This window comes from Streptomyces sp. NPDC050121 (assembly GCF_044460385.1).
Taxonomy (GTDB): domain Bacteria; phylum Actinomycetota; class Actinomycetes; order Streptomycetales; family Streptomycetaceae; genus Streptomyces; species Streptomyces soliscabiei.
In genome coordinates this window covers 1-56,609 of the sequence record NZ_JBITJV010000032.1, presented here as the reverse complement: position 1 = coordinate 56,609, position 56,609 = coordinate 1, and the positions used below count along the sequence as shown (strand labels likewise).

General features: G+C 71.6%; 52 protein-coding genes and 1 riboswitch (1 of these 53 running past the window's edge). Of the genes, 10 read left to right on the top strand and 42 right to left on the bottom strand.

Going from position 1 to position 56,609, the window contains the following annotated elements:
* Positions 1 to 1,312, bottom strand: the 5' portion of a protein-coding gene (locus ACIBTS_RS36140) for a peptidase C39 family protein (RefSeq protein ID WP_399324923.1). Its footprint begins 80 nt before the window's first position; the window shows 1,312 of its 1,392 coding nt (coding positions 1-1,312); its start codon is at positions 1,310 to 1,312; its stop codon lies off the left edge, out of view.
* 165 nt (positions 1,313 to 1,477) lie between these two features.
* Here ACIBTS_RS36140 and ACIBTS_RS36135 point away from each other — a divergent pair, with 165 nt between their 5' ends.
* Both ACIBTS_RS36135 and ACIBTS_RS36130 read left to right on the top strand, forming a co-directional pair.
* Complete coding sequence (locus ACIBTS_RS36135; protein WP_399324922.1) at positions 1,478 to 2,128, top strand: uridine kinase; 651 nt, start codon at positions 1,478 to 1,480, stop codon at positions 2,126 to 2,128.
* A 437-nt stretch (positions 2,129 to 2,565) separates the two neighbouring features.
* Positions 2,566 to 4,449: an AAA family ATPase gene (locus ACIBTS_RS36130; protein WP_399324921.1), complete on the top strand. Its 1,884-nt coding sequence runs from the start codon at positions 2,566 to 2,568 to the stop codon at positions 4,447 to 4,449.
* 49 nt (positions 4,450 to 4,498) lie between these two features.
* Here ACIBTS_RS36130 and ACIBTS_RS36125 read toward each other — a convergent pair whose 3' ends face one another.
* The 9 genes from ACIBTS_RS36125 to ACIBTS_RS36085 all read right to left on the bottom strand — a co-directional run bounded on the left by ACIBTS_RS36125 (position 4,499) and on the right by ACIBTS_RS36085 (position 12,005).
* Complete coding sequence (locus ACIBTS_RS36125; RefSeq protein WP_399324920.1) at positions 4,499 to 5,584, bottom strand: hemolysin family protein; 1,086 nt, start codon at positions 5,582 to 5,584, stop codon at positions 4,499 to 4,501.
* Positions 5,581 to 6,906 (bottom strand): hemolysin family protein, encoded by a 1,326-nt coding sequence (locus ACIBTS_RS36120; RefSeq protein WP_399324919.1) that lies wholly within the window; start codon positions 6,904 to 6,906, stop codon positions 5,581 to 5,583. Before ACIBTS_RS36120 ends, ACIBTS_RS36125 begins: the two co-directional genes overlap by 4 nt.
* A 206-nt stretch (positions 6,907 to 7,112) precedes the next feature.
* The gene (locus ACIBTS_RS36115; RefSeq protein WP_319676485.1) at positions 7,113 to 7,595 is read right to left on the bottom strand and encodes a PH domain-containing protein; all 483 of its coding nucleotides are present in this window, start codon (positions 7,593 to 7,595) and stop codon (positions 7,113 to 7,115) included.
* A gap of 22 nt (positions 7,596 to 7,617) precedes the next feature.
* Positions 7,618 to 8,475, bottom strand: a complete 858-nt coding sequence (gene hisG, locus ACIBTS_RS36110) for an ATP phosphoribosyltransferase (RefSeq protein WP_399324918.1) — start codon at positions 8,473 to 8,475, stop codon at positions 7,618 to 7,620.
* Between the two features lie 46 nt (positions 8,476 to 8,521).
* Positions 8,522 to 8,794 (bottom strand): phosphoribosyl-ATP diphosphatase, encoded by a 273-nt coding sequence (locus ACIBTS_RS36105; protein WP_399324917.1) that lies wholly within the window; start codon positions 8,792 to 8,794, stop codon positions 8,522 to 8,524.
* Between the two features lie 34 nt (positions 8,795 to 8,828).
* Positions 8,829 to 9,314, bottom strand: coding sequence for a 6,7-dimethyl-8-ribityllumazine synthase (ribH, locus tag ACIBTS_RS36100; RefSeq protein WP_399324916.1), 486 nt, complete (start codon positions 9,312 to 9,314; stop codon positions 8,829 to 8,831).
* A 77-nt stretch (positions 9,315 to 9,391) separates the two neighbouring features.
* Positions 9,392 to 10,735, bottom strand: a complete 1,344-nt coding sequence (locus ACIBTS_RS36095) for a bifunctional 3,4-dihydroxy-2-butanone-4-phosphate synthase/GTP cyclohydrolase II (protein WP_399324915.1) — start codon at positions 10,733 to 10,735, stop codon at positions 9,392 to 9,394.
* Positions 10,732 to 11,373, bottom strand: a complete 642-nt coding sequence (locus ACIBTS_RS36090) for a nicotinamide riboside transporter PnuC (RefSeq protein ID WP_399324914.1) — start codon at positions 11,371 to 11,373, stop codon at positions 10,732 to 10,734. The genes ACIBTS_RS36095 and ACIBTS_RS36090 overlap by 4 nt, the downstream gene beginning before the upstream one ends.
* A complete protein-coding gene (locus ACIBTS_RS36085; RefSeq protein WP_399324913.1) occupies positions 11,370 to 12,005 on the bottom strand; it encodes a riboflavin synthase in 636 nt (211 codons plus the stop codon). The genes ACIBTS_RS36090 and ACIBTS_RS36085 overlap by 4 nt, the downstream gene beginning before the upstream one ends.
* 146 nt (positions 12,006 to 12,151) lie before the next feature.
* Positions 12,152 to 12,282: riboswitch (FMN riboswitch) on the bottom strand.
* 241 nt (positions 12,283 to 12,523) lie between these two features.
* Between ACIBTS_RS36085 and ACIBTS_RS36080 the strand changes: the two genes are divergently transcribed.
* Positions 12,524 to 13,411, top strand: coding sequence for an RNA polymerase sigma-70 factor (locus tag ACIBTS_RS36080; protein WP_399324912.1), 888 nt, complete (start codon positions 12,524 to 12,526; stop codon positions 13,409 to 13,411).
* 93 nt (positions 13,412 to 13,504) lie between these two features.
* Positions 13,505 to 14,254, top strand: a complete 750-nt coding sequence (locus ACIBTS_RS36075; protein ID WP_399324911.1) for an SDR family oxidoreductase — start codon at positions 13,505 to 13,507, stop codon at positions 14,252 to 14,254.
* 509 nt (positions 14,255 to 14,763) lie between these two features.
* On the opposite strand, the gene ACIBTS_RS36070 is transcribed toward ACIBTS_RS36075, so the two are convergent.
* Positions 14,764 to 15,951: an ROK family transcriptional regulator gene (locus tag ACIBTS_RS36070; RefSeq protein ID WP_399324910.1), complete on the bottom strand. Its 1,188-nt coding sequence runs from the start codon at positions 15,949 to 15,951 to the stop codon at positions 14,764 to 14,766.
* A gap of 129 nt (positions 15,952 to 16,080) precedes the next feature.
* On the opposite strand from ACIBTS_RS36070, the gene ACIBTS_RS36065 reads away from it, so the two are divergent.
* A complete protein-coding gene (locus tag ACIBTS_RS36065) occupies positions 16,081 to 17,304 on the top strand; it encodes an MFS transporter (RefSeq protein ID WP_399324909.1) in 1,224 nt (407 codons plus the stop codon).
* Here the strand turns inward: ACIBTS_RS36065 and ACIBTS_RS36060 are convergent.
* Positions 17,264 to 17,722 carry an acyl-CoA thioesterase gene (locus ACIBTS_RS36060; protein WP_399324907.1) on the bottom strand — a complete coding sequence of 153 codons (459 nt, stop codon included), beginning with the start codon at positions 17,720 to 17,722 and terminating at the stop codon, positions 17,264 to 17,266. The two genes, ACIBTS_RS36065 and ACIBTS_RS36060, sit on opposite strands and share 41 nt — an antisense overlap.
* Before the next feature lie 159 nt (positions 17,723 to 17,881).
* Here ACIBTS_RS36060 and ACIBTS_RS36055 point away from each other — a divergent pair, with 159 nt between their 5' ends.
* Entirely contained in the window at positions 17,882 to 18,643 is a 762-nt protein-coding gene (locus ACIBTS_RS36055) for a DUF5995 family protein (RefSeq protein WP_399324906.1), read from the top strand.
* Between the two features lie 19 nt (positions 18,644 to 18,662).
* Here ACIBTS_RS36055 and ACIBTS_RS36050 read toward each other — a convergent pair whose 3' ends face one another.
* From ACIBTS_RS36050 to ACIBTS_RS36015, 8 genes are all read right to left on the bottom strand, one after another.
* A complete protein-coding gene (locus ACIBTS_RS36050; RefSeq protein WP_399324905.1) occupies positions 18,663 to 20,360 on the bottom strand; it encodes a flavin monoamine oxidase family protein in 1,698 nt (565 codons plus the stop codon).
* 40 nt (positions 20,361 to 20,400) lie between these two features.
* Positions 20,401 to 21,189, bottom strand: coding sequence for a carbon-nitrogen hydrolase family protein (locus ACIBTS_RS36045; RefSeq protein WP_399324904.1), 789 nt, complete (start codon positions 21,187 to 21,189; stop codon positions 20,401 to 20,403).
* A gap of 182 nt (positions 21,190 to 21,371) precedes the next feature.
* On the bottom strand, positions 21,372 to 22,469 hold the full coding sequence (locus tag ACIBTS_RS36040; RefSeq protein WP_399324903.1) for an MFS transporter: 1,098 nt from the start codon (positions 22,467 to 22,469) through the stop codon (positions 21,372 to 21,374).
* A gap of 97 nt (positions 22,470 to 22,566) precedes the next feature.
* Complete coding sequence (locus ACIBTS_RS36035; RefSeq protein ID WP_399324902.1) at positions 22,567 to 24,039, bottom strand: HAD-IA family hydrolase; 1,473 nt, start codon at positions 24,037 to 24,039, stop codon at positions 22,567 to 22,569.
* 23 nt (positions 24,040 to 24,062) lie between these two features.
* Positions 24,063 to 25,151 carry an ABC transporter ATP-binding protein gene (locus ACIBTS_RS36030; RefSeq protein ID WP_399324901.1) on the bottom strand — a complete coding sequence of 363 codons (1,089 nt, stop codon included), beginning with the start codon at positions 25,149 to 25,151 and terminating at the stop codon, positions 24,063 to 24,065.
* Between the two features lie 3 nt (positions 25,152 to 25,154).
* On the bottom strand, positions 25,155 to 25,967 hold the full coding sequence (locus ACIBTS_RS36025) for an ABC transporter permease (RefSeq protein ID WP_399324900.1): 813 nt from the start codon (positions 25,965 to 25,967) through the stop codon (positions 25,155 to 25,157).
* Positions 25,955 to 26,851, bottom strand: a complete 897-nt coding sequence (locus tag ACIBTS_RS36020; RefSeq protein WP_399324899.1) for an ABC transporter permease — start codon at positions 26,849 to 26,851, stop codon at positions 25,955 to 25,957. The genes ACIBTS_RS36025 and ACIBTS_RS36020 overlap by 13 nt, the downstream gene beginning before the upstream one ends.
* Positions 26,848 to 28,005 (bottom strand): ABC transporter substrate-binding protein, encoded by a 1,158-nt coding sequence (locus ACIBTS_RS36015; RefSeq protein ID WP_399324898.1) that lies wholly within the window; start codon positions 28,003 to 28,005, stop codon positions 26,848 to 26,850. The genes ACIBTS_RS36020 and ACIBTS_RS36015 overlap by 4 nt, the downstream gene beginning before the upstream one ends.
* A gap of 212 nt (positions 28,006 to 28,217) precedes the next feature.
* Here ACIBTS_RS36015 and ACIBTS_RS36010 point away from each other — a divergent pair, with 212 nt between their 5' ends.
* Positions 28,218 to 28,958, top strand: coding sequence for a GntR family transcriptional regulator (locus tag ACIBTS_RS36010; protein ID WP_399324897.1), 741 nt, complete (start codon positions 28,218 to 28,220; stop codon positions 28,956 to 28,958).
* Positions 28,959 to 28,979: 21 nt separating this feature from the next.
* Here ACIBTS_RS36010 and ACIBTS_RS36005 read toward each other — a convergent pair whose 3' ends face one another.
* From ACIBTS_RS36005 to rpe, 6 genes are all read right to left on the bottom strand, one after another.
* Entirely contained in the window at positions 28,980 to 29,432 is a 453-nt protein-coding gene (locus ACIBTS_RS36005) for an Lrp/AsnC family transcriptional regulator (protein ID WP_055638498.1), read from the bottom strand.
* A gap of 208 nt (positions 29,433 to 29,640) precedes the next feature.
* Complete coding sequence (locus ACIBTS_RS36000) at positions 29,641 to 31,083, bottom strand: GuaB1 family IMP dehydrogenase-related protein (RefSeq protein ID WP_399324960.1); 1,443 nt, start codon at positions 31,081 to 31,083, stop codon at positions 29,641 to 29,643.
* A gap of 158 nt (positions 31,084 to 31,241) precedes the next feature.
* A complete protein-coding gene (locus ACIBTS_RS35995) occupies positions 31,242 to 31,493 on the bottom strand; it encodes a hypothetical protein (RefSeq protein ID WP_399324896.1) in 252 nt (83 codons plus the stop codon).
* On the bottom strand, positions 31,490 to 31,834 hold the full coding sequence (locus ACIBTS_RS35990) for a barstar family protein (RefSeq protein ID WP_399324895.1): 345 nt from the start codon (positions 31,832 to 31,834) through the stop codon (positions 31,490 to 31,492). Before ACIBTS_RS35990 ends, ACIBTS_RS35995 begins: the two co-directional genes overlap by 4 nt.
* Before the next feature lie 176 nt (positions 31,835 to 32,010).
* Positions 32,011 to 33,054 carry a sugar-binding transcriptional regulator gene (locus ACIBTS_RS35985; RefSeq protein WP_079663540.1) on the bottom strand — a complete coding sequence of 348 codons (1,044 nt, stop codon included), beginning with the start codon at positions 33,052 to 33,054 and terminating at the stop codon, positions 32,011 to 32,013.
* Between the two features lie 90 nt (positions 33,055 to 33,144).
* Positions 33,145 to 33,831 carry a ribulose-phosphate 3-epimerase gene (rpe, locus tag ACIBTS_RS35980; RefSeq protein WP_399324894.1) on the bottom strand — a complete coding sequence of 229 codons (687 nt, stop codon included), beginning with the start codon at positions 33,829 to 33,831 and terminating at the stop codon, positions 33,145 to 33,147.
* Positions 33,832 to 34,099: 268 nt separating this feature from the next.
* Here rpe and argG point away from each other — a divergent pair, with 268 nt between their 5' ends.
* Positions 34,100 to 35,554 carry an argininosuccinate synthase gene (gene argG, locus ACIBTS_RS35975; protein ID WP_319675200.1) on the top strand — a complete coding sequence of 485 codons (1,455 nt, stop codon included), beginning with the start codon at positions 34,100 to 34,102 and terminating at the stop codon, positions 35,552 to 35,554.
* 79 nt (positions 35,555 to 35,633) lie between these two features.
* Here the strand turns inward: argG and ACIBTS_RS35970 are convergent, their stop codons facing one another.
* Positions 35,634 to 37,052, bottom strand: a complete 1,419-nt coding sequence (locus tag ACIBTS_RS35970; protein WP_319675192.1) for a transcription antitermination factor NusB — start codon at positions 37,050 to 37,052, stop codon at positions 35,634 to 35,636.
* Positions 37,053 to 37,189: 137 nt separating this feature from the next.
* Positions 37,190 to 38,122, bottom strand: coding sequence for a methionyl-tRNA formyltransferase (gene fmt / locus ACIBTS_RS35965; RefSeq protein ID WP_319675191.1), 933 nt, complete (start codon positions 38,120 to 38,122; stop codon positions 37,190 to 37,192).
* A gap of 243 nt (positions 38,123 to 38,365) precedes the next feature.
* Between fmt and ACIBTS_RS35960 the strand changes: the two genes are divergently transcribed.
* Positions 38,366 to 38,911, top strand: coding sequence for a hypothetical protein (locus ACIBTS_RS35960; RefSeq protein WP_399324893.1), 546 nt, complete (start codon positions 38,366 to 38,368; stop codon positions 38,909 to 38,911).
* 120 nt (positions 38,912 to 39,031) lie between these two features.
* Here the strand turns inward: ACIBTS_RS35960 and ACIBTS_RS35955 are convergent, their stop codons facing one another.
* From ACIBTS_RS35955 to pyrR, 14 genes are all read right to left on the bottom strand, one after another.
* The gene (locus tag ACIBTS_RS35955; protein ID WP_399324892.1) at positions 39,032 to 41,215 is read right to left on the bottom strand and encodes a primosomal protein N'; all 2,184 of its coding nucleotides are present in this window, start codon (positions 41,213 to 41,215) and stop codon (positions 39,032 to 39,034) included.
* A 181-nt stretch (positions 41,216 to 41,396) separates the two neighbouring features.
* Positions 41,397 to 42,605, bottom strand: a complete 1,209-nt coding sequence (gene metK / locus ACIBTS_RS35950) for a methionine adenosyltransferase (protein WP_399324891.1) — start codon at positions 42,603 to 42,605, stop codon at positions 41,397 to 41,399.
* Positions 42,606 to 42,845: 240 nt separating this feature from the next.
* Positions 42,846 to 44,048 carry a bifunctional phosphopantothenoylcysteine decarboxylase/phosphopantothenate--cysteine ligase CoaBC gene (coaBC, locus tag ACIBTS_RS35945; protein WP_399324890.1) on the bottom strand — a complete coding sequence of 401 codons (1,203 nt, stop codon included), beginning with the start codon at positions 44,046 to 44,048 and terminating at the stop codon, positions 42,846 to 42,848.
* A gap of 120 nt (positions 44,049 to 44,168) precedes the next feature.
* Entirely contained in the window at positions 44,169 to 44,441 is a 273-nt protein-coding gene (rpoZ, locus tag ACIBTS_RS35940) for a DNA-directed RNA polymerase subunit omega (RefSeq protein ID WP_003988945.1), read from the bottom strand.
* Between the two features lie 40 nt (positions 44,442 to 44,481).
* Entirely contained in the window at positions 44,482 to 45,075 is a 594-nt protein-coding gene (gene gmk, locus ACIBTS_RS35935) for a guanylate kinase (RefSeq protein WP_399324889.1), read from the bottom strand.
* A gap of 60 nt (positions 45,076 to 45,135) precedes the next feature.
* On the bottom strand, positions 45,136 to 45,459 hold the full coding sequence (locus ACIBTS_RS35930; protein WP_003977346.1) for an integration host factor: 324 nt from the start codon (positions 45,457 to 45,459) through the stop codon (positions 45,136 to 45,138).
* Between the two features lie 279 nt (positions 45,460 to 45,738).
* Positions 45,739 to 46,581, bottom strand: coding sequence for an orotidine-5'-phosphate decarboxylase (pyrF, locus tag ACIBTS_RS35925; protein WP_399324888.1), 843 nt, complete (start codon positions 46,579 to 46,581; stop codon positions 45,739 to 45,741).
* On the bottom strand, positions 46,578 to 47,684 hold the full coding sequence (locus ACIBTS_RS35920) for a quinone-dependent dihydroorotate dehydrogenase (protein WP_399324887.1): 1,107 nt from the start codon (positions 47,682 to 47,684) through the stop codon (positions 46,578 to 46,580). The genes pyrF and ACIBTS_RS35920 overlap by 4 nt, the downstream gene beginning before the upstream one ends.
* A 52-nt stretch (positions 47,685 to 47,736) precedes the next feature.
* Entirely contained in the window at positions 47,737 to 51,045 is a 3,309-nt protein-coding gene (gene carB, locus ACIBTS_RS35915; protein ID WP_399324886.1) for a carbamoyl-phosphate synthase large subunit, read from the bottom strand.
* A complete protein-coding gene (gene carA, locus ACIBTS_RS35910) occupies positions 51,038 to 52,180 on the bottom strand; it encodes a glutamine-hydrolyzing carbamoyl-phosphate synthase small subunit (RefSeq protein ID WP_399324885.1) in 1,143 nt (380 codons plus the stop codon). Before carA ends, carB begins: the two co-directional genes overlap by 8 nt.
* Positions 52,177 to 52,755, bottom strand: coding sequence for a hypothetical protein (locus ACIBTS_RS35905; RefSeq protein WP_319334797.1), 579 nt, complete (start codon positions 52,753 to 52,755; stop codon positions 52,177 to 52,179). The genes carA and ACIBTS_RS35905 overlap by 4 nt, the downstream gene beginning before the upstream one ends.
* The gene (locus ACIBTS_RS35900; protein WP_399324884.1) at positions 52,752 to 54,038 is read right to left on the bottom strand and encodes a dihydroorotase; all 1,287 of its coding nucleotides are present in this window, start codon (positions 54,036 to 54,038) and stop codon (positions 52,752 to 52,754) included. The genes ACIBTS_RS35905 and ACIBTS_RS35900 overlap by 4 nt, the downstream gene beginning before the upstream one ends.
* A gap of 4 nt (positions 54,039 to 54,042) precedes the next feature.
* On the bottom strand, positions 54,043 to 55,041 hold the full coding sequence (locus tag ACIBTS_RS35895) for an aspartate carbamoyltransferase catalytic subunit (protein WP_319675060.1): 999 nt from the start codon (positions 55,039 to 55,041) through the stop codon (positions 54,043 to 54,045).
* Positions 55,042 to 55,135: 94 nt separating this feature from the next.
* Positions 55,136 to 55,720, bottom strand: coding sequence for a bifunctional pyr operon transcriptional regulator/uracil phosphoribosyltransferase PyrR (pyrR, locus tag ACIBTS_RS35890; protein ID WP_319675061.1), 585 nt, complete (start codon positions 55,718 to 55,720; stop codon positions 55,136 to 55,138).
* 241 nt (positions 55,721 to 55,961) lie between these two features.
* Between pyrR and bldD the strand changes: the two genes are divergently transcribed.
* Entirely contained in the window at positions 55,962 to 56,462 is a 501-nt protein-coding gene (gene bldD, locus ACIBTS_RS35885) for a transcriptional regulator BldD (RefSeq protein ID WP_009313753.1), read from the top strand.
* Positions 56,463 to 56,609 lie beyond the last annotated feature (147 nt).

Sequence of the window (56,609 nt, the reverse complement as noted above, 5' to 3'; positions counted from 1 at the left end):
CCCCGGAACCGGAGACGACCTTGCCGCTCGCGTTGTACCGCTTGGTCCTGAGCCAGATGTTCTCGAACTCCCGCCGCCGGTACACGCGCCGCACCGCACCGTCGTCCGGCGAGAACGGATCGCCCGCGATCACATCGCCTCCGGCCGTGAAGCCGATCACGGTCATCAGGTGTCCGGCGGTGCCGTACCCCGCTCCGGTGAGCTCCTCCTTGAGGAAGGACTGGGAGGTCGCGGCCGGGATCCCGGCCGCGATGAGTCTCTCCAGGTCGGTGAGGGAGCCGAGCCGGGTGACCACGCCCTGGAGGTCCTTGAAGGTGGCCGCGTAGGCGGCGTTGAACGGCCAGTTGCCGCAGCCGGCGTACTGGTGGTCGTAGGTGTGTCTCGCCGCGTGGCACACCTGCGGGTCGGCGTAGGAGCGGTCGACCCAGGCCAGTTGTTCCGGGGTGAGCCGACCGCCCCAGTACTCGATGATCATCTGCGAGGAGGTGGGGCTGCACCAGGCCTCGCCGCCGCCGTCGTACTCGGGGTACTGGCCCCGGTGGATCTCCTGCGAGTAGCGCGGGACGGTCAGCTCGCGCGCGAGGCCGGGCGCGGAGGCGGGGACGGTGAAACGGTCCGGGACGGCGGAGCCCATCGCGCCCAGCCGCCACACCGTCGGGGTGAGTCCGGTGCCGGGGCGGCGGTACAGGGTGAGACGCAGGCGGTAGGAGACGAGGCGCAGGCCCGTCGAGGCGTCGTCGATCGCGAGGGTGTCGGTCCCGACGGAGCTCCGGCCGTCCTTCTGGCCGTCGACCGAGGTCCGCTTGATGTCCTGATCGCCGGAGGCCCAGCGGCCCATCACGTACCAGGGGGTGTCCGTGCCGTCGGAGTAGGTGCCCCTCAGCTCGACCTGGAGCCAGGTCCCGGCTGGGGTGCTCGCGTTCCAGGAGGCGATCACCTCGGTCGAGGGGACGGCGAGCCTGTGCAGCGGGGACGTCCAGGTCGCGTACTCCCAGGACGCGGTCGTCCTGGTGTGCGGGTCTGTGTAGCCGACGGTGCCGAGCGGGGTCGCGACGGCGACTCCGGGACGGACGCCCGCCACCGCGCGGGCGCCCTTGGCGGTGCCGGCCCGCCAGTCGGCGTATGTGGTCCAGGCGCGGTAGTCGACGGATCGGGCGGGGGCCGATTCGGCGTCTGCCATGTCCGCGGTGGCGGCGGCCGCGCCGGCGGCCCCGTCGGCGGCCGTGGCGTCCGGGGCCGAGCCCCCTGCCGCCGCCGCGACGACCGCGGCGGCGAGGACCGTTCTGCGGGACGGCTGTTCGGCTCTGCTCATGGGCGGATGACCCCCGAGGTGTCGGCACCGGCTGTGCGCCCACTATGAACGGGGGCGGGCACGCCTTCCAGCACCTTTGCCGTGCCACGCCCATGAAGAGGGCGCCGCGTCACTGGCATGGGCGCGGCGCGCGACGGTGCGGCCGTAGACTTTCGCGCCGAACCGATGCCCCTTCTCCGCACCCCAGGACCCGCCATCCGCCAGCTCGCCTCCCGGCTCCGCCGTCTGCCCCCGTCCTGCGGGCCGGTCCGTCTGATCGGCGTCGACGGGCACGCCGGTTCGGGGAAGTCGACCTTCGCCGGCCGGCTCGCCGAGGCGCTGGGGGGCGCGCCGGTGCTGCGTCTGGACGACATCGCCAGCCACGACGAGCTCTTCGCGTGGACCGGGCGGCTGCTGCCCCAGGTGATCGAGCCCTTCGGGCGGGGCGAGAGCGCGCACTACGCCGCCTACGACTGGCGCGCCCGCCGCTTCGGCCCGACCCGGCCGCTCCCGGCCGCTCCCGTCGTCCTGGTCGAGGGAGTGGGCGCGGGCCGCCGTGCCCTGCGGCCGTTTCTGGCGTGCCTGCTGTGGATGGATGTGCCGCCCGAGGAGGCATGGGCGCGTGGACGCTCGCGGGACGGAGAGGAACAGCGGGAGTTCTGGGACCAGTGGGTTCCGGCCGAAGTCCGTCATTTCGCCGAGGATCCCTCACGACCGTACGCCGATCTGCTGGTGCGGCAGTTGAAGCATGGGTACGAGGTGCTGCCGGGGCCGGCGGGAGAGCTTGGTCCGCACCAGGATGTCACCCACCGTGAGGGACCACCTGCATTGTGGTGAACCTGTGAAGGGCCCTCCGCTCGAAGTTCGCCAACTGCTTCAACTCCGCTTGACCGACGGGCCGCACAGGTCTTACGTTCTCAATGTGCGGCATTGAAGCCGCCCTCGGACGCGAAGCCCCCGGTTGTTCCCCCGTGATCGGGGGCTTCGTTCTGTCCGCAGCCCGTCTCCCGCCCCTTTTCCGGACGCGACGCGACACAGATCGCTCACTCTGGGTCACCGCGCGGGATGCGCCCCCTCTGCTCCCACCCCGCCGAGCGGCTGGTACGACACCCTACGGCGGGCGACGCCCACGCAGGTACGATGCCCTCGGTGCGACCTGGACAGTTGCTGCGCGCACCTTGCAACTCCGGTCCGCGGCACAGCGGTTCGACCAAGGCAGCCGACGGGCGAAACTCGCCGGCACACCGACGGGGGCACGGTTTGTGGGGGACGTGATGGACTTCGGCACGCAGGGTCCCGAGGCCCCGGCCGACGCGGCCGACCTCGCCTGGCTGCGCGGCGTGGACGCCTACACGATGGGCGCCTATCCGCAGGCGGAGGAGGAGTTCCGCACCGCGGTGCGGATCGATCCCGGGATGGCCGACGGCTGGCTCGGGCTGCACGCGCTGCGCGTCGACACGACGACCGCGCTTCTGCGGATGTTCCGGCACCGTGAGCGGTTCGGCGAGCAGCGCACCCGGCACCGCCGCACGCTCAACTCCTGGTACTGGCTGGGCTGGTGGGTTCAACCGGTACTGGAGAGTCCACGCGATCTGCTCCTCGCGCACGCCTCGCACTGGCTGGACGGCCGCCATGTGCCCGAACTCGACCGTGCGCTCGCCGGACTCCCGCCCGTCGACACCGATCACCAGGTCCGCTTCCTGCACGCCTGCCGCGCCTATCTGGTCAAGGACTGGGAGCAGCTGGTCCGGCACACCGACCCGCTGCTCGACGATCCGCTGCTGGGCATCGAGGCCGGCCTGTTCGGCGGGATGGCCCGGGTGCGCCTGGAGATGTACGGGCAGGCCGAGCCGCTGCTCTCGGCGGCGCTGATGCGCTGCCGCAGCGAGCAGCCGCAGCGCAAGGAGCTGCGGTACTGGCTGGCCCGGGCCCACGAGGGCACCGGCCGCTCGGCGGCGGCCCTCCCCCTGTACCGGGCGGTGCACCGCGTCGACGCCGCCTTCATGGACACCTCGGCCCGGCTCGCCGCGATCGCCGAAGGGGACGGTTATGACGGGTACGACGACGCGGCCGACCTCGCGGCGATCACGCTCACCGGGGTCGGGCAGGACATGGTGGACGGGCCGGACGGCTTCGACCCGCTGTTCGGCACGGAGGGCCGGGACCTGAGGCTCGGCGAACCCTCCGACCTACCGCCCGTCGTCCCGCTGCCGCCGGTGACCGAGCCCGGGGTGCGGGAGAAGAACAGCGTCCCCTCGCCGCCGCCGGCCGGGCCCACGGACCCCGTGTTACTCGAGGAGGCGCTGGCCGAGCTGGAGCGCATGGTGGGCCTGGAACCGGTGAAACGCCAGGTCAAAGCGCTGTCCGCACAGCTCAACATGGCCCGCCTGCGGACCGGGCAGGGCCTGCCGGTCCAGCCGCCGAAGCGGCACTTCGTCTTCTCCGGGCCGTCCGGCACCGGCAAGACCACGGTGGCCCGCATCCTCGGCCGTGTCTTCTACGCCCTCGGTCTGCTGGGCGGCGACCATCTCGTGGAGGCCCAGCGCGCCGACCTGGTCGGCGAGTACCTCGGCCAGACGGCGGTGAAGGCCAACGAGCTGATCGACTCCGCCCTCGGCGGCGTCCTCTTCGTCGACGAGGCGTACTCGCTCTCCAACTCCGGCTACGGCAAGGGCGACGCATACGGCGACGAGGCGTTGCAGGTGCTGCTGAAGCGGGCCGAGGACAACCGGGACCACCTGGTGGTGATCCTGGCCGGCTACCCGGAGGGCATGGACCGCCTGCTCGCCGCGAACCCCGGACTGTCCTCCCGTTTCACCACCCGCGTCGACTTCCCCTCCTACCGGCCCCTGGAGCTGACCTCCATCGGCGAGGTGCTGGCCGCGGAGAACGGTGACGTGTGGGACGAGGAGGCACTCGACGAGCTGCGCTCGATCGCCGGACACGTCGTCGACCAGGGGTGGATCGACGAGCTGGGCAACGGGCGTTTCCTGCGGACCCTGTACGAGAAGAGCTGCGCGTACCGCGATCTGCGGCTGTCGACCTACCCGGGCACGCTGACCCGGGACGACTTGTCGACACTGCGGCTGCCGGACCTGATGCAGGCGTACGGCGAGGTGCTGTCGGGACGGGGGCCGCAGGATCCGTCGGCGATCTGACGGACCCCGCGGCTCGCCACCGCAAACGCATCGGCCTTCCAGCGGCGCCCTAGCTCGCCAGCGCCTGCTCCGGCTCGTCGCTCGCCCGGGGCTCCGTCAGCCGGACCTCGGGGAGTTCCCGGTGCGCGGGGTCCGTGACCTCGCCCACCAGCAGCTCCAGTACGTCCTCCAGGGCGACCAGGCCGAGTACCTTGCCGGACGCGTCGGCGACCTGCGCCAGATGGGTCGCCGCCCGGCGCATCACCGTCAGCGCGTCGTCCAGCGGGAGTTCGGACCGCAGCGTCGTCATCGGACGCCACACCTGCTGCGGCACCGCCCGCTCGGAGTCCTCCAGGTCGAGGACGTCCTTCACATGCAGGTAGCCCATGTAGGCGCCGTTGTCCGCGGCGACCGGGAAGCGGGAGTAGCCGGTGCGGGCGGTCAGCTCGACGATCTCGCCCGGGGTGACCGACGGGCTGACCGTGACCAGGGACTCGCGCTTCAACAGGACGTCCGTCACCGGGCGGGAGCCCAGTTCCAGCGCGTCCTCCAGCCGCTCCTGCTCCTCGGGGGCGAGGAGCCCGGCCTGTCCGGAGTCCTCCAGCAGCCGGTTGAGCTGCTCGCTGGTGACGACGGCCTCGACCTCGTCCCTGGGCTCGACGTGGAAGAGCCGCAGGATGCCCCGGGCGCAGGCGCCAAGGGCCACGGTGATCGGCCGGCAGACACGGGCGAAGGCGACCAGACCGGGGCTGAGCCACAGCGCGACCTTCTCCGGTGCCGCCATGGCGAGGTTCTTCGGCACCATCTCGCCGATGACGAGGTGGAAGAAGACCACCGCGGCCAGGGCTACGACATACCCCAGGGGGTGGATCATGCCGTGCGGGAGGTGGATCCCCTCGAAGAGCGGTTCCAGCAGCCCCGCGACCGTCGGTTCGGCGACCGCGCCCAGGGTGAGGGAGCAGACGGTGATGCCGAACTGGGCCGCCGCCATCATCTGCGGCAGTCGCTCCAGGCCGTAGAGGACCTGGCGGGCCCGTGCCGTGCCGAGGGGCTCGATCTGGCTGCGGCGGACGGACACGAGCGCGAACTCGGCGCCGACGAAGAAGCCGTTGGTGAGCACGAGCAGCGCGGCGAAGACGAGTTGGAGGACGCTCATCGGGTGACCTCCACGACCACGCCGGTGCGCACCAGCCGGACCCGTTCGGCCCGGTAGTGGCCGACCCGGCGCACCGAGAGCCGCCAGCCGGGCAGTTCGGTCCGGTCGCCGACGGCCGGGATACGGCCGAGCAGGTCGGCGACGAGCCCGGCGACCGTCTCGTACGGCCCCTCCGGGACCTCCAGGCCGATGCGCTGGAGGGTGTCGACGCGGCAACTGCCGTCCACGTCCCAGGCGGGCCTGCCCTCCTCGGGCGGGGCCGCGGCGAGTTCGGGCGTGTCGTGGCCGTCGTGCTCGTCGCGGACCTCGCCGACGATCTCCTCGACGATGTCCTCCAGGGTGACCACACCGGCCGTGCCGCCGTACTCGTCGACGACGACGGCGATGGGCTGCTCGCTGCGCAGCCGGGCCAACAGGGGCTGCACGGGCAGGGTCTCGGGGACCAGCAGCGCGGGGCGGGCGATCCGGGCGAGCGGAGTGCGCAGCCGGTCGTGGACGGGGACGGCCAGGGCGTCCTTGAGGTGGACCATGCCGACGATTTCGTCGATCTTCTCGCGGTAGACGGGGAACCGGGACAGGCCGGTGGCCCGGGTCAGGTTGACCACGTCCTCCGCGGTGGCCGAGGACTGCAGGGCGCTGACCTTCACGCGCGGGGTCATGACGTGCTGCGCGGTCAGCTCGGCCAGCGACAGCGTCCGTACGAAGAGGTCGGCCGTGTCCTGTTCGAGGGCGCCGGCCTGGGCCGAGTGCCGGGCCAGGGAGACGAGTTCGCCGGGGGTGCGGGCGGAGGCCAGCTCCTCGGTGGGCTCGACGCCCAGGGCGCGCACCAGGCGGTTGGCGACGGTGTTGAGGGCCGAGATCACCGGCCGGAAGAGGCGGGAGAAGCCGGCTTGCGGGCCCGCGACGAACCGCGCGACCTGCAGGGGCTTGGACACCGCCCAGTTCTTGGGCACGAGTTCGCCGATCACCATCTGCACGGCGGACGCCAGCAGCATGCCGACGACCACGGCGACCCCGGAGACGGCGCCCTCGGGGATGCCGATCGCGGTGAACGGGGTGTGCAGCAGCTCCGCCAGCGCCGGTTCGGCGAGCATGCCGACGACGAGGGAGGTGATGGTGATGCCGAGCTGCGTGCCGGACAGCTGGAAGGACAGCTCCTTCAGCGACTCGACGACCGTACGGGCTCGTCTGTCGCCCTCGGCTGCGGCTTTCTCGGCCTCCGGGCGTTCGACCGTGACGAGGCCGAACTCGGCGGCGACGAAGAAGCCGTTGGCGAGGATGAGCAGGAACGCGGCTGCCAGGAGCAGCAACGGGATGGTCATGATGCCGCCGCCTCCGAACCAGGTCGGGTGGGGGCGGCGCAGGTACTACAGGACGAACCGTCCATCGCCGGAGGGAGTCACTCCTCGGGTAGCAGGAACCCCTGTGAGCCCGGCAGGGCACAACAGGGGCGGAGGCACAAGGGGAACGCCTCCGTCACCAGATTAATCAAGACAGGGGCTCCAGCGGCAGGGTGGGCGGCCCCGAGTCAGCCCTGATCTTGCCCTGTGGACGCTTCGGGGTCCCGGACGGACCGGGTTTCCGCGAGGGCCCGCAGGGTGCGCGCGTCGGCGATGGCCTGCTGCTTGTCGATGCCGGGCTGGATCCCGAGCGCGGGCAGGCTGGTGCCGTCGGTGAGGTTCAAAAACACCCAGGGGTCGCCCGGACGGAGGTTCACCTGGATGATCTCCGCCCAGTCGAGCCGCCGCCTGCTTGCGATGTTCACCACAGTGACGCCGGAGTCGTCGGCGACGACCCGCACGCGGGCGAGCCGGGCCAGCGCCCAGAAGATGAGCGCGCCGGTGAGGATGAAGCTGAGCCGCTCCCCCGGGCCGAGTTTCTCCAGCAGCATCGCGATGGTGGAGATGGTGAGCAGGATCGCCACCCCGGCCGTGAGCAGCACCGCGCGGGTGCGGGCCGGCCGGAAGGTGACGGGAAGGGTGGGCAGGTCGCCACCCGGCAGTCGGGACATCGTCGCGTGGATCTCTCGGGCCTCAGAGGCGGCAGGCGTGGATGGCCGTGGTCAGGATGGCGCGGGCGCCGATGTCGTACAGGTCGTCCATGATCCGCTGGGCTTCCTTGGCGGGGACCATGGCGCGGACGGCGACCCAGCCCTCGTTGTGCAGCGGGGAGACGGTCGGCGACTCCAGGCCCGGGGTCAGCGCGACGGCCTTCTCCAACTGCTCGACGCGGCAGTCGTAGTCCATCATCACGTACGTCCGGGCGACCAGGACGCCCTGGAGGCGGCGCAGGAACTGCTGCACCTTCGGCTCGGCGGCCTCCTTGGTGGCCGCACCGGTGCGGCGGATCACGACCGCCTCGGACGTCATGATGGGGTCGCCGAAGACCTCCAGGCCCGCGTTGCGCAGCGAGGTGCCGGTTTCGACGACGTCGGCGATGACCTCGGCGACGCCCAGCTCGATGGCCGTCTCGACGGCGCCGTCGAGGTGGACGACGGCGGCGTCGATGCCCTGTTCGGCGAGGTGCCCCGCGACGATGCCCTCGTAGGAGGTGGCGACCGTCTTGCCCTTGAGGTCCTCGACGCCGGTCGCGGTGCCCGGCTTGGTGGCGAACCGGAAGGTGGAGCGGGCGAAGCCGAGCGGGAGGATCTCCTCGGCGTTCGCGCCGGAGTCGATCAGCAGGTCGCGGCCGGTGATGCCGATGTCGAGGCGGCCGGAGGAGACGTAGATCGCGATGTCGCGGGGGCGGAGGTAGAAGAACTCGACCTCGTTCTCCGGGTCGACGATCCGCAGCTCCTTGGACTCCCGGCGCTGCTGGTAGCCGGCCTCATGCAGCATCTCCGCCGCAGGGCCTGACAGGGAACCCTTGTTGGGGACGGCGATGCGCAGCATGAGGCGAGCTTCCTTCGTTCGTGCGGAAAGGGTGTGTGACTACGGCTTACAGGTGGGCGTACACGTCGTCCAGCGAGATTCCGCGGGCGACCATCATCACCTGGACGTGGTAGAGCAGCTGCGAGATCTCCTCGGCGGCTGCCTCCTTGCCCTCGTACTCGGCCGCCATCCAGACCTCGGCGGCCTCTTCGACGACCTTCTTGCCGATGGCGTGGACGCCCTTCCCGACCAGTTCGGCGGTGCGGGAAGTGGTGGGGTCGCCGTCGGCGGCCTTCTGCTGGAGCTCGGTGAAGAGCTCCTCGAACGTCTTCTTGGACATAGTGCGGCCCACCCTAGCCGTATCGCCGGTGGGCCTATCGCCAGGGTTCAGATACTGAGCGGAGGGTGGCCGCGGTCGCCACCGCCGCCGTCACCGCCTCGTGTCCCTTGTCCTCGCGGGAGCCCTCGATGCCGGCCCGGTCCAGGGCCTGCTCCTCGGTGTCGCAGGTGAGGACGCCCATGCCGACGGGGACGCCGGTCTCGACGGAGACCTGGGTGAGGCCCTGGGTGACTCCCTGGCACACGTACTCGAAGTGCGGGGTGCCGCCGCGGATGACGACGCCGAGGGCGACGATCGCGTCGTAGCCCCGTCCGGCCAGCACCTTGGCGACGACGGGGAGCTCCCAGCTGCCGGGGACCCGCAGCAGGGTCGGCTCGTCGATGCCCAGGTCGTGCAGGGCGCGCAGGGCGCCGTCGACCAGACCGTCCATCACCTTCTCGTGCCACTGTGCCGCGATGACGGCGACCCGAAAATCACCCACATTGCGTACGGACAGGTCCGGTGCGCCCTTGCCGCTCACGTCTCTCCTCGGTGCTGTTCTTACCGGTTCTGCTGGTGCTACCGGCTGTGCTGTTTCTGCTGCTTGTGCTGCTGGTGCTACTGGTTGCCGCAGGGGGACACGGGGGCCGTCTCCAGCCAGGGCAGGTCGTGTCCCATCCGGTCCCGCTTGGTGCGCAGGTAGCGGATGTTGTGCTCGCCCGCCTGGACGGGCATCGGCTCGCGCCTGGTGACCTCGATGCCGTGCCGGACGAGCGCGTCGGTCTTCTCGGGATTGTTGGTCATCAGGCGCACGCTGTGCACGCCGAGGTCCTCGAGGATCTGTGCGCCGGCCCCGTAGTCGCGGGCGTCGGCGGGCAGGCCCAGCTCCAGGTTGGCGTCGAGGGTGTCGTGGCCCTGTTCCTGGAGCTCGTACGCCCGCAGCTTGGACAGCAGGCCGATGCCGCGGCCCTCGTGTCCGCGCAGATACACCACCACGCCCCGGCCCTCGCTCTGGATGCGTTCCAGGGACGCGTCGAGCTGGGGGCCGCAGTCGCAGCGCAGGGAGGCGAAGACGTCGCCGGTGAGGCACTCGGAGTGGACCCGGACCAGGACGTCCCGGCCGTCGCCGAGGTCGCCGTGGACCAGGGCGACATGCTCGACGCCATCGACGGTGGAGCGGTAGCCGTACGCGGTGAAGGCGCCGTGGACGGTGGGCAGCCGGGTCTCGGCCTCACGCCGGACGGTGGGCTCTGAGCCGCGGCGGTAGGCGATCAGGTCCTCGATGGAGATGATCGTCAGGCCGTGCTTGCGGGCGAACGGGATCAGTTCGGGCAGCCGGAGCATCCGGCCGTCCTCGCCGGCGATCTCGACGATCGCGCCGGCCGGGCGCAGCCCCGCGAGGCGGGCGAGGTCGACGGCGGCCTCGGTGTGGCCGTTGCGGGTCAGGACGCCGCCGGGCTTGGCCCGCAGGGGGAACACGTGTCCGGGGCGGACGAAGTCGGTGGCCTGCGCCCCGCCGCCGGCCAGCAGTTGAAGGGTGGTGGCCCGGTCGGCGGCGGAGATGCCGGTGGTGACGCCGTGGGCGGCACAGGCGTCGACGGAGACCGTGAAGGCGGTCTTCATCGATTCCGTGTTGTCCTCGACCATCTGCGGGAGGTTCAGGCGCTCCAGCTCGTCGCCCTCCATGGGGGCGCAGATCAGGCCGCGGCACTCGCTCATCATGAAGGCGACGATCTCGGGGGTGGCCTTCTCGGCGGCGACGACGAGGTCGCCCTCGTTCTCGCGGTCCTCGTCGTCGACGACCACGACGGGGCGGCCGGCCGCGATGTCGGCGATGGCCTGCTCGACGGGATCGAGGGAGAAGTCTTCGATGCCGTCCGTGCTGTAGAGGATCGGCGGGACACGAGGGGCGGCGCGAAGTGCCTCGTTCGGGATGGGGGCGGGAGACGGGTGGGCGCTCATACCGGCGCTCCTTCCAGAGCGGGTTGCGAAGCCTTGCGGGAGCGCAGCCACCAGTCGCGCATGCCCCACAGGACCAGCGCGCCGTAGATGACGTACACGAAGCCGGAGAAGGCGTAGCCGTTGGCGAAGTTCAGGGGGACGCCGACGAGGTCGACGAGGAGCCAGGCGATCCAGAACTCGACCATGCCGCGCGCCTGGGCGTACATGGCGACGATGGTGCCGACGAAGATGTAGGCGTCCGGCCAGGGGTCCCAGGACAGGGACGGATAGGCCTTGAAGAGCAGGGCGACGGCGACCGTGCCGACGGCGGCGGCGCCGACCATGGCCGCGCGCTCGGGCCAGGTGGCGAAGCGCGGGGTGATGGCGCCGTCCGCGGACCGGCCCTTGCTCCGCTTCCACTGCCACCAGCCGTACAGGGCGACGGCCATGACGACGACCTGCTTGCCCGCGCTGCCGGTCAGGTGGCCGTAGAAGGCGCCGAAGAGGACGAGGCCGGAGAGGAACTGCACCGGCCAGGTCCACAGGGAGCGCCGCCAGCCCAGGGCGAGGGTGATCAGGCCGAGAATGTTGCCGATCATGTCCGACCAGAGGATGTGCTGGTCGAACATGACGAAGGCCTCGGAGTTCAGCGAGTTCACTGCGCCGCTCCCTGAGGGGATGCTCCCTGAGCGGCCGCCCCCTGAGTGGTGGTCAGCAGCCGCTCGACGTACTTGGCGACGATGTCCACCTCGAGGTTGACCGGGTCGCCGGGCTGCTTGCGGCCGAGCGTGGTCAGGGCGAGGGTGGTGGGGATGAGGCTGACGGTAAATTGGTCGAGCCCGGCGTCCACGACCGTGAGGCTGATGCCGTCGACGGTGATGGAACCCTTCTCCACCACGTACCGGGTGAGGTCGCTGGGGAGGGAGATCTTGATGATCTCCCAGTTCTCGGAGGGCCTGCGCTCCAACACCGCGCCGGTGCCGTCGACATGGCCCTGCACGATGTGCCCGCCGAGGCGGGCGCCGACTGCGGTGGGGCGTTCGAGGTTGACGCGGGAGCCGACGCCGAGGGCGCCGAGGCTGGAGCGGTTCAGGGTCTCCGCCATGACGTCGGCGGTGAACTCGTCGCCCTCGTGCTCGACGACGGTGAGACAGACCCCGTTCACGGCGATGGAGTCGCCGTGCTTCGCGCCATCGGTCACGACGGGGCCGCGCAGCCGGAAGCGGGAGGCGTCGCCGAGACTCTCGACGGCGGTGACCTCACCCAGCTCTTCGACGATTCCGGTGAACACTTCCCGGGTCCTCCTGCCTCTTCGGGCACGGACTCCGGGGCCTGTCGATGACGACAGCTTGTACGGGCAACGGCACCGGGGGCGACGCCGGACAGACTCGTCCGCGGACGAGTACAAATACGGCGGCGCGCACGAATGCCCGCCCGCCGCGCACTGCCTCCCATCCGGACTTTAACCGTCGGTCCAGGAATTTCACCTGGTCAACCGGCCGCTGGAAGCGACCGGGTCGCGGACTGTAACCGCCGGTTCGGACTTTCACCGACCCCGGAGTGCGCTGCTTTAGGTACACGGCCAGTGTGCCACGGCCGGGAGGCGTCCATACAGGTGAAGGGTGTGGGGTGGCTCACAGGCCGTCAGGCCCGCTTTGGGCCGGGGCCGATCCCGGACGGCTCCCACCCATTGACGTACTGGTCTAGTCCTTTCTAGGGTCTGCGGTGTGCGGCCCGGTGGCGGTGACGACGGCCCTTGCCCGCCGCCGGGTCTCCTCGGGCCGGTCGCGGCTCTGACAGGGTGATCCCATGACGACCGCGAGCGCCGACGAGTTCGAGGCCCACCGCCCCCGGCTGTTCGGGCTGGCCTATCGGATGCTGGGCTCGGCGCACGAGGCCGAGGACACGGTCCAGGACGCCTACCTGCGGTTCAGCGGAGCCGACCGCACGGAGATCACGTATCCGGCCGCCTGGCTGGCGAAGACCGTCACCAACCTCTGTCTGAACCGGCTGACCTCGGCCCGGGCGCGCCGTGAGAGCTATGCCGGGACATGGCTGCCCGAGCCGGTCGTCACCTCGGACGGCGCGCTCGGCCCTCTGGAGTCGGCGGAGCAGCGCGACGCGGTGTCGCTCGCGATGCTGGTGCTGCTGGAGCGGCTCACTCCCACGGAGCGGGCGGTGTACGTGCTGCGGGAGGCGTTCGCTTACGGGTACCGGGAGATCGCCGAGGTGCTCGACCTGAGCGAGGCCAACTGCCGTCAGCTGTACCGGCGGGCGGAGCAGCGGCTGGCCGCGGCGGAGCGGCGCTTCGAGGCGGCTCCGGCGCGGCAGGAGGAGTTGGTCGCCTCGTTCGTCACGGCTGCCCGGGACGGGGACCTCGCCGCGCTGGAGCGGCTGCTCACGGCCGACGTCACCTGGTGGAGCGACGGCGGCGGCCGGGTCACCACGGCCCGGCGGCCGATCCTGGGACGCGAGAAGGTGCTGCGCTTCCTGGCCGGCGTGCTCCGGAACTTCACGACCCGTCCCACCTTCACGACCGTCGAACTCAACGGCGCGCCGGGCCTGCTCGTCGGGGACGGCGGCGAGCTGATGGCCGCGCTCGGGTTCGAGTATCTCGGCGGGGAGATCGCGGGGGTTCAGGCCGTGATGAATCCGGAGAAGCTGGACTTTGTGGAGCGTCAGGTCGGGCGGGTGTAGCAGCGGCTGTCACATTCCGCGGGGGCTGTTCGGTCTCAGCTGCCGAAGGGCGTTCCGACGGGGAGCGTCCGGTGTCCGAAGGGGCTGAACAGCATGAGCACGATCCTGGTGACCGGTGGCAGTGGAACCCTCGGCCGGCTCGTCACCGCGCGGCTGCGGGCGGACGGACACGAGGTGCGGGTGCTGAGCCGGCGCTCCGAGCCGTACGCCGTCGACCTGCGCAGGGGCGGGGCCGGGCTGGACGCTGCCGTCGCGGGCGTGGACACGATCGTGCACTGCGCGAGCACCCCGCGCGGGGGTGACGAGCAGGCCGCCAAGCACCTGATCGCCGCCGCGCGCAAGGCCGGGGTGGGCCACCTGGTCTACATCTCGATCATCGGGGTGGACCGGGTGCCGTACGGCTACTACAAGGCGAAGTTCGCCGTGGAGAAGCAGGTGGAGGAGTCGGGGCTCGGCTGGACCGTGTTGCGGGCGACCCAGTTCCACGATCTGCTGGTCCAGCTGTTCCGGGCGCTGGCCAAGGCGCCGGTGCTGGTCCTTCCGGCCGGGGTGAGCGACCAGCCGGTGGAGGTGGCGGAGGTCGCGGACCGGCTCGTGGAACTGGCGACGGGCGCGCCGGCGGGGCGGGTCGACGACATGGCCGGGCCCGAGGTCCGCACGGCCGAGTCGCTGGCCCGCGCGTACCTGAAGGCGAGCGGCCTGCGGCGCCCGGTGGTGAACGTCCCCCTGTGGGGCGCGGCCTACCGGGGCTTCCGCACCGGAGGCCACCTGGCCCCGGCGCGAGCGGTGGGAAAGGGCACATTCGAGAACTACCTCACAACCCACACCGTTCCTGTGGACTGAGCGGGCGTGAGTCCGTTCAGCCGCGCGCCCCGAACGGTCTTGGGCGAGCTGGTCCCCGGCGTACTCGACCCCGGGTAGGTGACACGCATCCTGTGCGTGGTCCGGGCCCGGGAGGCCAGTTCCCTCACGCCTGGCCAGTTGGGTACGGCCAGAGGCGACGGGGAGGCCCTGAACCATCCTCTGGTGGAGCAGGGGCCCCGCACGCTGACGCCGTACCCGGTGTCCCAGGTCGCACGATCACGCTAACCCAAACGGCCTATGCCACCGCAAACCCAGGAGCCGACCATCACACGATCGAGCTAATTCGGCCTCGTACGCACTCCCGAGCGAACAGCTCCCCCCAGTGACCCACCCCGACCCCACCATCACCCCACCCCACCCCGAAACCTGCGGTCCATGCGCCACCGCACCCCCAGCTGCTCCGACCCCCACAACACCGTGCCCCGAAACCCTGCGGGCCGGCGGCCCGCTGGCCCGAGAGCCTCCGGCCGGAGAAGTTCCCTCCGGGGCTATCGCGCCCCGAAGAGTTCCTCCTGGGCCGACTCTCGGGCCGTGAGCAGGGCGCCGCGTAGGACTGCGGCGCCGCCGAGGGTGCTGGGGCGGACCTCCGTGGGGAGGGGGGCCATGCGGCGGAGGCGCCTGGCCACCCGGTCGGCGAGCGCCGCACCGCCGGCCTGTCCGACCTCGCCGCCGAGGACCACACAGCCGGGGTCGAGGACGGCGACGACGGAGGCGACGCCGAGGGCGAGCCGGTCGGCGAGGGCGTCGAGGAAGCGCTCGGCGGCGGCGCCCGGAGCCGGCTGCACCGCCTGCCGTACCAGCGCCGCCGCCACCGGTTCGGCGGGGTGCGCGGCCGCCGAAGTCAGGCCGTGCTCCCCCGCCAGTGCGGCGATCGCCGCCGAGCCGGCCAGGGAGTGGAAGCCGCCCTCGCAGTCCGTCGCCGAGGGCAGGCCGCCGGTGCCCGGGACGGGCAGGAAGCCGATCTCGCCGGTGCCGCCGGAGGCTCCGCGACGCAGGGCGCCGTCCAGGACGACGGCTGCGCCGATGCCGTGGCCGAGCCACAGCAGGACGAAGGTGTCGCGGTCCCGGGCGGCGCCCTCGCGCTGTTCCGCCAGGGCGGCGAGGTTGGTCTCGTTCTCGACGTGCGCGTGGGCGAACGGGAACCGTTCCTGCAGAGCGGCCACCAGGCGGCGGTGCCACTCGGGCAGCCCGCCGGAGTCGCGCAGTTCGCCGCAGGCCGGGTCGATCAGACCGGGCGCGCCGATGCCGAGGGTGTGCAGCCGGTCGGCCCCGGCCTCCTTCGCCGTCCGCTCGACCAGCGTGACCGCCTGTTCCACGGCCGTCCCGGTGCCCGTGTCGCCGCCGATCGGCACGGACGCCTCGGCGAGCACCCGGCCGACCAGGTCCGACACCAGCACGGCGACGCCGTCCGTGCGCACGTCCAGCGCGGCCAGGTGGGCGCGGTCGGCGACGATGCCGTAGAGCCGGGCGTTGGGTCCGCGGCGCTGCTCGCCCGTCTCTCCGACGACGTCGATCAGACCCGCGGCGGCGAGGCGTTCGACGAGGTCGGCGACCGTGGGCCGGGACAGGCCGGTGAGCTGCTTCAACTGCCCTGCCGTCAACGGGCCTTCGTGTTGCAGCAGCCGCAGGGCGAGCCGGTCGTTGATGGCCCGGGCGGTGCTCGGGGATGCGGGCATGGCGGGAATCCTCCCACGGCGGTCGAGGGCTCCAGGTGGCCGTCGTAGCGCCCTCTATTTATCAGGCAGGGTTCCTGATAGTTTACGTCGGCATCGCGACGGCGCGGCGCGAAGGCCGGAGGGGGAAGAATGAGCGGAGTGGCCGAAGTGATCCACGCACCGGCGCAGGTGCGGCGCGCCCGGTACGCCGTGGCGGCCGTGTTCACCGTGCACGGCGCGGTCACCGGTTCGTTCGCCACCCGTGTGCCGTGGATCCAGGACCACGCCGGGGTGTCCACCGGCCAGCTCGGGTTCGCGCTCGCCTTCACGGCGTTCGGGGCGGCCTGCGCGATGCCGCTGGCCGGCTCGGTCACCCACCGTTTCGGCAGCCGTACGGCCCTGCGCGGACTGCTCGCGCTGTGGACGCTGGCGCTGACGCTGCCCTCCCTCGCGCCGAACCTGCTCACGCTCTGCCTGGCGATGTTCGTCTACGGCGCGACCTCCGGCATGGCCGACGTCGCGATGAACGCGCTCGGCGTGGAGGTGGAGCGGCTGCTGGGCAGGTCGATCATGTCGGGACTGCACGGCATGTGGAGCGCGGGCGCCCTGATCGGCTCGGCGGGCGGGACGCTCGCCGCGCACCTGGGGTCGGACGCCCGCCTGCACCACCTGCTGGCGGCGGCCGTGCTGACCGTCCTCGGCCTGCTGGTCTGCCGCTGGGTGCTGGACCTGCGGCCCACCGAGGACGAGGAGCCGCCCCCGCGGTTCGCGCTGCCGCCCCGCTCGGCGCTGCTGATCGGCGCGGTCGGGTTCTGCGCGGTGTTCGCGGAGGGCGCGAGCCTGGACTGGTCGGCCGTGTACCTGCGCGACGAGCTCGACTCGTCGGCCGGGGTCGCGGCGGCCTGTACGACCGGCTTCATGTTCACGATGGCGGTGGCCCGGATCGCGGGCGACGCGATGGTGAACCGGTTCGGCGCGGTGCGCACCGTCCGGGCGGGCGGCGTCCTCGCCGCGCTGGGCGGGCTGTTGATCGTCGTCGCGGGGCACCCGGCGGTGGCGATGGGCGGGTTCGGGCTGATGGGGCTGGGCATCGCGGTCGTCGTACCGCTGTGCTTCGCCGCGGCCGGTCACAGCGGGCCGAACCCCAGCCAGGCCATCGCGGGCGTCGCGACGATCACGTACACCTCCGGGCTGATCGCGCCGAGCCTGATCGGCGGGGTGGCGCAGGCGACCAGCCTGATGGTGTCGTTCGGTGTGGTGACGGCGCTGTCGTGCGGGCTCGCGGTGTTCGCGCCGGTGCTGCGGGGCGGCGACGGGCGGACGGGCTCGAAGGTCAGTGCGCGGGCCGCAGCAGTACCCGGCCCGCGGCCCTGAAGGCGTCGCTCCACGGCGTGGGGCGCAGGGTGCTCGCGTCGAGGCGCACCAGGACGCGGGTGCCCCGCGCGTAGGTCGTGGCGCCGTCCGCCGAGCAGAGCCGGAAGCCGTAGGTCAGGCTCGTGGCGCCCAGCCGCTCCAGCCAGAGGTGGACGGCGTAGGCGCCGGTGCGGGTGACCGGGGCCTCGTAGCCGATCAGCAATTCCCTCACCACGTTGCAGGCGTCCCCGGCGCTCGCCCAGTCGCCGTCGAAGCGCACGCCGTTGGCCTGCCAGAACTCCGTCCAGGCCCGCTCGACGAGCAGCGGGTAGCGGGCGTTGTGCAGCATGCCGAGCGCGTCCAGGTCGTCGAAGTGGACGGTGACGGGGATCAGCCGGCCGTAGGACAGGGCGGGGGCGATCGGGGCTTCGGCGGTCACGGATGGGACTCCTGTGCAGGTATGAGACGACGCTCCCTATCCTACGGGTTGACTAAGCGGTCGCTCACCCGCACTCACCCGCACACCTCGTTCCCCCGTTCCGGGGAAGCGTCGGGCCCGCCGACCCGCGGGGCCGCCCAGGACTGCGACCCTGCCCCCATGCCGCACTTGGAACAGTTCACTGCTCCCGTCGGGACAGACGTCGAGCCGCGCGTAGACACGATCGACACGAGCGTCGACGAGGTGCTCGACCGGATGCGTGCCCTCGACGCCGCCCTGCCTGCCTGGGACGGGATCGCGGTCTTCAACCGCGTCTATCTCGCGGTGACCCAGGAGGTGGACCGGCGCATCGACACCGGCCGCTTCCCGGACCCGCGGTCCGCCGCCACACTGGACGTACGGTTCGCGGAGCGCTACCTGAACGCCGTGGAACCCGCGCCGGTCGACCGGCGCCCACCGGCCTTCCCGCATCCACCGGCCTTCCGGCATCCACCGGCCTGCTGGCGTCCGCTGCTGCAGTTCCGCCGTCATCCCGGCGTACGCCCCCTGCAGTTCGCGCTCGCCGGCATCAACGCGCACATCGGGCACGACCTCGCGCTCGCCGTCGTGGACGCCTGTCGTAGCCTCGGCTGCGAGCCGGCCGACCTGGAGGACGAGTTCGACCGCGTGGGCGATCTTCTCGTCTCCCTGGAGGAACGCATCCGCGAGGAGCTGATGCCGGGCCCCGACCTGTTGCAGATCGCCGACCCCCTCACCCACCTGCTCGGCTCCTGGAGCCTGGAACACGCCCGGGACGCCACCTGGACGGCGGCCCGGGCGTTGTGGGCGCTGCGCCGACTCCCCGACGTGGCCGAGGAGTTCACCGTGCGGCTCGACACCGCCGTCGGCTTCGCGGGCCGCATGATGCTCACTCCGCTGTGAGACCTCCTACGGCGAGGTCTCAGTCCTCCGGGAGTTCCACCGGCGCGATCTCGTCGTACATGTCGCCCGGGCCCGGGTTGCTCGCGTCGGTCGCCCCGCCGAAGTGGTGCATGACGCCCCAGACCGCGTTCAGCGCGGTCTGGACGGCGCCCTCGGCCCAGCCGGCCGTCCAGGAGATGTCGTCGCCGGCCAGGAAGACGCCCCGCTTGTCCTCGGGCAGCCGGTCCTGCATGAAGTGCGTGAAAAGGCGCCGCTGGTAGCGGTAGTGGCCGGGCAGGTTGGCCTTGAACGCGCCCATGAAGTAGGGCTCGTTCTCCCAGGACACGGTCACCGGGCTGCCGATGATGTGCTTCCTGATGTCGACCTTCGGGTAGATCTCGCCGAGCGATTTCAGCATGACCTCCATCCGCTCGTTCGCGGACAGCGGCAGCCACTTCAGGCTGTCGTCGCACCAGGTGTAGGAGAGGCAGATGACGGCGGGTTTGTCGGGGCCGTCGTCGAGCAGGTACGTCCCGCGCGTCATGCGGTCGGTGAGGGTCATCGACATCACGTCCCGGCCGGTCTGCTCGTCCTTGTCCAGCCAGAACGGCCGGTCGACGGGCACGAACAGCTTGCTGGACTCCATGTAGTGGGTGCGCTCGATGGCGGTCCAGTGGTCGATCGGGAAGAGCGAGTCGTCGCAGGCGATCTTCGACAGCAGCATCCAGGACTGGGCGGTGAAGATCGCCGCCCGGTAGGTGCGGATGTCACCGTGCGCGTCCGTCACGGTGATCCGGTTGCCGGCGGTGCGGTGCAGCCGGGTGACGGCCGGGCGGGGCTCGCCGCCCTCGTGCAGGCCCGCGAGCGAGGTCCCGTACGGCCAGTGGACGATCTTCTCCGGCTCGCGTTCCCAGAGCCGCAGCGGCAACTGCTGGGAGCCGCCGACGATGCCCCGGTGATGGTCGTCGGCCTCGGTGTAGACGACGCGCAGGATCTCCAGGATGGAGTTCGGGAAGTCGGTGTCCCAGCCGCCGGTGCCGAAGCCGACCTGGCCGAAGATCTCGCGGTGCCGGAAGGACTTGAAGGCCTCGGAGTCGCAGAGGAAGCCGTAGAAGGTCTGGTTGTCGAGCTTCTCGACGAGCCTCGCCCAGATCTCGCGGATGCGCGGCACGTCCCGCTCCCGCAGGGCGCGGTTCATGTCCGAGAAGTCGGCGCCGTCCTGCAGGCACTTGTTCCAGGCGGCGGCGACATCGCGGTAGACCTGCGGGAGGTCCTCGGCCGTCTCGGCGTAGTGCGACTCGCCCTTGAGGTCGACGACCGTCGAAGGGGTCGCCTCGGCGAGGGGGTTGGGGAAGGGCCGGGTCCGCAGGCCCACCAGGTCGATGTAGTGCTGCAGGGCCGTGGAGGACGGCGGGAAGCGCATCGCGCCCATCTCCGCGGTGAGGGAGGGGTCGCAGCCGTCGAAGCCCACCGTGCGCAGTCGCCCGCCGATCCGGTCGGCCTCGTAGACGACCGGCTTCAGGCCCATCTTCATCAGCTCGTACGCCGCCACGATGCCCGACAGTCCGCCGCCGATGACGGCGACCTCGGCGCCGTGCTCGGTCGCGGGGATCTGGCCGAGCCCCGCCGGATGGGCGAGGAAGTCGTCGTACGCGTACGGGAAGTCCGGGCCGAACATGGTGATCGGCGACTGCTGCTCGTCTGCGTGCTCGACGGCGTTGGGCACGGTGGACGTCATGGGGTACGGACTCCTAGCACGGGAAATGAGGGGGAGGGCGTCAGACCAGGGACCCGTAGAGGCCGGGGCGGCGGTCCTTCAGATACGGGTTCGCCTCGCGGGAGGCGGCGAGGGCGACCGGGTCGGCCTCGGCGAACAGCAGTTCCTCGCCGCGTCCTGCGCGGGCCCGGGCGACCCCGTCGGGGCCGGCGAGGGTGGAGAGCCCGACGAACTCGAACTCCCCTTCCCGGCCGACCCGGTTGACGTAGGCGACGTACATCTGGTTCTCGAAGGCACGCACCGGGATCATCGACTCGGCGACGAACTGGAAGGGGTGCATCTGCGCGGTCGGCACGACGAGGAGGTCGGTGCCGGCGAGGGCGTGGGCGCGGACGTTCTCCGGGAACTCGACGTCGTAGCAGATCATGATGCCGACGGTGAGTCCGTTCAGCTCGGCCTGGACGACCGGCCGGTCGCCGGGCGTGAAGTGCTCGTGCTCGAAGCAGCCGAAGAGGTGGGTCTTGCGGTAGCCGGCGAGCCGGGCGCCGTCGGCGGAGACGAGCTGGGCCGCGTTGTACACCGTCTCGCCGTCGCGCTCCGGGTAGCCGTACGCGATCGCGAGCCCGTGCCGGGCGGCGAGCTCGGCGACGGCGTCCGCGGAGTCCCCGTCGGCGGGCTCGGCGAGGCGGGCGATGTCGTCGCCGATCGCGTAGCCGGTGAGGAACAGCTCCGGCGCGACCAGCAGCCCGGCGCCCGCGGCGGCGGCCCGGCCCGCGGCCTCGTCGAGGACCCTGAGGTTCTCGACGACGGAGCCGGGGCGGCCGGAGCTCTGGAGCAGGGCGGTGCGCATGCGTGATCCTCACCGGTACAAGGGGGGTTCAGGGGGCCGTTCAAGGGCCGTTCGGGCGGCCGTTCGAGGGGCCAGATAGACGGTACGGTCGCCGGCGCGGGCCGGACAAGAAGGAGCCGTTGCGCGCCGGTGAGCGGTTCGTTGCGTGCGTCGGGCCTCGGGCGGCGATTCGTTGCGTGTCCTCACTTCCGCCGTCCCACGGCCACGATCAGGGCCGTCACCAGGTACGGCACGGCGCACAGCGCGAACACGGCGCCGTGGGAGAAGGCCGACCCGAGGGCGCCGTACGCGCCGTAGACGCCGATGGTCAGCAGCTCCGTGCCGAGGCCCGCGACGGAGGTCACGGTGGCCCGGCCGGCGCCGTCGATGCACTGCTGGAGCCGGACGTCGGCCAGGACGGTCGCGAGCTGGAAGCCGCCGAAGGCGAGGGCGACGAGGACGATGCCGGCCGGCTTCCCCGTCAGCGCGCCGGCCGCCAGGGCGAGCGCGGCGCCCGCGAGGAGCACGGCGAGGCCGCTGCCGTCGAGGCGCCCGGCCCTCCCGGACAGCAGGCTGCCGGCCGTGACGCCGGCCCAGATCACAACGAGCAGGTAGGGGACGGCGGCGTCCGGTACGCCGGTCTCCCTGACCAGCAGCGAGGTGTACTCGTCGAGCGCGCTCCACACCGCCGTGACGGCCGGGACCAGCAGCAGGGCGCCGAGGACGCCGCGGTCCCGGCGGACTCCGGCGAGTCCGTCACGCAGCGTGGCGGCGAGGCCCTCGTCGGCCTCGGCGTCCGGGGACCGGTGCTCGGGAAAGCGGGTCGCGGTCGCGGCGCAGAGCAGACAGGCCAGCACGCTCGCCGCGCCGACGGCCGGATAGCCGCCGAGCGCGAAGACCGGCCCGGCCAGGCCCATGGCCGCCATGACGGCCGCCTGACCCACCGCGTGCGCACGGCCCATGATCCGGGCGTACCGGTCCGCCGCGCCGGCCCGGTCCAGCTCCTCGTACACCAGCGCCTCCAGCGCCCCGGAGCCCAGGGCGCCGCGCGCGCCCCACAGCACGAAGCCGGCCGCGAAGGCCCAGTACGACGGGAACAGCACCCACAGCGCGAAGCCGGCCCCGCCCAGCAGCGGGCCGAGCCACAGCAGCAGCCGGCGTGAGACGGCGTCCGCCCAGGCGCCCGAGGGGACCTCCAGCAGGACACCGGTCAGCGACCACAGGACGAAGAGGGAGGAGATCTGCCCGACCGACAGGCCGCTGTCCGCCATCAGCAGCACATACACCGGGTAGAGCAGCACGAACTCGTCGAGGAACGCGTACGCGTACAGCGTGGCGGTCAGTCGACGGGTGTCGGGGCCGGTTGTGGATCAATGTCGCCAGGTCATGTCACCGATGCTAGACGGCTCGGACCGCGCCGCCCACCGGATTTCCGGGGACCGCGAACGTGGTGATGACCGCGGCGTGGTCGGAGGGCCAGTCGTTGTCCTCGACGTTCGGCCACCGCCGGGGGCTGCCGGTGACAAGGGTGCGGGAGTCGAGCACCCTGAGGCCCCGGTTGAGCACGAAGTCGATCCGGTCCTGCGGTTCCGGGCGTCCGCTGCCGTCCTCGTGCTCGACGTGGACCGGAGACCAGGTGGCGCCGGGCTCCCGCACGGGGTCGGGGTGCGCCACGCGGTAGGAGTCGGCGAAACCGGCGTCCTCGGCGGCCCTGGTCACCGGCCACGCGACGTCGGGCCGGTCCAGGTGGGAGGGGCAGTTGAAGTCGCCGACGAGGACGACGGGCACGTCCGGACCCGCTTCGATCCGGCGCAGGGCGTCTTGCAGCCGCGCGAGCCGCTCCCCCTCGTGGGCGATCAAAGTCTGCGCGTCGAGATCGTCGAAGGCGGACTCGTAGGGCCCGTACGGAGCGCAGTCCAGATGGGCCGTCCACACGTCGACCTCGCTGCCGTCGACGTCGACGCGGACGCCCGCCGCGCCGTAGAAGCCCACGTCGGGGTCGCCGAGGGCGGCCGTGATCGGGTGGCGGCTGATGATCCCGAGGTTCTCCCCGGCCCGGTGGTGGTACCAGCCGAGGGCTTCGGCGAGTTCCTCGGTCGCGGTGCCGTACGTCTCCTGGAGGCCGACCACGTCCACGTCGGTCTCGGTGAGGACCTTGAGCTGCTTGGCCCGGTGATCGCGGACCTTCGTCCCGCCGCACCAGAGGTTCCAGGTCATGACGCGGAGCCGGTGCGGCAGGAGTGAGCGCAGCAGCCCGGGGGTGACGCCCTGCAGGCCGGCCACGACGGTCCGGCCGGGCGCGCTCCGGATCGGCGCCAGCGACGGCACCGCCAGGACCGTGCAGCCGGCCCCCTCGGCGGAGGTCACGCCGGTCTCGGTGTCCTCGACGGCCACACAGGCGGCCGGGTCGACTCCGAGGGCGCGGCAGGCAGCCAGGTAGGGGTCGGGGGCGGGCTTGGTGTATTCGGTGTCGTCGGCGGTGACGGTGACGGCGAAGCGGCTCGCGCCGAGGGCGTCGAGGATCGTGTCGGCGACCGCCCTGGGCGACGCGGTCACCAGGGCCGTCGGCACGCCCTCCCGGGCCAGGGCGCCGAGCAGGGCGAGCGCGCCGGGGCGCGGCACGATGCCGGTACGGACGCGGTCCGCGAACTCCCGGTGGAGCACCTCGGCGAGCCCCGACGCCGGCCGGCCCGTGGTCGTGGCCAGCCAGCGGGCGGTGTGCTCGACGGGACGGCCGAGCACCTCCGGCCGGTCCGCCGCGGTCAGGGACCGTCCGGCCACCTGTTCCACCGCCTCCCACCACAGCCGCTCGGTGTCGACGAGCGTGCCGTCCATGTCGAACAGAACGGCCTGGAGGGGGAGTTGGGTCACGGTTGCCTCTTTCGGTGGGGCGATCAGGAAGTACGTTCGACGACGAGGACGGGGCGGTCGGGGAGCGAGACGCCCACCGCCGCGCCCGCCGTGAGTTCGGCGGCCTCGTGGGCGGGCAGGTCGGCCTTGACGTCGGTGCCGTCGGCGAGCCGGACGGTGACGCGGACGGCCGCGCCCAGGAAGGAGGTGGCGACCACGCGTGCGTCCCCGCCGTCCTCGGCCCGCACGCGCACCGCCTCCGGCCGCACCAGGACGTCCACGTCGGTCACGGCCGGGATCCTGCCGTCGACGGGCAGGCGGCACCCGAGCACTTCGACGGTCCCGCCCTCGAGGCGGCCCGGGATCCGGCTTGTCGTGCCCACGAACTCGGCCACGAAGGCCGTGGCGGGCCGGCCGTACAACTCTGCGGGGGCGGCGCACTGTTCGAGCCGCCCAGCGTGCATCACGGCGACCCGGTCCGCCATCGACAGGGCCTCCTCCTGGTCATGGGTGACGAACAGGGTGGTGATGCCGAGTTCCTGCTGGAGCCGCCGGATCTCCTCGCGCAGGGTCAGCCGCACCTTCGCGTCGAGCGCGGAGAGCGGCTCGTCCAGGAGCAGGACGCGCGGGCGCAGGGCGAGGGCGCGGGCCAGGGCGACGCGCTGCTGCTGGCCGCCGGAGAGCTGGTGCGGAAACCGTGCGCCCTTGTCGGCGAGGCCCACCAGTTCCAGCAACTCGGCTGCTCGGGAGCGCCGTTCGGCGGGGCGCACCTTGCGCATCCGCAGCCCGAAGGCCACGTTGTCGAGCGCGTCGAGGTGTGGGAAGAGGCTGTACGACTGGAAGACCATTCCGGCGTCCCGGCGGTGGGCCGGCACCCTGGTGACGTCCTCTCCGTCGACCAGCACCTCGCCGGAGTCGGGGTGTTCGAACCCGGCGAGCATCCGCAGCGCGGTGGTCTTGCCGCAGCCGGAGGGGCCGAGCAGGGCAAGAAGTTCACCCGGCCGGACGGTGAGGTCGAGGCCGTCGAGAGCCACGGTCGGGCCGAACTCCCGGCGCAGGGCGCGGAATTCGACGGTCGCCGCCTGCGCCTGCGGCTTCGTCGCGGTCGTCGCTGACTTGTCGAGCACGGTCATGGGTCATCCCCGGGGAGTAGAACGGGTGCGCCCGCCGAAACCGGCGAGGACGAGGAGCAGCACCCAGGTCACGAGCAGGCTGAGCACGGACACGGCGACGGACAGCTGGGCCTGCGAGCCGCTGACGTTGACGATCCAGACGGCGAAGGGCTGGAAGCCGAGCAGTCGCGCCACGGTGAACTCGCCGAGCACCAGGGCCAGGGTGAGGAAGGAGGTGTTGAGCAGCGCGCCGCGAAGGTTGGGCAGGACGGCCTGGACGAGCGCCTGCGGCCAGCCGGCCCCGCAGCTGCGGGCGGCCTCGACGAGGGTGCCCACGTCGACGGAACGCAGACCCGCGTCCAGGGCCCGGTACGCGAACGGCAGCGCCATCACCACGTACGCCAGGACGAGCACGACGGGGAAGTCGGGGTTCTGGATCGCCACGAACGTCTGGAACAGCGGGGTGCGCGAGAGATGGTCGGGTCCCCATTTGAGCACTGTCCCGATGCCGGCGACGAACGCGATCGGCGGCACGACCAGGGGCAGTGAGCACACCACCTCGACGACCGGCCGCAGCCGGGGCGCGCCCAGCCGCAGCGCGACCATGGCGGGCACCATCAGCAGCAGGACGACGGCGATGGTGGCGACGGCCAGCTCCAGCGAGAGCAGCAGGCTGGATCCGAAGCCGTCGGTGGAGAGGATCTGGGTGTAGGCGTCGAAGGTGACGCCCTGGCCGGGCACGTCGACGGTGAAGACGACCGAAGCGGCCAGCGGCACCAGGAAGTACAGGCCGGCGAGGCCGAGGACCGCCCACCGCCACATGTTCAGGCGAGCCATCGAGCGCTCCGTCGTTGCAGGGGCAGATAGACCGCCATGACCAGGCCGGCGACCAGCACCATGTCGAGGCTGAGGGCGAGCGCCACGTTCTCCTGGCCGACGAGCACGTTGCCGGAGATGGCGTCGGCGATCTGGAGGGTGACCAGCGGGATGGAGCTGCCCACCATGGCGGCGGCGGTGGCGTACGCGGCGAAGGCGCTGCCGAACAGCAGCACCAGGCCCCCGAGCAGCGAGGGCAGCAGAACGGGCAGGGCGACGTGCCGCCAGTACTGCGCGGGGGTCGCGCCGTTGTTCTGCGCCGCCTCGCGCCACTGGGAGCGCAGCCCCTCCAGGGCGGGGGTGATGGTGAGGACCATCAGCGGGATCAGGAAGTACAGGTAGACGATCACCAGTCCCCAGAAGCTGTACAGGTTCCAGCCCTGGTCGGTGAGGCCGAAGTGCCGGGTCAGCACACCGGCGTTGCCGAGCGTGGCGACGAAGGCGAAGGCCAGCGGGACGCCGCCGAAGTTGGCCAGCACCCCGGACGCGGTGAGCACGGCCTCGCGCAGCGTGCGGAAGCGGGAGGTCACCACGGCCTGGGCCAGCGGCAGTCCGAGCAGCGCCCCCAGCCCCGCCGACACGGCGGACAGCTTCACGCTGCCGAGCAGGGCCGTCAGATACGCGCCCCGCAGTGAGGCGGTGAGGTTGTCGACGGTGTACGAGGTGGCGCCCGTGGCCGGGTCCTTGACGGTGAACGCGCCGTCGAGCATGGCCACGGCGGGCAGCCCGAAGGCGAGCGCGGTGAACGCGAGCAGCGGGACGACGGCGAGCCAGCCCAGGGACCGGCGCCGCCGCTTCACCTCAGCGGCGGGCGCCATGTCGACCCGTACGGCGGTGGAGGTCATCCGGAGACGGCCTTGGCCCAGCCCTGCCCGAGGACCGTCTTGGCCTTGCTCTGCTGGTCCTCGGTCGGGAAGGCGGGCGTCCCGGAGACGTCGGGCAGCTTGGCCGCGGCCGTCTTGTCGAGGGTGCCGGCCTTCTCCATGGCGGTCATCAGGGCGGGCCGGGCGTACCCCTTGAGCCACAGGTTCTGGCCCTCGGCGCTGTAGAGGTACTCCTGCCACAGGCGGGCGACCGCCGGGTGCGGGGCGTCCTTGTTGATCGCCTGGGAGTAGTACTGGGAGAACTGGCCGTCGCTGGGCACGGACACCTTCCAGTCGACGCCCTTGGACTTGAACTCGTCGGCGTATCCGGCGTTGAGGTAGTCCCAGTCGATGCTGATGGGCGTCTCGCCCTTCTCGACGGTGGCCGGCGTCGACTCGACGGGCGTGTAGTTGCCGTTCTTCTTCAGCTTGGCGAAGAGGTCGAGACCGGGCTGGATGTCGTCGAAGGAGCCGCCGCTCGCGAGAGAGGCCGCCCAGACGCCGCCGAACGCGGAGCCGGACTTGGTCGGGTTGCCGTTGAGGGCGACCTGGCCCTTGTACTGCGGCTTGAGCAGGTCCGCGAAGGTGGCCGGGCAGGTCTTGACGCGCTTGGCGTCGCAGCCGATGGAGATGTAGCCGCCGTAGTCGTTGTACCAGCGGGCCTTCGCGTCCTTCTGCCCCGCGGGGATGTCGGCGTACGACGCCACCTCGTACGGCGCGAGCAGGCCCTGCTGGGCGGCGCTCAGCGCGAAGGAGCTGCCGAGGTCGAGGACGTCCGGTGCGCGGTCCTGACCCTTCCTGGAGGTGACGGCGTTGATCTCGTCCTGGCTGGTGCCGTCGGGGCTCTCGACGGCGACCTTTATGCCGTACTTCTTCTGGAAACCGTCGATGAGGGCGCCGTAGTTCGCCCAGTCGCGGGGCAGCGCGATGGCGTTCAGCGTGCCCTCCTTCTTCGCCGCCTTCACCAGGGCGTCGAGGCCGCCGAAGTCGGCGGCGGAGGTGGCCGTGGCGGCACTCTTGCCGTCCGCGGTGGCGGAGGTGGTCTCGGGGGCGGCGCCACAGGCGCTCAGGGCGAGTACGGCGACGGCGGCGAGGGCGCCGCCACGGACGGCGGTTCTCGGCAGGGGCACGGTCACGGCTTCTCCAGGGGGACGCGCTGGAATGCAGGAGATAGGGAGAACTTGTCTGAACAAGTTGCCCTCAGTACGCACGCCGGTGGTGTCCCCTTCGTAAACACTGGCGAAACCCTGAGCCCCTATTTCCCGCACAGTTGTGACCGGCTCCGAGCCGCGTCGCAGGTGGACTAGGCTGGTCAGACTGTGTACAGCAGTCGAAGCAGAGGGGAAACATGGCCGCGCGACACGAGGAGATCGCCGACGCGCTGCGCCGGGCGATCGACCGCGAGGAGTACGCGGTCGGCGCACGGCTGCCCGCCGAGACCGACCTCGCCGCCCGCTACGGCGTCTCGCGCGGCACGGTCCGCCAAGCCGTCGCGGCGCTGGCCGCCGAGGGACTCATCGGATCCCGCCAGGGCGCCCGCCGCGTCGTCCTGGCCAGCCGCCGCAGCCAGAGCTTCGCCGAACTGCGCAGCTTCGCCCAGTGGGCGCGTGCGATGGGCCGCGAGGCGACCGGCCGCGTCGTCGCACAGGAGTACCGCCCGGCCGGTGCCGAGGAGGCCGTGCGCCTCCAACTCCGTGGCGGGACACCCGTGTTGCACGTGTTGCGGTTGCGCGGTCTGGACGGTGAGCCGGTGCTCCTGGAGCGGACCGTGTACGCGGACTGGATCTCCCCGGCCGTGGAGTCGATCGAGCCGGACTGCCCCTCGGTGACCCAGCGTCTCCTCGACGACACCGGCCTGGTCTTCGCCTATGGCGAGCATGTCATCGACGCGGTGGCGGCGGGCGCCCAGGACGCCGAGCTGCTCGCCGTCCGCCGCACCAGTCCCCTGCTGCGGATCCGCCGGGTCACGACGACCCGTGAGGGCCGCCCGGTGGAGTGGTCGGACGATCGATACCGCTCGGACGCGGTCAGCTTCAGCGTGCACAACTCGATCGAGAGCAACGCACTGGCCCGCAAGACGGCCGAGTAGGACGGCCCACGCCGGATCGGCTCATGTCGGCGAGCCCGAGGAGAAGCGGCGCAGCAGCGGGGACAGCACCAGCACCGACTTGGTGCGCTCCACGAACGGCTCCCCCGCGATGCGCTCCAGCACACGCTCGAAGTGGCGCATGTCGGCGGCGAAGACCTGGGCGACGGCGTCCGCCTCCCCGGTGACGGTGGACGCGGCCACGACCTCCTGGTAGCGCTCCAGGCCCCGCTGGATGGTCTCCGGGGAGGTGTTGCGCCGGCAGTAGATCTCGACGAACCCCTCGGTCTCCCAGCCGAGGGCCGCCGGGTCGACCCGTACCGTGAAGCCGGTGATGGCTCCGGTGGCCCGCAGCCGGTCCACGCGCCGTTTCACGGCGGGCGCGGACAGGCCGACCAGGTGCCCGATGTCCGCGTAGGAGCGGCGGGCGTCCTCGGCGAGGGCGTGCACGATGCGTTCGTCGAGATCGTTCAGCACTGTGGGTCGTTCACTTCTGGGATGTTCACTTCTCAGAGGGCGCGGGGGTCGCGGATGGCGCGGTGGTTGGCAGTCGGGAGCGGCGGCGGCCGTAGAGGAAGTAGAACACGAGCCCGACCGTCATCCGGACTCCGAAGACCACCCAGGTGACGCGGGCGACGCACGGCCCCCGGTTTTCGCCGGGGGCGGCGTGCGGCGAGGAGCCGGCTCAGCTCCAGCTGGCGTGCAGCGGCTTGCCCTCCGCATAACCGGCCGCGCTCTGGATCCCCACGACGGCCTTCTCGGCGAACTCCTCGAGCGAGCCCGCGCCCGCGTACGTGCAGGAGGAGCGGACGCCCGCGATGATCGAGTCGATCAGGTCCTCGACGCCCGGGCGGGCCGGGTCGAGGAACATCCGGGAGGTGGAGATGCCCTCCTCGAACAGCGCCTTGCGGGCCCGGTCGTACGCCGACTCCTCGGACGTGCGGTTGCGGACGGCCCGCGCGGAGGCCATGCCGAACGACTCCTTGTACGGGCGGCCGTCCGCGTCGTGCTGGAGGTCGCCCGGGGACTCGTACGTGCCCGCGAACCAGGACCCGACCATCACGTTGGACGCGCCGGCGGCCAGTGCCATCGCGACGTCGCGCGGGTGGCGGACACCGCCGTCGGCCCATACGTGCTTGCCGTACTTCTTCGCCTCGGCGGCACACTCCAGGACGGCCGAGAACTGCGGCCGGCCCACGCCGGTCATCATGCGGGTGGTACACATGGCGCCGGGTCCGACGCCGACCTTGATGATGTCGGCGCCCGCGTCGATGAGATCCTTGACGCCCTCGGCGGAGACGATGTTGCCGGCCACGATCGGCACCCGCGGGTCGAGGGCGCGCACGGTGCGGATCGCGCCGATCATCGACTCCTGATGGCCGTGCGCGGTGTCGATGACGAGCGTGTCCACGCCCGCCTCGAGCAGCTGCTTGGCCTTGCCCGCGACGTCGCCGTTGATGCCGACGGCCGCGGCGATGCGCAGCCTGCCGTGCGAGTCGACGGCCGGCGTGTACAGCGTGGCGCGCAGGGCGCCCTTGCGGGTGAGGATGCCGGCGAGCTTGCCGTCCTTGCCGACGGCCGGGGCGTAGCGCCGATTGGCCGCGTCGAGGGTGTTGAAGGCCTCGCGCGGGTCGATGTCGGCGTCGAGCAGCAGCAGGTCACGGGACATGACGACCTCGAGCTGCGTGAAGCGGTCGACGCCGCTGAGGTCCGCGTCGGTGACGACGCCGACGGGACGGAAGTCCTCGTCGACGACGACACCCGCGTTGTGCGCCCGCTTGGGCAGCAGGGCCAGTGCGTCGGCCACCGTCTGGTGCGGGGCGAGCACGATCGGGGTGTCCAGCACCAGGTGACGGCTCTTGACCCAGGAGACGACGTCGGTGACGACGTCGATCGGAATGTCCTGCGGGATCACGACGAGTCCGCCGCGCCGGGCCAGGGTCTCGGCCATCCGGCGACCGGCGACGGCGGTCATGTTGGCGACGACCAGCGGGATCGTGGTACCCGTGCCGTCCGGGGCGGAGAGGTCGACGGCCTGACGTGATCCGACCGCGCTGCGGCTCGGCACCATGAAGACGTCGTCGTAGGTCAGGTCGTAGGCGGGCTGGATGTCGTTGAGGAAACGCACGTGCTGCACATCCCGGTCGTTCAGAGGTGACCCCCCGACAGGTCAGCCAGGGGGAGAAGCACGTACTTCATTCTCCCACGAAGGCCCGGCCGCAATGCCCGGACAGAACGTCCAAGCAGCTCACAGGGGCCTTGGGAGGATCCTCCGAAGGCGGCGGCTCAGGTGCCGCGTCGGCCGGTCAGCCGTGACACGAGGGAGGCGAGGGCCGCCGACGGGCCACCTCCCTGACGTGCAGTTGCGGGGGAGTCGCGTACCGCGGTGAAGCCGTAGTCCACCATGTCCGCCTCGTAGCGGCCCTGTCCCTGTCCGTGTCCGGGCTTCCGGGTGTCCGGGTGCAGCCGGTCGGCGCGCGGACGCAGTCGGCGAGGAAGACTGGCCGGGGCCCGAGCGAGCGGTGGGCCGGCCGTCAACCGAGCGCCAGGACCACCTCCAGCGGGCGCGCGGTGCCGCGCAGGCGCTGCACGGCCTCGGTGAGGACCTCCTGCGCGATGGTCCACTCCTGCGGGGCGGCCTGCGCGTACTCCTGCCATGCCCGCACCACGATCAGTCGGCCGTGCGCGGCCGGGGTCGCGGGCAGGTCGGTCAGGGAGTCGGCGAGGGCATCCCAGTTGCGGCCGAAGTAGTCGGGCAGGCCGAGCGCGTGGGCGCAGCGGTCCATGAAGGCGGGTTTGCCGGTGACGCCGGTGAGGTCCAGTTCCGTGTGGTCCCAGCCCCCGGCGCCGAGGACCTCGGCGAGCGTCGCGTCGGTCATCTCAGTACCGCCCTGAACATCCGGTTGTGATCACCGCTGTAGTAGACCCCACCGGCGACCGCGGTGACAATGAGCCGACCCGTGGCCCGGCGGGCCGTCCGCCCCGCCCCCGCACGGGAGACGGCCGTGACCGCACGCCTTCGGCGCCGTCACGGCCGTCCCGGCATGACACTCCCTCAGATCCCGTCCGGGTCCGCCCGGTTGAGAGCCGGCTTCGGTGTCGGCCCCGCCGTCATCAGGTAGTCGGCCGCCGACGTGTCCGTCACCAGGCTGGTGACGAGACCCGAGCGCAGCACCGCGTCGATCGCGGCCGCCTTGCGCTGACCGCCCGCTATGGCGACGACCTCGGGGACGCGGCGCAGCTGGTCGGTCTTGACCGTGATGCACCGCTCGCCCAGGTCGCGGCCGACCCTGCGGCCCTCGGCGTCGAAGAGGTGCGCGGACATCTCGGCGGCGACACCGAGCGAGGCGTAGTGCGACCGCTCCTCGTCGCTGAGCATGTCGTGCACCGTCGAGATGCCCGGCTCCCAGGAGCCGATGGAGACACAGGCGACCGTGACCTTGTCGAAGTACTCGAAGGCCCGGGCGATCCCGGTCTGGTGGCGCAGGGCCTGCGCGGTGGCCGCGTCCGGCAGCAGCATCGGCGCGTAGATGGGGTGCGCGTCGCCGCCGGAGACCTGTGCGGCGCGGCGGACGGCCTCGACCGAGCCGCGTTCGGCGGTCCCGGCGTCGTACACACCCGTCAGCTGCACGACCGTGCAGGGCGGCAGCCGGTCCAGCGCCGCCGCCATGTGAATGGTGGACCGGCCCCAGGCCAGCCCCAGTACGTCCCCCTCGTTGACCAGTTCGCCGAGCAGGTCGGCGGCCACTTCCCCCAGGTTCTCGGGGTCCGTGGTCTCCTCGGCCTCGGCCGGGGACTCGACCACGACGGCATGCCTGAGGCCGTAACGGGCGCGGAGCGCGTCGGAGCGCTCGGCGTCCAGTTCGGCCGGCACACGGATCTCGATCCGCACGAGATCCCGTTCGAGGGCGGTTTCCAGGACCCGGGCCACCTTGAAGCGGCTGACGCCGAACTCCTCCGCGATCTGGATCTTGGACTTTCCCTCGAGGTAGAAGCGGCGGGCCATGGCCGCCGCCTGCACCAGCTCAGCGGGTCCCATCCGCATGGCTGACCGGCCCGCCGACATACCCGACACGGCGATCTCCTCACTGCTGTTCACACTCTGGATACGCCGTTCATCCTCGCAGATCCGGCGCAGTTGATCAGCTCTGATGGGAGCCGTTCACATTCCTGTCGGCAAGTGGTTGGTTCAGTGTTCACATGCCCACGAGGACCCGGCGGTAGCCGCCTGCGCCTGAGCCCGCAGGCCACGGACTGCTTCGGCCGGGTCGGCGGCGCCGTACACCGCCGAGCCGGCCACGAACACGTCGGCGCCCGCTTCGGCGCACCGCTCGATCGTGGTGGCCGAGACCCCCCCGTCGATCTGGAGCCACAGGTCGAGGCCGTGCTTGCCGATCAGCTCGCGGGTGCGGCGGATCTTGGGAAGCATGATGTCGAGGAACGCCTGGCCACCGAAGCCCGGCTCGACCGTCATGATCAGCAGCATGTCGAGTTCGGGCAGCAGATCCTCGTACGGCTCGATGGGAGTCGCCGGCCTGAGCGCCATGGAGGCCCGGGCGCCCTTGGCGCGGATCTCGCGGGCGAGCCGCACCGGCGCGGCGGCCGCCTCGACATGGAAGGTGACGGACGAGGCGCCTGCCTCGACGTACTGCGGGGCCCAGCGATCGGGGGCCTCGATCATCAGATGGCAGTCCAGCGGAGTGTCCGTCGCACGGGCCAGCGACTCCACGACCGGCACACCGAGCGTGAGGTTCGGGACGAAATGGTTGTCCATGACGTCGACGTGGAGCCAGTCGGCTCCCTCGACCGCCTTCGCCTCCTCCGCGAGGCGGGCGAAGTCGGCGGACAGGATGCTGGGGTTGATCTGCACGGCCATGACCCAAGCCTGCCATGCCCTCCGGTGGCTGGGCGCATCGGTTCCCGGAGCGCTACGGTGCGTTGTCCGGCGCAGGCTGTGCGTGGCCTCTCGCGCCCGCGCGGCGGAGACGCACCTGTCTCAGCCCCGAGCCCCTGTCGAGCCGAGGTCGACCCGACCTCGTGACTGCCGGGGTCGGCCGAGTCCACACAGGCACCGGAGAAATTGGAGATCTGAGGCCTTCACCGAGCCCTTTGCATGACCATGCGAGTTGATGCATAATCTTCCTATGTCCAAGGTCCTCACCTCCCTTCCCGCCGGCGAGCGCGTCGGCATCGCCTTCTCCGGCGGGCTCGACACCTCCGTCGCGGTCGCGTGGATGCGCGACAAGGGCGCCGTCCCGTGCACCTACACCGCCGACATCGGCCAGTACGACGAACCCGACATCGCCTCGGTGCCCGGCCGGGCGAAGACCTACGGCGCCGAGATCGCGCGCCTGGTCGACTGCCGTGCCGCCCTGGTCGAGGAGGGCCTGGCCGCGCTCACCTGCGGCGCGTTCCACATCCGCTCGGGCGGGCGCGCCTACTTCAACACCACTCCCCTCGGCCGTGCCGTCACCGGCACCCTCCTGGTCCGGGCGATGCTCGAGGACAACGTCCAGATCTGGGGCGACGGCTCGACGTTCAAGGGCAACGACATCGAGCGGTTCTACCGCTACGGCCTGCTCGCCAACCCCCACCTGCGCATCTACAAGCCGTGGCTGGACGCGGACTTCGTGACCGAGCTCGGCGGCCGCAAGGAGATGTCGGAGTGGCTGGTCGCCCATGACCTGCCCTACCGGGACAGCACGGAGAAGGCGTACTCCACCGACGCCAACATCTGGGGCGCCACCCACGAGGCCAAGACCCTCGAGCACCTGGACACCGGCGTCGAGACCGTCGATCCCATCATGGGCGTGCGGTTCTGGGACCCGTCGGTCGAGATCGCCGCCGAGGACGTGACGATCGGCTTCGACCAGGGCCGCCCGGTGACGATCAACGGCAAGGAGTTCTCCTCCCCCGTCGACCTGGTGATGGAGGCCAACGCCATCGGCGGCCGGCACGGCCTCGGCATGTCGGACCAGATCGAGAACCGGATCATCGAGGCGAAGAGCCGCGGCATCTACGAGGCGCCGGGCATGGCCCTCCTGCACGCCGCCTACGAGCGCCTGGTCAACGCGATCCACAACGAGGACACCCTCGCCCAGTACCACAACGAGGGCCGGCGCCTGGGCCGCCTGATGTACGAGGGCCGCTGGCTGGACCCGCAGGCGCTGATGATCCGTGAGTCGCTCCAGCGCTGGGTCGGCGCCGCGATCACCGGCGAGGTCACCCTGCGGCTGCGGCGCGGCGAGGACTACTCGATCCTCGACACCACCGGCCCGGCGTTCAGCTACCACCCGGACAAGCTCTCCATGGAGCGCACCGAGGACTCGGCCTTCGGCCCCGTCGACCGCATCGGCCAGCTGACCATGCGCAACCTCGACATCGCCGACTCGCGCGCCAAGCTGGAGCAGTACGCGGGCCTCGGCCTGATCGGCACCGGCAGCCCCACCATCGGCGCCTCCCAGGCGGCCGCGACCGGTCTGATCGGCACCATGCCGGAGCTCCCGGAGGGCGGCGCCGAGGTCATCGCCTCGCGCGGCGAGGTCTCCGAGGCCGACGAGCTGCTGGACCGCGCCGCGATGGAGTTCGGCACGGACTGACCCCGGACGGGGACGCAGCACGCAGGAAAGGCCGGCCCGACGCCGTTGCGTCGGGCCGGCCTTTTCGACCGTTCCGGCCTCAGCCGGTCTTCCTGATCAGCGCCAGGTACATGGCGTCGGTCCCGTGCAGATGCGGCCACAGCTGGACGTCGGGGCCGTCGCCGAGCGCCGGCACGTCGGGCAGCAGGGGCCGGGCGTCGATCAGCTCGGCCTGCGGGAACTGCTTGAGCAGGTCGGCGACCACCGCCCGGGTCTCGGCGAGGTGCGGCGAGCAGGTGGCGTAGCCGACGACGCCCCCCACCCGGACGGACTCCAGCGCGGTCCGCAGCAGCCCGCGCTGCAGCGGAGCGAACCCGTCGAGGTCCTCCGGCCGACGCCGCCACCGCGCCTCGGGCCGACGCCGCAGAGCGCCGAGCCCCGTGCATGGCACGTCCATCAGCACCCGGTCGAAGGAGCCGGGCCGCCACGGCGGCCGGGTCCCGTCGGCGGCGATGACCTGGTAGGGCCCGGGATTGCCGGCGAGGGCCTTGGCGACGAGCCCCGCCCGGTGCGGCTGCTTCTCGGAGGCGAGGAGAGTGGCACCCCGCTCGGCGGCGAGCGCGGCGAGCAGCGCGGCCTTGCCACCGGGCCCGGCGCACCCGTCCAGCCACTTGGTGTCGGGCCCGTCGAGGGGCGCGTTGGCCAGCGCGAGCGCCACAAGCTGGCTGCCTTCGTCCTGCACCCCCGCCCGCCCGTCCCGTACGGCGTCGATGGCGCCGGGCTCACCGCCTTCGGTGAGCCGCACTGCGTACGGCGACCAGCGCCCGGCGACCGCGGCCTCCTCCCGCAGCAGCTCCTCGGTGGTGGCCCGTCCGGGCCGGGCGACGAGCGTCACCTCGGGCCGCTCGTTGTCGGCCTCCAGCAGCTCCTCGATGCCGGCCCGGCCGCCGCCGAGGGAGTCCCACAGCGCGGAGACGACCCAGCGGGGATGCGAGTGCACGACGGCGAGGTGGTCCTCGGGGTCGTCGTCGTAGGGCGGGGCGACCTTCTCGACCCACTCGTCGAGATCGTGCTGGGCGACCTTGCGCAGCACGGCGTTGACGAACTTGGCGCGCCCGTCGCCGAGCACGACCCGGGCGAGCTCCACGGAGGCGGACACCGCGGCATGCGTCGGGATGCGCGTCCCGAGCAGCTGGTGCACACCGAGGCTCAGCACATCGAGCACCGGCGGATCGACCTCGCGCAGCGGCCGGTCGACACAGGCCGAGATGACGGCGTCGTACGTCCCCTGCCGGCGCAGCGTCCCGTAGACCAGCTCGGTGGCGAGAGCCGCGTCCCGTCCGTCGAAGCCCCCCTTCTCCCGCGCCTTGCGCAGCAACGGCGGCAGCACGAGGTTGGCATACGCGTCCCGCTCGTCCACCGCCCGCAACACCTCGAAGGCGAGGAGACGGACAGGATCCTTCTGGGGCCGACGGTAGGGCTTGCCCGGCTTGCGGGAACCCTGGGGCTGATCGCTCACGAAAAAGGTGCTCCGGATTACAGGATGGGATGCGCAGACAGACTGACGTTCCAGCGTACGTCGGCGGCGGCAGCGGAAGACTTCCCGGCTTTATGCGCCTTGCAGGGCTTGTGGGGCTTGTGGCTTGTGCAGGAGCGTTACGCCCCGACGGTCTCGCCCTCGCCGATCCGGACGCCGCGCGCCCAGTCGGCGGCCCGCATCGGCTTCTTGCCCTGCGCCTGCACCCACACCAGCTCCACCGCGTACGAGCCGGTGCCGACATGCACGCTGTTCTTGCCGACGGCCAGCGCGCCGGGGGCCAGATCGGTCCGCTCGGGAACCGGCTGGACCTGAATGAGCTTGAGCCGCTCGCCGCGGAAGGTGGTCCAGGCGCCGGGCGCGGGGGTGCAGCCGCGCACGACACGGTCGACGCGCAGAGCCGGCGTGGCCCAGTCGACCTGGGCGTCCTCGACGGTGATCTTCGGTGCGAGAGTGATCCCCTCGCCCGGCTGCGGCACGGCCTTCAGACTGCCGTCCGCGATCCCGTCCATGGTCGCGGCGAGCAGTCCGGCGCCGGCGAAGGCGAGCCGGGTCAGCAGATCGCCGCTGGTGTCGGTGGACCGGATCTCCTCGGTGACCGTCCCGTACACCGGCCCCGAGTCGAGACCCTCCTCGATGAGGAAGGTGGAGGCGCCGGTGATCTCGTCCCCCGCCATGATGGAGTGCTGGACGGGAGCGGCGCCACGCCAGGCGGGCAGCAGCGAGAAGTGCAGGTTGACCCAGCCCTGGGTCGGGATGTCCAGCGCCACCCTGGGCAGCAGCGCCCCGTAGGCCACGACGGGGCAGCAGTCCGGCGCGATCTCCTTCAACCGCGCCAGGAACTCCGGGTCCCGGGGCTTGAGGGGCTTCAGCACCTCGATGCCCGCCTCCTCCGCGCGCTGGGCGACAGGAGAAGCGACCAGCCGCCGCCCCCGCCCGGCCGGCGCGTCGGGCCGCGTGACGACAGCGGCCACCTCGTGCCGCCCGGAGGCGAGCAGAGCGTCCAGAGCGGGAACGGCTACCTCGGGGGTACCGGCGAAGACGAGCTTCATGAGTGGGCGGGGCCTCTCGGACGGTTCGAATGACGGGCGACACACAAGTTTATGGGGCGGGAACGACCAACGCCCCGGCACTCGAGGGAAGGCCGCCGACGGCGAGAACCCCGCGCACCCCCCGACCCAGGGGGCGTACGCATATGCCCATACGCCCCCCCACCGTGACCAGCGGAGCGAACCCGCGTTGGTCAAGAAAGAGTTGACCACACCTACTTCAACGCCGGTTCGAGAGGCTTGTTCATGGCCGACCATGCAACCCACGACGCCCAGGCCCGGGCCAGCCTGCACTTGCTGGTGCGGGACATCGAGCGCGTCCGCCGGCAGGTGGACGCACTGCGCACCCTCACCGCCCAGCTGGGCAACGTCTACCGCCCCCGCCGCTCCGGCCCCTCCACGGGCTTCGTCGTCTACGGACGCGCTCCCGCCCCCACGGTCCGCCTGGCCCAGGAACTGCGGGACAGCGTCGAGACCCTGGTCACCGCGGCGGTGGACTTCGACCGTTCACTCGGCTTCTCATGGGACGCGGTGGGCTCCGCGCTCGGGGTCACCAAGCAGGCCGTCCACCGCCGTTACGGCAGCCGCCGCGCCGCGGCCCAGGCGACCACCACCGAGGCCGACCGTCCGACGGAGCCGACCGGCGCCCGTTCGGTCGGCGTGACCACGGGCCTGCCGACGGTTCCCACGGTCCCCGCCGCCCGCTCGATGCCGACCCAGCCGACGGCCGGCAGCCCGGCACTGCGGGACGAGGCAAGGCCGACCGCCTTCCCCGGCCCGCGCAGCGGCTGACGCACCACGTCCGCCCCCACCACGCCCCCCGTCCCACACAGCACCGCACCGCTCCACCCCACCCTGCCCTCTCGGCCCGAGCCCGAGAGGGCAGCCGCATATCCGCGACCGCGCAGCCCCTCACCCGATGTCCGGCGGATCGACCCGCACCCGGACAACGTCCTCCCCACCCCGGGTCGCCCGGGAAGCCCGAGCCATCCGAGCCGCCTGCGCCGCCTTCAACGCGGCAGCCAGCGCGGCGCCCCTGCCCGGCGGAACCCGGATCAACGCCCGCTCCCACTGTTCCCCGGGCGGCGGCGCCCCCGCCCGTCGCGGCCGCCCCGCCGGACCGGCCGACACCGGAACCGGCCCCAGCACCTCCGCCTCCCGAGGCAGTTCGACGGCCTCCAGGAACGCGGCCATCGCCTCCGCGGTCCCCGACACCGCCGCCATCCGCGACACCGGCGGAAACCCCAGCTCGGCGCGCTCGGCGAGCTCCCGCACGGCGTGCCCCACGGGATCCCACCGCACCAGCGCCTGCACGGGCCGTAGCGTGGGTTCGGCGACGACGACCACGGTCCCCCCGTCCCCCTGGGGCCGCACGAGCGCGGCGGCCGCGATCCAGCGGCGCAGCGCGTCCTCCCCGGCCCGCAGGTCGGGCCGGCCGAGCATGGCCCAGCCGTCCAGCAGCAGCGCAGCCGCGTACCCGCCCTCGGCGACCGGCTCGGCCCCGGGCGTGGACACGACGAGCGCGGGCGTCCCCGGCACGGTGTCCAGCACCTGCTCGCGCCCCGATGTACGCACCGGAACAGCGGGAAACGCCCGCCCCAGCTCCTCGGCGGTCCGCCGCGCCCCCACGATCTGGGCCCGCAACCGGAACGAGCCGCACTCCGGGCAGTGCCAGGCGCCCTCCTCACGACCGCACCACCCGCACCACAACGCGCCGCCCACCGCGCCGCCGTCCCGCGCCTCCAACGGCCCGGAGCAGTGCCGGCACCGGGCGGGGGCACGGCACTGGGCACACGCCATCCGCGGCACGTACCCCCGTCGGGGCACCTGCACCAGCACCGGCCCGTGCCGCAGCCCTTCCCGGACCGTCTGCCAGGCCAGGGTGGGCAGCCGGGCGGCCCTGGCCGCCTCGTCCCGAGCGAGGTCCTGGTCCCCCACGGTGCGCACCAGCGGAGCGGAGCGTCGCACCTGCTCCCGCGCGGCGGCCAACGGCCGTGCCCAGCCGCTCTCGACGAGCTGGGCGCCCTCCACCGTGCAGCTCCAACCCCCCATCAGGAAACCGCACTTGTCCTGAGCGGCCCGCAGCAGCAGCACCTCCCGCGCATGGGGCTGCGGCGCGTGCTGCTCGCTGTGGCTGTCGTCCCCGTCGTCCCAGAGCGCGACCAGCCCCAGGTCCTGAACCGGCGCGAACATCGCGGCGCGCGTTCCGACGACCGCCCGCACCGACCCGCGTCGTACCGCGAGCCACTCGCGGTACCGCTTCTCGGGCCCGGCGTCCGCGGTGAGCAGCGCATGCCGGCCCTCCCCCAGCAGCGCCGTCAGCGCCGCGTCGACCCGCGCGGCGGCCCGCCCGTCCGGTACGACGACCAGGGCCCCGCGCCCCGAGGCGAGCGTCGCGGCGACGGCCCGCGCCAGCGCCTCGCTCCACTCGGGGCCGGGCAGCGCGTTCCACACGGCCCGCGGCGCGCCCCCGGCCGCCAGCGACTCGAGGAACGCGCCGCCCCGCTCGTACCGCGCCCAGGACCCGGCCTCCGGCGCCCTCGGCGGGGGCAGCGGGGCGGGCGAGGGCCGCTGCTCGGCGCGTGCGTTGCGCGGCGGCACCGCGAGTTGCAGCACATCGGCCAGGCTCCCCGCGTACCGGTCGGCGACGGTTCGCGCCAGCCCCAGCAGCTCCTGGCTCAGCACCGGCTCGGGCGACACCACCTGGGCGAGCGCCGCGAGCGGGCCGGAGTAGTCCGACGCGGCGAGCCGCTCGATGAGGAACCCGTCGATGAGCCCGCCGCCCTCGCGGCGCCCTTCCCTGACCCGCCCGCGCCCGGCCCCGAACCGCACCCGCACCCGCACCCCCGGCTGCGCGTCCGCGTCGAGTTCGGCCGGCACCGCGTAGTCGAAGTAGCGGTCCAGGTGCAGCACGCCCTTGTCGACGAGCACCCGCGCCACGGGCAACTCCTCGGCCAGTGCGGCCCCCCGCCACGTCCGGGGCTTGGCTCGCGGCGCCTTGGCCTGCCGCACGCTCTCCCGAATCAGCGCGAGCTGCTCCGGTGGGGCGCCCTCGCCGGCCGCCCCACCGCCCCCCTGCCCGTTCTCGCTGCTCACGCCTGCATTCTTACCAAACGCCACTGACAACGGCCGCCCTCGGACGCTCCACCCTCACAAGCCCGGAGCCGCGCCAGCCCAGGACGACGTCGGCTCCCGGAACCATCAGGTCCCGGGAGCCGACGTCGTCTACAGGTTTCCCGCCCGGCGAGCGGGGCGGAGTCCTGGCGTCAACCGCGTATCAGAACCCCGCGGCCTTCCGCAGGGCCTCGACGCGGTCCGTACGCTCCCAGGTGAAGTCGGGGAGCTCTCGGCCGAAGTGGCCGTAGGCGGCGGTCTGGGCGTAGATCGGGCGGAGCAGGTCGAGGTCGCGGATGATCGCGGCCGGACGCAGGTCGAAGACCTCGTCGATGGCCTTCTCGATCTTCTCGACGTCCACCTTGGCCGTGCCGAAGGTCTCGACGAAGAGGCCGACCGGCTCGGCCTTGCCGATCGCGTAGGCGACCTGGACCTCGCAGCGGGCCGCCAGACCCGCCGCCACCACGTTCTTCGCCACCCAGCGCATCGCGTAGGCGGCCGAGCGGTCGACCTTGGACGGGTCCTTGCCCGAGAACGCTCCGCCGCCGTGCCGGGCGAAGCCGCCGTAGGTGTCGATGATGATCTTGCGACCGGTGAGGCCGGCGTCGCCCATCGGGCCGCCGATCTCGAAGCGGCCGGTCGGGTTGACCAGCAGTCGGTAGTTCTCGGTGTCGAGCTTGATGCCGTCGTCCAGGAGCGCCTTGAGCTCCGGCTCCACGACGAACTCGCGGATGTCGGGAGCCAGCAGGGAGTCCAGGTCGATGTCGCTCGCGTGCTGCGAGGAGACGACCACCGTGTCGAGGCGGACGGCCTTGTCGCCGTCGTACTCGATGGTGACCTGGGTCTTGCCGTCGGGGCGCAGGTAGGGGATGGTCCCGTTCTTGCGGACGTCCGACAGGCGCTTGGAGAGGCGGTGCGCCAGGAAGATCGGCAGCGGCATCAGGGTCGGCGTCTCGTCGGAGGCGTAGCCGAACATCAGGCCCTGGTCGCCGGCGCCCTGCTTGTCGAGCTCGTCGTCGTCGCCCTCGACCCGGGACTCGTACGCCGTGTCCACACCCTGGGCGATGTCCGGGGACTGCGCACCGATGGACACCGACACGCCGCAGGAGGCGCCGTCGAAGCCCTTCTTGGAGGAGTCGTAGCCGATCTCGAGGATCTTGTCGCGCACGAGCTGGGGGATCGGCGCGTAGGCCTTCGTGGTGACCTCACCGGCCACATGCACCAGGCCGGTCGTGATCAGGGTCTCGACCGCGACCCGGGAGGTCGGGTCCTCGCGCAGCAGGGCGTCGAGAATGGTGTCGCTGATCTGGTCAGCGATCTTGTCGGGGTGACCCTCGGTCACAGACTCCGAAGTGAACAGGCGACGGGACACAACGCTCCCTGGGGTTGCAGCGGCTGCTGGCTGATCATTGGCGGACGCGACGGGAGCTGCGCCCGGCGTCATCCGAGAACAGTTTATCGGTCGTGCCCCACCACCGGCCCACCCGTCTCGCCTCTCGGGAGCGCTGTGACCTGCGGCACGAGCATTCTGCCGAATGCCCGGCAGCCTTGGCCAGGGGCGCCACACCCGATTCGAGCGAGCTACGAGGGAACGGCGATGCGCATCAAACAGTCAGGTCAGGCGGGTCGTCACCAGGTCCCACACGATTTCGGCCAGGGCCTCCTTCGGGCCGTGCGGCACCGGGGTCTCACTCCCGTCGGCCCCCAGAACAAGCGCCTCGTTCTCCTCGGAGCCGAATGTGCGACGCTCCCCCACCTCGTTCACCACCAGCAGATCGCACCCCTTGCGCCGCAGCTTCGTCCGGCCGTTGGCGAGGACGTCGTCGGTCTCGGCGGCGAAGCCGACAACCACCTGATTGGGGCGCGCCCGGTCGGCGGAGATCTCCGCGAGAATGTCCGGATTCCGCACGAGAACGATGGGTTCCGGTTCCTGGCCGTCCTTCTTCTTGATCTTTCCCGCCGCGTATGTCTGTGGCCGGAAGTCGGCCACCGCGGCGGCCATGACGACCGCGTCGGCGTCCGCGGCGGCCTTCAGGACCGCCTCGCGCAGCTGCACGGCCGTGCCGACCTGGACGACGTCGACCCCGGCCGGGTCGGGCAGTCCGGTGTTCGCGGCGATCAGCGTGACGCGGGCGCCGCGGGCTGCGGCGGTGCGGGCGAGGGCGTAGCCCTGCTTGCCGGAGGAGCGGTTGCCGAGGAAGCGGACCGGGTCGAGGGGCTCGCGGGTGCCGCCGGCGCTGACGACGACATGCCGGCCGGCGAGGTCGGGTTCGCGCACTCCCCTGGCCAGGACGCGGCGGCAGACCTCGAAGATCTCGGCCGGGTCGGGCAGCCGCCCCTTGCCGGTGTCGACGCCGGTGAGCCGGCCGACGGCCGGCTCGATGACGACGGTGCCCCGGCGGCGCAGCGTCGCCACGTTCTCCTGGGTGGCCGGGTGCTCCCACATCTCGGTGTGCATCGCGGGGGCGAAGACGACCGGACAACGGGCGGTGAGGAGGGTGTTGGTGAGGAGGTCGTCCGCGAGCCCGTGGGCGGCCTTGGCGAGCATGTCGGCCGTGGCCGGGGCGACGACCACCAGGTCGGCGTGCTGGCCGATGCGGACGTGCGGGACTTCGTGGACGTCGCCCCAGACCTCCGTGGAGACGGGGTGGCCGGACAGGGCGGACCAGGTGGCGGCGCCGACGAAGTGCAGCGCGGAGGCGGTGGGGACGACGCGGACGTCATGACCCGACTCCGTCAGTCTGCGCAGCAGTTCGCAGGCCTTGTAGGCGGCGATGCCCCCACTGACCCCCAGAACGACCTTCGGCTTGTCCACCGTCTCTCCCCGGACTCGACCACGTACGCCGCGGCTCCCGGCGTACGGGTCCATCAGACACCACAGGCCCGGCAGTCGTGCTGCCGGGCCTGTGGAAAAACCAACTGCGAGCCGAAAATACTACTGCGCGGGACCCTCGACGGCCTCGGACGTCAGCAGTCCCGCGTTGATCTCGCGGAGGGCGATCGAGAGCGGCTTCTCGTGGACGTGGGTGTCGACGAGCGGACCGACGTACTCGAGGAGGCCCTCGCCGAGCTGCGAGTAGTACGCGTTGATCTGGCGGGCCCGCTTGGCCGCGTAGATCACGAGGCTGTACTTCGAGTCGGTGGCCTCGAGGAGCTCGTCGATCGGCGGGTTGATGATGCCCTCGGGCGCGGAGATGGAAGAGGACACGCTCTACCTTCCGATGGATGGGAAAAAAGAATGGTCGTGATCACACGACATCCGTCAAGGCTAGCAGCTCGCGCGCCACGTCCTCGACGGAGGTGTTGACCAGGGTCTCGTCGAACTCCGGCTCGGCCGCGAGTTCGATCTTCGCGGCCTCCAGCCGACGCTCGATGACCTCGGGCGGCTCGGTGCCCCGCCCGGTGAGTCTGCGCACGAGCTCCTCCCAGGAGGGAGGAGCCAGGAACACCAGCTGGGCCTCGGGCATGGACTCACGGACCTGCCGGGCGCCCTGGAGGTCGATCTCCAGGAGGACCGGCTCGCCCGACTCCAGGCGCTCCAGTACGGCGGCGCGCGGAGTGCCGTAGCGGTTGCCGGCGAACTCGGCCCACTCCAGCAGCTCGCCGTTGGCGATCAGCTTGTCCATCTCCTCGTCGGTGACGAAGAAGTAGTGGACCCCATGCTTCTCACCAGGACGGGGCCTACGGGTCGTCGCCGACACCGAGAGCCAGACCTCGGGGTGTTCCTTGCGCATATGGGCGACGACCGTGCTCTTGCCGACCCCGGAGGGGCCGGAGAGCACGGTCAGCCGCGGACGTACGTCCGGGGGCTCGGGGGTCGTCCCCCGGAATGTTGCAGCCATGCAGCGATTATTCCAGCAATCCCGGAGTGCCCGGGACTCCCTTCCCGCAGGACCCGGGAATCAGGAGCCGGTGCTGCCGAACTCACGCTCCAGGGAGGCGATCTGGTTGGAGCCGAGGCCGCGCACGCGGCGGCTCTCGGAGATGCCGAGTCGCTCCATGATCTGCTTGGCGCGGACTTTGCCCACGCCCGGGAGCGACTCCAGGAGGGCGGAGACCTTCATCTTGCCGATGACGTCGTTTTCCTGACCCTGCTTGATGACCTCGTGAAGCGAGGCGCCGGAGTGCTTCAGTCGATTCTTGACCTCGGCCCGCTCCCGGCGAGCCGCGGCGGCCTTTTCGAGCGCGGCTGCGCGCTGTTCGGGGGTAAGGGGCGGAAGAGCCACGCCTACGTCACCTCGGATGTCGAACTGTCGGATACGGACCGGTGAGGAACCTAGTCGCCCCACACCTGGTGAGTTACGAGCAACACGCGCTGCCCGTTCACTCTCCGTCGGAGACTAGCGGCCAACTCCGCCGGAGTCAGCGAGAACAGAGGAAAAGTCCTGGTCAGCCTCCGTAGGGCCGGACATTTAAGACATACTGCACCGGATTTGAGGATGTATCCAGACTCAAGTCGGCCCGAGGCCGCCCGACCGAGCCCCCGGTCGGGCGGTCGGAGCCCCTCAGGCGGAGGCCACGGCTGCGCGCACCTCTCGCGCAAACCGCTCCACGGCGTCACGCAGCGCGACGACCTCGGGACCCTGACGCAACACGCCCCGGCTGATGTTCGGCACGACATTGCGCAGCGCCGACCCGAAGACCCGGGGAAGGTCGGCCGGCGTCGCCCCCTGGGCGCCGACACCGGGCGCGAGGAGCGGACCGTTGATGTCGAGGTCGTAGGTCGACAGGTCGCCCAGGGTGGCGCCGACGACCGCCCCGAAGGAGCCCAGCGGCTCCTCCCCCACGTTCTCGGCGGCCAAATGCGCCAGCATCGTCGCGCCGACGTTGCGGCCGTCGGCCCGCACCGCGTGCTGGACCTCGCCGCCCTCGGGATTGGAGGTCAGCGCCAGCACGAACAGCCCGGCGCCGCTCTCGCGGGCCAGCGCCACCGCCGGCGACAGGGATCCGTAGCCGAGGTACGGCGAGACCGTGAGGGCGTCGCAGAACAGCGGGGCGTCCGGGTGCAGGAAGGACTCGGCGTAGGCGGCCATGGTGGAGCCGATGTCACCGCGCTTGGCGTCCATCACGACCAGCGCGCCGGCCGCCCGCGCCTCCTGCACCGACTTCTCGAGGACCGCGACCCCGCGCGAGCCGAACCGCTCGAAGAAGGCGCTCTGCGGCTTCAGCAGGGCCACCCGGTCCGCCGTCGCCTCCACGACCGTGCGGCTGAACCGCTCCAGGCCGGCGACGTCGTCGCTCAAGCCCCACTCGGCGAGCAGGGAGGCATGCGGGTCGATGCCGACGCACAGCGGGCCGCGCTCGTCCATCGCGCGACGCAGTCGCGCGCCGAAGGGCTCCGGGGTCATGCCGTCTTCCTCACGTCGGCGCCGACCGCGTCGGCGAGGGTGGCGTAGGGACTCGTCCGCAGGCGGGCGGCGAGCCCCTTGTGGATCGCGCGGCCCCAGAAGGGCCCCTCGTAGATGAAGGCGCTGTAGCCCTGCACCAGCGTGGCACCGGCCAGGATGCGCTGCCAGGCGTCCTCGGCGTTCTCGACGCCGCCGACGCCCACCAGGGTGATGCGGTCGCCCACGCGCGCGTAGAGGCGGCGCAGCACCTCCAGGGAGCGGGCCTTGAGGGGCGCCCCGGACAGACCGCCGGTCTCCTTCACCAGGGAGGGGTCGGACGCCAGGCCGAGGCCCTCGCGCGCGATGGTGGTGTTCGTGGCGATGATCCCGTCCAGGCCGAGCTCGACGGCCAGGTCGGCGACCGCGTCGACGTCGTCGTCCGCCAGGTCCGGGGCGATCTTGACCAGCAGCGGGACGCGCCGCGAGGTCACCGTGCGGTCGGCGGCCTCCCGGACGGCGCTCAGCAGCGGCCGCAGCGCCTCGGTGGCCTGTAGGTTGCGCAGCCCCGGCGTGTTCGGCGAGGACACGTTCACGACCAGGTAGTCGGCGTACGGCGCGAGCCGCTCGGTCGACTTCACGTAGTCGCCGACGGCCTCCTCCTCCGGTACGACCTTGGTCTTGCCGATGTTGACGCCCACCACGGGTTTGAAGACCGGCTCACGGGAGGCGAGGCGCGCCGCGACGACCAGCGAGCCCTCGTTGTTGAACCCCATGCGGTTGATGAGCGCGCGGTCCTGTACGAGCCGGAACAGCCGCTTCTTGGGGTTGCCGGGCTGCGGCTCGCCGGTGACCGTGCCGATCTCGACGTGGTCGAAGCCAAGCATCGACATCCCGTCGATCGCGACGGCGTTCTTGTCGAAGCCGGCGGCGAGCCCGAAGGGGCCGTGCATGCGCAGCCCGAAGGCCTCGGTGCGCAGCTCCTTGTGGCGGGGCGCGAGGGCGGCGGCGACGAACGTGCGCAGCACGGGGATGCGGGCGGCGAGCCGGATCCAGCGGAAGGCCAGGTGGTGGGCCTGCTCCGGGTCCATCCGCCGGAAGACGAGGTTGAAGAAGATCTTGTACATGGTTCCCTCATGCAGAGGGGGACACCGTTTCCGGTGTCCCCCTCGTCGGCTGCTAGTCGCGGGCCGCGGTCAGGTGTTCCGCGTGTTCCTGGAGCGAGCGGACGCCCACGTCCCCGTGGTTGAGGGCGTCGATGCCCTGGACGGCGGCGGCGAGCGCCTGGACCGTCGTCAGGCACGGCACGGACCGCGCCACGGCCGCCGTACGGATCTCGTAGCCGTCGAGGCGGCCGCCGGTGCCGTACGGGGTGTTGACGATGAGGTCGACCTCGCCGTCGTGGATGAGCTGGACGATGGTCTTCTCGCCGTTCGGGCCGGGGCCCTCGGACTGCTTGCGCACGACCGTGGCGTTGATGCCGTTGCGCTTGAGGACCTCGGCGGTGCCGGAGGTGGCGAGCAGCTCGAAGCCGTGGCCGACCAGCTCACGCGCCGGGAAGATCATCGAGCGCTTGTCGCGGTTGGCGACGGAGATGAACGCGCGGCCCTTGGTGGGCAGCGGTCCGTACGCCCCGGCCTGCGACTTGGCGTACGCCGTGCCGAAGACGGAGTCGATGCCCATGACCTCGCCGGTGGAGCGCATCTCCGGGCCGAGGACGGTGTCCACACCACGGCCGGAGGTGTCCCGGAAGCGGGTCCACGGCATCACGGCCTCCTTGACGGAGATCGGAGCGTCCAGCGGCAGCTCGCCGCCGTCGCCGGTGGCCGGAAGCAGCCCCTCGGCGCGCAGCTCCGCGATGCTCGCGCCCAACGAGATCCGGGCGGCCGCCTTCGCCAACGGCACCGCGGTCGCCTTCGAGGTGAAGGGGACCGTGCGGGACGCGCGCGGGTTGGCCTCCAGCACGTAGAGGATGTCGCCGGCCATCGCGAACTGGATGTTGATCAGGCCGCGGACGCCCACCCCGCGCGCGATGGCCTCGGTCGAGGCCCGCAGACGCTTGATGTCGAAGCCGCCGAGCGTGATCGGGGGCAGGGCGCACGCCGAGTCGCCGGAGTGGATGCCGGCCTCCTCGATGTGCTCCATGACGCCGCCGAGGTACAGCTCCTCGCCGTCGTAGAGCGCGTCGACGTCGATCTCGATGGCGTCGTCGAGGAAGCGGTCGACGAGGACCGGGCGGGTGGGGCTGATCTCGGTCGACTCGGCGATGTAGGACGACAGCCGGGTCTCGTCGTAGACGATCTCCATGCCGCGGCCGCCGAGGACGTAGGACGGCCGGACGAGGACGGGGTAGCCGATCTCGTCGGCGATGGCCTTGGCCTCGGCGAAGGTGGTGGCCGTGCCGTGCTTCGGGGCCGGCAGTCCGGCCTCGGCGAGCACGCGCCCAAAGGCGCCCCGGTCCTCCGCCGCGTGGATGGCCTCCGGGGGCGTGCCCACGATCGGCACGCCGTTGTCCTTCAGCGCCTGCGCCAGACCGAGCGGGGTCTGGCCGCCGAGCTGGACGACGACACCGGCGATCGGCCCGGCCTGCGCCTCCGCGTGGACGATCTCCAGCACGTCTTCCAGCGTCAGCGGCTCGAAGTACAGGCGGTCGGAGGTGTCGTAGTCCGTGGAGACGGTCTCCGGGTTGCAGTTGACCATCACGGTCTCGTACCCGGCGTCGGACAGTGCGAAGGAGGCGTGGACACAGGAGTAGTCGAACTCGATGCCCTGGCCGATGCGGTTCGGGCCGGAGCCCAGGATGATCACCGCGGGCTTCTCGCGGGACGCGACCTCGCTCTCCTCGTCGTAGGAGGAGTAGAAGTACGGCGTCTTCGCGGCGAACTCGGCGGCGCAGGTGTCGACCGTCTTGTAGACCGGGCGGACGCCCAGCGCATGCCGGACCTCGCGCACGACGTCCTCGCGCAGACCGCGGATCTCGGCGATCTGCTGGTCGGAGAAGCCGTGCCGCTTGGCCTCGACGAGCAGCCCGCCGTCCAGCCGGTCGGCGGCGGCCAGGTCGTCGGCGGTCTCCTTGATGAGGAAGAGCTGGTCGACGAACCAGGGGTCGATCTTCGTGAACTCGAAGACCTCCTCGGGGGTGGCGCCCGCGCGGATGGCCTGCATGACGGTGTTGATGCGGCCGTCGGTGGGCCGCACGGCCTCGCGCAGCAGCTCGTCCTTGTCACCGGGCTCACCGACGAAGGTGAACTGGCTGCCCTTCTTCTCCAGCGAGCGCAGCGCCTTCTGGAAGGCCTCGGTGAAGTTGCGGCCGATGGCCATGGCCTCGCCGACCGACTTCATGGTGGTGGTGAGGGTGGAGTCGGCGCTCGGGAACTTCTCGAAGGCGAAGCGCGGGGCCTTCACGACCACGTAGTCGAGCGTCGGCTCGAAGGAGGCCGGGGTCTCCCGCGTGATGTCGTTGGGGATCTCGTCGAGGGTGTAGCCGACGGCGAGCTTGGCCGCGATCTTGGCGATGGGGAAGCCGGTCGCCTTGGAGGCGAGAGCCGAGGACCGCGACACGCGCGGGTTCATCTCGATGACGATCACGCGACCGTCCTCGGGGTTCACCGCGAACTGGATGTTGCAGCCGCCGGTGTCGACGCCGACCTCGCGGATGACCGCGATGCCGATGTCACGCAGGATCTGGTACTCGCGGTCGGTCAGCGTCATCGCGGGCGCGACGGTGATCGAGTCGCCGGTGTGCACGCCCATGGGGTCGAAGTTCTCGATGGAGCAGACGACCACGACGTTGTCGTGCTTGTCGCGCATCAGCTCCAGCTCGTACTCCTTCCAGCCGAGGATGGACTCCTCCAGGAGCACCTCGGTGGTCGGCGACAGGGTGAGGCCCTGCCCGGCGATGCGGCGCAGCTCCTCCTCGTCGTGGGCGAAGCCGGAGCCGGCGCCGCCCATGGTGAAGGAGGGGCGGACGACGACCGGGTAGCCGCCGAGGGTGTCCACACCCGCGACGACCTCGTCCATGGTGTGGCAGATGACCGAGCGGGCCGACTCGCCGTGCCCGATCTTCTTGCGGACCTCCTCGACGACCTCCTTGAACAGGTCGCGGTCCTCGCCCTTGTTGATGGCCTCCACATTGGCGCCGATCAGCTCGACGCCGTACTTCTGAAGGACGCCGTTCTCGGCGAGCGAGATGGCCGTGTTGAGGGCCGTCTGGCCGCCCAGGGTGGGCAGCAGGGCGTCGGGGCGCTCCTTGGCGATGATCTTCTCGACGAACTCGGGGGTGATCGGCTCGACGTAGGTGGCGTCGGCGATCTCCGGGTCGGTCATGATCGTCGCCGGGTTGGAGTTGACCAGGATCACGCGCAGGCCTTCGGCGCGCAGGATGCGGCACGCCTGGGTGCCGGAGTAGTCGAACTCGGCGGCCTGGCCGATGACGATCGGGCCGGAGCCGATGACCAGGACGGACTGGATATCGGTGCGCTTAGGCACGCTGGCCCTCCATCAGGGATACGAAGCGGTCGAACAGGTAGGCGGCGTCGTGCGGGCCCGCTGCCGCTTCGGGGTGGTACTGGACGGAGAAGGCCGGCTGGTCGAGCAGCTGCAGCCCCTCCACGACGTCGTCGTTGAGGCAGACGTGGGAGACCTCGGCGCGGCCGAACTTCGTCTCGCTGACCCGGTCGAGGGGCGCGTCCACGGCGAAGCCGTGGTTGTGCGCGGTGACCTCGACCTTGCCGGTCGTACGGTCCTGGACGGGCTGGTTGATACCCCGGTGGCCGTACTTCAGCTTGTAGGTGCCGAAGCCGAGGGCGCGGCCGAGGATCTGGTTGCCGAAGCAGATGCCGAACAGCGGCGTCCTGCGCGCGAGGACCGCGGTCATCAGGGCGACGGGACCGTCGGCGGTGGCCGGGTCGCCGGGGCCGTTGGAGAAGAACACCCCGTCCGGGTCGACGGCGTAGACGTCCTCCTCGGTGGCGGTCGCCGGGAGCACGTGCACCTCGATGCCGCGCTCGGCCATGCGGAACGGGGTCATGCCCTTGATGCCGAGGTCGACGGCGGCGACGGTGAACCGCTTCTCGCCGACCGCCGGGACGACGTAGGCCTCCTTGGTGGTGACCTCCTCGTAGAGGCTCGCGCCCTTCATGTGCGGCTGGGCCTGCACGCGCGCGAGGAGCTCGGAGTCGGCGGCGATCGCCTCGCCGGAGAAGACGCCGGCGCGCATCGAGCCGCGCTCGCGCAGGTGGCGGGTGAGGGCGCGGGTGTCGATGCCGGAGATCCCGACGACGCCCTGGGCGACGAGCTCGTCGTCCAGGAGGCGTTTGGCGCGCCAGTTGGACGCCGCGCGGGCGGGGTCGCGCACGACGTAGCCGGAGACCCAGATGCGGCTGGACTCGTCGTCCTCGTCGTTCCAGCCGGTGTTGCCGATCTGCGGGGCGGTCGCGACGACGATCTGGCGGTCGTAGGACGGGTCGGTGAGGGTCTCCTGGTAGCCGGTCATGCCGGTGGAGAACACCGCTTCGCCGAAGGTCTCCCCCACGGCCCCGTAGGCACGGCCGCGGAAGATCCGGCCGTCCTCCAGGACGAGTACGGCGGGAACCTTTGTGGCCCCCCTGGTGGAGGTCGTCATCGTGCGCCTTCCGTCGTGTTGTTCTTGATCATGGAGTTGATGGCGTCCACCCACTCGGTGTGCTCGGCCGCGTGGTCGGACCGGAAGCCGGAGTCGATCAGCTTGTCGCCGTGTGCCCAGGTCACCACCAGCAGCCCGCCCTCGGTGAGGACCTTGCCGGCGATGCCCTTGCCGAGCAGCGCCTCGCGCAGCGCGCCGACGGGGATGAAGAAGTCGGTCGCGCCGGGGCGTACGACGTCCAGTCCCGCGTCCGTCAGGGTGAGCTCGACCCGGCTGCGGGTTCCCAGGCCGTGCGCCACGATGCGGTCGAGCCACTGCCCCGCGGTGGTGGAGCCGTGGTAGCGGCCGCTCATCGACAACACAGTCAGTCTCGCCTCGCCGGACTCGGGCGGCGCGGTGGGCAGCTCGGGGAGGTCGCCCTGGAGCGTGCCGCGCCACTTCCAGCCCTCGCGCATCAGCCAGTACACGAGCGCGACGAACAGACCGAGGCCGACCACCCAGCCGATGCGCGCGGCCCAGTCGGTCACCGCGGCGGATTCCTTCTCGGCCGCGAGGAGTAGTGCAGCAGATGTCACGTGAGCTTCCCGTCGACGAGCGTGGCCTTGCCCCGGAGCCACGTGTGCGTGACACGGCCCGGCAGCTCACGCCCCTCGTACGGAGTGTTGCGGCTGCGCGAGGCGAAGCCCGCGGGGTCCACGGACCCACGGTATTCCGTGTCGACGAGCGTGAGGTTGGCGGGCTCACCTGCCGAGACGGGGCGGCCGTGCCCCGTGGCCCGCCCGATGCGTGCGGGCGTGCGGGACATGCGGTCGGCGACCCCGGCCCAGTCGAGGAGCCCGGTCTCCACCATCGTCTCCTGGACCACTGACAACGCGGTCTCCAGGCCGACCATGCCCATGGCGGCCGCGGCCCACTCGCAGTCCTTGTCCTCGTGCGGGTGCGGGGCGTGGTCGGTGGCGACGATGTCGATGGTGCCGTCGGCGAGCGCCTCGCGCAGGGCGAGCACATCGCGTTCGGTGCGCAGCGGCGGGTTGACCTTGTAGACCGGGTTGTAGGACCGGACCAGTTCGTCCGTCAGGAGCAGGTGGTGCGGGGTGACCTCGGCGGTGACGTCGATGCCGCGAGACTTGGCCCAGCGGACGATCTCGACCGAGCCGGCGGTGGAGAGGTGGCAGATGTGGACGCGGGAGCCGACGTGTTCGGCGAGCAGGACGTCCCGGGCGATGATCGACTCCTCGGCCACCGCGGGCCAGCCCCCCAGCCCCAGTTCGGCGGAGACGACGCCCTCGTTCATCTGGGCGCCCTCGGTCAGCCGCGGCTCCTGCGCGTGCTGGGCGACGACCCCGCCGAAGGCCTTCACGTACTCCAGGGCCCGGCGCATGATCACCGCGTCGTCGACGCACTTGCCGTCGTCGGAGAAGACGGTGACTCCGGCGGCCGACTCGTGCATGGCGCCCAGTTCGGCGAGCTTCTTGCCCTCCAGGCCGACGGTGACGGCGCCGATGGGCTGCACATCGCAGTAGCCGTGCTCACGGCCCAGTCGCCAGACCTGCTCGACGACGCCGGCGGTGTCGGCGACGGGGAAGGTGTTGGCCATGGCGAAGACGGCCGTGTAACCGCCACAGGCCGCGGCACGCGTACCCGTCAGCACGGTCTCGGAGTCCTCGCGGCCGGGCTCGCGCAGATGCGTGTGCAGGTCCACCAGCCCCGGCAGCAGCACCTTGCCAGTGGCGTCGACGACCGTCGCGCCCTCCTCGGACAGGCCCGTGCCGACGGCCTCGATGACCTCGCCGTCGATGAGGACGTCCTGCGGCTCCCCGCCGAGCACCTTCGCACCACGGATCAGGATCTTGCTCATGTTCTTACTTCTCCTCGGTGGTACGGGCGTGGGCGACGGCGGGCACGTCTTTCGAACTGAACACGGCGCCGCCCAGGAGCAGGTAGAGGACGGCCATCCGGATGGAGACGCCGTTGGCGACCTGCTCGACGACGGTGCAGCGCTCGGAGTCGGCGACCTCGGCGGTGATCTCCATGCCGCGGACCATCGGGCCGGGGTGCATCACGATGGCGTGCTCGGGCATCTTCGCCATGCGGTCGCCGTCGAGGCCGTAGCGCCGCGAGTACTCGCGCTCGGTCGGGAAGAACGCGGCGTTCATCCGCTCCCGCTGCACCCGCAGCATCATCACCGCGTCGGACTTGGGCAGCGTGCTGTCGAGGTCGTAGGACACCTCGCAGGGCCAGGCCTCGATGCCGACCGGGACGAGGGTGGGCGGGGCGACCAGGGTGACCTCGGCGCCGAGGGTGTGCAGCAGGTCGACGTTGGAGCGGGCGACCCGGCTGTGCAGGACGTCGCCGACGATCGTGATGCGCTTGCCGGAGAGGTCCTGCCCGATGCCGGCGTCCCGGCCGACGAGCCGGCGGCGCATGGTGAAGGCGTCCAGGAGGGCCTGGGTGGGGTGCTGGTGGGTGCCGTCGCCGGCGTTGACGACGGCCGCGTCGATCCACCCGGAGGTGGCCAGGCGGTACGGCGCTCCGGAGGCGCCGTGCCGGATGACGACGGCGTCGACGCCCATGGCCTCCAGCGTCTGCGCGGTGTCCTTCAGGGACTCGCCCTTGGACACCGAGGAGCCCTTGGCGGAGAAGTTGATGACGTCCGCGGACAGGCGCTTCTCGGCGGCCTCGAAGGAGATACGCGTGCGCGTGGAGTCCTCGAAGAACAGGTTGACGATCGTGCGGCCGCGCAGGGTCGGCAGTTTCTTGATGGGCCGGTCGGCGACCCGGGCCATCTCCTCGGCGGTGTCGAGGATCTGGACGGCGTCGTCGCGGGTGAGGTCGGCGGCCGAGATGAGATGACGCTGCATCTGTCAGGCTCCGTAAGGCAGTTCATGGGGAGGATTCGGGCAGGCAGGGGCGCGGCGGCGGGGCGTACGGCACATCGGGCCGCACGCGCGCGTGCTACTGCTGGGCGGTCTGCTTCACGCCGAGCAGCACGGTGTCGCGACCGTCCTCCTCGGCGAGCAGGACCTTGACCGTCTCCCGCAGCGACGTGGGGAGGTTCTTGCCGACGTAGTCGGCGCGGATGGGCAGTTCCCGGTGGCCGCGGTCGACGAGGACCGCGAGCTGGACCGCGCGCGGGCGCCCGATGTCGTTCAGGGCGTCGAGGGCGGCGCGGATGGTGCGGCCCGAGAAGAGCACGTCGTCGACGAGGACGACCAGTCTGCCGTCGAGGCCGTCACCGGGGATCTCGGTGCGGGCCAGCGCACGCGGCGGGTGCATGCGCAGGTCGTCGCGGTACATCGTGATGTCCAGGGAGCCGACCGGGATGCTGCGGTCGGTGATCTGCTCCAGCTTGGCGGCGAGCCGCTGGGCGAGGAAGACGCCGCGGGTCGGGATGCCGAGGAGCACCACGTCGTCGGCGCCCTTGGCGCGTTCGACGATCTCGTGGGCGATGCGCGTCAGCACGCGCGCGATGTCGGGGCCTTCGAGAACGGGCCGCGCATCGGTTTGCCGGGAATCCTGCGGGGTGTCCTGCTTGTCCATAAGAAACGGACCTCCTTCTCCGCCTCACGGGACGGACCTTAAAGGACGTCGGATTTGCGCCATCAACGGTAGCAGGCCGGGAGGACACCCAGGATCACCCCCTTGGCGTAATCGGCCACGGATACCACGGAAGAGTCGGTGTGGACCATTCGGCTTGACGCAGAAGAATCACGCTGCGTAACCTCACAGTGAGTTACCAGCACGCGGCTGCTGCCGCGTCGACCCAGTGCCGGGGAGCTATATGTCCAGCGAATACGCCAAACAACTCGGGGCCAAACTCCGGGCGATCCGCACCCAGCAGGGCCTTTCCCTCCACGGTGTCGAGGAGAAGTCCCAGGGCCGCTGGAAGGCGGTCGTGGTCGGTTCGTACGAGCGCGGCGACCGCGCCGTGACCGTGCAGCGCCTTGCCGAGCTGGCGGATTTCTACGGCGTTCCCGTGCAGGAACTGCTGCCTGGCACCACCCCGGGCGGGGCGGCCGAGCCCCCGCCGAAGCTGGTCCTGGACCTGGAGCGGCTGGCCCATGTGCCGGTCGAGAAGGCCGGTCCCCTGCAGCGGTACGCCGCCACGATCCAGTCGCAGCGCGGTGACTACAACGGCAAGGTGCTGTCGATCCGCCAGGACGACCTGCGCACCCTCGCCGTCATCTACGACCAGTCGCCGTCGGTCCTGACCGAACAGCTGATCAGCTGGGGCGTCCTGGACGCGGACGCGCGTCGCGCGGTCTCGCACGAGGAGAGCTGAGCCGCTCCGCGGTTGAGCAGAAACGTACCCTCGGGGTGGGGGGGGCCCCCCCCCGGGGGGGCCCCCCCCCCCCGGGGTAGGCGCGGGGGGGGGCGGGCCGGCCCCCCGCTCAGGGGGGGGGCGGCGCCGGCCCCCGGGGCGCGCCCC

Coding starts and splice junctions, on each gene's coding strand:
- ACIBTS_RS36135 (WP_399324922.1), top strand. CDS start 1,478: ATGCCCCTTCTCCGCACCCCAGGACCCGCCATCCGCCAGCTCGCCTCC.
- ACIBTS_RS36130 (WP_399324921.1), top strand. CDS start 2,566: ATGGACTTCGGCACGCAGGGTCCCGAGGCCCCGGCCGACGCGGCCGAC.
- ACIBTS_RS36125 (WP_399324920.1), bottom strand. CDS start 5,584: ATGAGCGTCCTCCAACTCGTCTTCGCCGCGCTGCTCGTGCTCACCAAC.
- ACIBTS_RS36120 (WP_399324919.1), bottom strand. CDS start 6,906: ATGACCATCCCGTTGCTGCTCCTGGCAGCCGCGTTCCTGCTCATCCTC.
- ACIBTS_RS36115 (WP_319676485.1), bottom strand. CDS start 7,595: ATGTCCCGACTGCCGGGTGGCGACCTGCCCACCCTTCCCGTCACCTTC.
- hisG (WP_399324918.1), bottom strand. CDS start 8,475: ATGCTGCGCATCGCCGTCCCCAACAAGGGTTCCCTGTCAGGCCCTGCG.
- ACIBTS_RS36105 (WP_399324917.1), bottom strand. CDS start 8,794: ATGTCCAAGAAGACGTTCGAGGAGCTCTTCACCGAGCTCCAGCAGAAG.
- ACIBTS_RS36095 (WP_399324915.1), bottom strand. CDS start 10,735: ATGAGCGCCCACCCGTCTCCCGCCCCCATCCCGAACGAGGCACTTCGC.
- ACIBTS_RS36080 (WP_399324912.1), top strand. CDS start 12,524: ATGACGACCGCGAGCGCCGACGAGTTCGAGGCCCACCGCCCCCGGCTG.
- ACIBTS_RS36075 (WP_399324911.1), top strand. CDS start 13,505: ATGAGCACGATCCTGGTGACCGGTGGCAGTGGAACCCTCGGCCGGCTC.
- ACIBTS_RS36070 (WP_399324910.1), bottom strand. CDS start 15,951: ATGCCCGCATCCCCGAGCACCGCCCGGGCCATCAACGACCGGCTCGCC.
- ACIBTS_RS36065 (WP_399324909.1), top strand. CDS start 16,081: ATGAGCGGAGTGGCCGAAGTGATCCACGCACCGGCGCAGGTGCGGCGC.
- ACIBTS_RS36055 (WP_399324906.1), top strand. CDS start 17,882: ATGCCGCACTTGGAACAGTTCACTGCTCCCGTCGGGACAGACGTCGAG.
- ACIBTS_RS36050 (WP_399324905.1), bottom strand. CDS start 20,360: ATGACGTCCACCGTGCCCAACGCCGTCGAGCACGCAGACGAGCAGCAG.
- ACIBTS_RS36045 (WP_399324904.1), bottom strand. CDS start 21,189: ATGCGCACCGCCCTGCTCCAGAGCTCCGGCCGCCCCGGCTCCGTCGTC.
- ACIBTS_RS36030 (WP_399324901.1), bottom strand. CDS start 25,151: ATGACCGTGCTCGACAAGTCAGCGACGACCGCGACGAAGCCGCAGGCG.
- ACIBTS_RS36025 (WP_399324900.1), bottom strand. CDS start 25,967: ATGGCTCGCCTGAACATGTGGCGGTGGGCGGTCCTCGGCCTCGCCGGC.
- ACIBTS_RS36020 (WP_399324899.1), bottom strand. CDS start 26,851: ATGACCTCCACCGCCGTACGGGTCGACATGGCGCCCGCCGCTGAGGTG.
- ACIBTS_RS36010 (WP_399324897.1), top strand. CDS start 28,218: ATGGCCGCGCGACACGAGGAGATCGCCGACGCGCTGCGCCGGGCGATC.
- ACIBTS_RS35990 (WP_399324895.1), bottom strand. CDS start 31,834: ATGACCGACGCGACGCTCGCCGAGGTCCTCGGCGCCGGGGGCTGGGAC.
- rpe (WP_399324894.1), bottom strand. CDS start 33,831: ATGGCCGTGCAGATCAACCCCAGCATCCTGTCCGCCGACTTCGCCCGC.
- argG (WP_319675200.1), top strand. CDS start 34,100: ATGTCCAAGGTCCTCACCTCCCTTCCCGCCGGCGAGCGCGTCGGCATC.
- fmt (WP_319675191.1), bottom strand. CDS start 38,122: ATGAAGCTCGTCTTCGCCGGTACCCCCGAGGTAGCCGTTCCCGCTCTG.
- ACIBTS_RS35960 (WP_399324893.1), top strand. CDS start 38,366: ATGGCCGACCATGCAACCCACGACGCCCAGGCCCGGGCCAGCCTGCAC.
- gmk (WP_399324889.1), bottom strand. CDS start 45,075: ATGGCTGCAACATTCCGGGGGACGACCCCCGAGCCCCCGGACGTACGT.
- pyrF (WP_399324888.1), bottom strand. CDS start 46,581: ATGACCCCGGAGCCCTTCGGCGCGCGACTGCGTCGCGCGATGGACGAG.
- ACIBTS_RS35920 (WP_399324887.1), bottom strand. CDS start 47,684: ATGTACAAGATCTTCTTCAACCTCGTCTTCCGGCGGATGGACCCGGAG.
- carA (WP_399324885.1), bottom strand. CDS start 52,180: ATGACGACCTCCACCAGGGGGGCCACAAAGGTTCCCGCCGTACTCGTC.
- ACIBTS_RS35900 (WP_399324884.1), bottom strand. CDS start 54,038: ATGAGCAAGATCCTGATCCGTGGTGCGAAGGTGCTCGGCGGGGAGCCG.
- ACIBTS_RS35895 (WP_319675060.1), bottom strand. CDS start 55,041: ATGCAGCGTCATCTCATCTCGGCCGCCGACCTCACCCGCGACGACGCC.
- pyrR (WP_319675061.1), bottom strand. CDS start 55,720: ATGGACAAGCAGGACACCCCGCAGGATTCCCGGCAAACCGATGCGCGG.
- bldD (WP_009313753.1), top strand. CDS start 55,962: ATGTCCAGCGAATACGCCAAACAACTCGGGGCCAAACTCCGGGCGATC.